Source organism: Arthrobacter celericrescens (assembly GCF_003614925.1).
Lineage (GTDB): Bacteria > Actinomycetota > Actinomycetes > Actinomycetales > Micrococcaceae > Arthrobacter > Arthrobacter celericrescens.
Map to the genome: position 1 here is coordinate 55,482 of NZ_QYLP01000011.1, position 42,411 is coordinate 97,892.

Sequence of the window (42,411 nt, forward strand, 5' to 3'; positions counted from 1 at the left end):
CGCCGTCGGGGAGCTTTCCAGCTCGCGGACCCGGCCGGCGTCGTCGTCCTCCGCGGCAGCACTGCCGAGGGACCCGGCGCCCGCCGGCGCGCGGCGGAGGCCGGTTGCCTTGACCACAAGCACCGCGATCAGCGTGGTGACCGGGATGGCGAGGACCAGGCCGATCGATCCGACCAGGGTCCGGACCACTTCCTCCGACAGTTCAGCGCTGGTGAGGGTGTCCAGCAGGGGCCGGTCGTAGAGCATCACGATGATCAGGATCGGCAGGGCGGCGCCGGCGTAGGCGAACGCGATCGTGTACACGGTGGAGGCGATGTGGTCGCGGCCGATCCGCATGGCCGAGCTGAAGAGCTTGCGGGCCGTGGTCTCGGGGGCCAGTTCGTAGAGTTCCCATACCGCCGAGGACTGCGTGATGGTGACGTCGTTGAGGACGCCGAGGCCGGAAATGATGAGGCCGCACAGGATGATGCCGGAGATCGAAATCCGGTCGGACGTGTTTATCAGGGTGGCGGCGTCGTGGTTGCCCACGCCTGCCAAGTTCGCCGCGCTGGTGGCCCAGGCCGCCAGCAGGGCCGTGATGCCAAGGCCGAAGATCGTGCCCAGGAGGGCAGTGGACGTGCGGGCCGAGAAACCGTGGGCGAAATACAGCACGCCGATCATGATGGCCGTGGAGCCCACCAACGCCACGAGCAGCGGCGGCTTGCCCTCCACCAGGCCGGGAAGCATGAAGCTGACCAGCACCACGTACGCGCCCACCAGGCCGAGCAGGGCCCGGAGACCCCGCCAGCGCGCGACGGCGATCACCACCACGGCATACAGAATGGCCAGCAGCGCGATCGGCAGGGACCGGACGAAGTCCACGAAGACGTAGGCGGGCGAGCCGGTCCCGGCTGCCTGCACCTTGGAGAGGTTCAGGTAGCGGATCTCGTCGCCTGCCTTGACGCCGTGGCTCTTGGCGACGTCGGGGTTGATGACCACCTTCACCGGGCTGCCGCCGGCGTCGGGCTGGGTCATGGCGAAGGTGCATTGCGAGCCGGCGTTGTTTTGGCCGGCCGGCGGGATGTCCGCGCCGGTGTTGGCCTGGCTGCAGCTTTCCTGGAGGACCGACTGGATCTTCCCGGTGTCGAAGGTGACCCCCGGCGCCGCCTGGTATGGGCTGGCCAAGGTGAGCCCTTCCTTGCTGCCGGAAGGCCACAACAGCAGCATGGCCACCATGGTGAGCACGCCAAGGGGCACCAGGACCGCTGCGAGCAGCCAGTTGGCCCGCTTGCGTGCCGCTAGCGCCTGGGGCGCGGGATCGCCGTCGTGGTTGTGTCCGTGGGCGTGGCCCATTGCTTTCTTTCCCCATCCTTCAGCCCAACTAACTGGCAGTTGTGGTCGTTCTCAGCGTGCAAAACGACCACAACTGCGAGCTAGTTGGGTACTACCGAAACGTCAGTCGCTGACGACTTGGGTGTCCGCGCCCTCAACGTGTGCCTTGCCTTGCGCCAGCAGGGGATCCAGGACCTCGCGCAAGGCAACCATCGCGTCGTCCACTTCGAGCAGCACGGAGTGCTGGTACGCAATCAGGGCAAGCAGGTCCCCCACTGCCTGGGCGGAGTCGCCGGCGTCCAGCGCCGGTTCGTGGCCGAGGAAGACCTCCGAGGTGTCGTCGGCATTGCCCGTGGCGTAACTGACGGCGAAGGCCCGGATCCTGCCCTTGCGGGTGGCGGGCACCCCGGATCCGAAGGCGCTCGCCTTCGGCGCACGCAGCACCACGGCCCCGTGGGCGCCGCTCAGCTCGTCAAGGAACATGCGCTGCACCGTGGGAATCCCCAGCTCGCCCGGGTTGTCCCAGTGGTGCACGGCCGTGTAGTAGCGGCCGACGACGTCGCTCAGTTCCACCGAACCGGTGGCCAGGTCCTCGACCTGCTCGGAGGCGGCTTCTTCCGAGCCGTCCCCGAACACCGGCAGCTTCAGCGCCTCGGGATGGACCACCACCAGCTGCGAACGCTGGATCGGGGCGAGCCCTGCCCACTCTGCGAAGGCGGCACCGGACGTGCCGGGCTCCACCTTGCTTCGGAGTTTGGACACGCCCGACGGCGCCAGTTCGGCTTCGCGGCGCAGCATGGTCAGGAGCGTGGCACCGATGCCGTTACGGCGGTGGTCCTTGGCGACCTCGATGTAGGCCCACAGCCGCTCCGGGTGGAGCGAAGCTTCGTGGACGACGCCGGCCGCCACCGGGATGGCGACCCCGTCCACGACGTCTTCGGCCACGATGCACCGCCGCCAGGGGGTGTTGCTGGACGGTGCCAGCGCTGCACGGAACTGCTGGGCCGGGAGTGTTTCGGGCCCGCCCCAGATTTCCAGGAGCGCGAGGTCGTCGCCTTCGCGCCATTCCCTGTATTCGACCGCCATGGATCAGGCGCCGATCAGCCGTGCTGCCAGGTAGCCTTCCACCTTGTCCAGGGACACGCGTTCCTGGCTCATGGTGTCGCGTTCGCGGATGGTCACGGCCTGGTCCTCGAGGGTGTCGAAGTCCACGGTGATGCAGAACGGGGTGCCAATCTCGTCCTGGCGGCGGTAGCGGCGGCCGATGGCGCCGGCGTCGTCGAAGTCGATGTTCCAGTTCTTGCGCAGCTGGGTGCCGAGTTCCTTCGCCTTGGGCGAGAGATCCTCGTTGCGGCTCAGCGGCAGCACGGCGGCCTTGACCGGGGCCAGGCGCGGGTCAAGCTTCAGCACCGTGCGCACGTCCACGCCGCCCTTGGCGTTGGGGGCCTCGTCCTCGGTGTAGGCGTCGATCAGGAACGCCATGAAGGAGCGGGTGAGGCCGGCCGCGGGTTCGATCACGTATGGGGTATAGCGCTCGTTGGTGGCCTGGTTGAAGTAGCTCAGGTCCTGGCCCGAAGCCTTCGCGTGCGTGGAAAGATCGAAGTCGGTGCGGTTGGCGATGCCTTCGAGCTCGCCCCATTCGGAACCCTGGAAGCCGAAGCGGTATTCGATGTCCGTGGTGCCCTTGGAGTAGTGGCTGAGCTTGTCCTGCGGGTGTTCGAAGAAGCGCAGGTTCTCCTCGCGGATGCCCAGGCCCGTGTACCAGGCCATGCGCTCCTTCATCCAGTACTGGTGCCACTCCTCGTCCGTGCCGGGCTCGACGAAGAATTCCATTTCCATCTGCTCGAATTCGCGGGTGCGGAAGATGAAGTTGCCCGGGGTGATCTCGTTGCGGAAGGACTTGCCGATCTGGCCGATGCCGAACGGGGGCTTCTTCCGGGACGTGGTGAGCACGTTGCTGAAGTTCACGAAGATGCCCTGCGCGGTTTCCGGGCGCAGGTAGTGCAGGCCTTCTTCGCTGGCCACGGGGCCCAGGAAGGTCTTGAGCAGCCCGGAGAACTCCTGCGGTTCGGTCCACTGGCCGCGGGTGCCGCAGTTGGCGCAGACGATGTCAGCGAGGCCGTTTTCCGCGGGGCGGCCCTTCTTTTCCTCGTACTCTTCCTCGAGGTGGTCCGCGCGGTAGCGCTTGTGGCAGGAGAGGCATTCGACCAGCGGGTCGGAGAAGACCTCCACGTGGCCGGACGCTTCCCAGACCTGGCGGGGCAGGATCACGGAGGAGTCCAGGCCCACCACGTCTTCGCGGCCGCGGACAACGCTCTGCCACCACTGGCGCTTGATGTTTTCCTTCAGTTCGGCACCGAGGGGCCCGTAGTCCCAGGCAGAGCGGGAGCCGCCATAGATCTCACCGGCCTGGAACACGAACCCGCGCCGCTTGGAGAGGGAAATGACCTGGTCGAGGACGGATTTTGCTGCCATGGGTACTCCATTTTTCTACAGGGCCGCTGGGTGCGGTCCGCGCTGGTGCGCAGCAGTAGGGCTGCGCGAAGGAAAGCTGGGCAGGAATGCTGCCCGTCCTAGCCTACCGGCCCCGGCCCCCGTCCGGCTTCCACGGCCGGCTTCGCCGCCCGGCCGCCCCGTCCGGCCGCCAAGGCACCCCTGGGCCACGGCAGGGTGGCGAGGATGATCGCCCCGAGGGTCAGCAGGGTGCCCAGCACCGTGGGCAAGGCGACCACCGCGCCCGGGGCGGGCAGGACGACGTCGAGCGCCAGGGAGCCGAGCAGCTGCCCGGCGATCATCCCGAGTCCGGTCATCAGCACCCCGAGGCTGCGCACCAGCAGCGCCGCGAGGCCGATGAACACGCAGCCCATCGGCCCGCCGAGGTAGTACCACCATTCGCCTGGCAGCGCGTGGCCGGGACCGGCGACCGCCAGTTTGAGCAGCAACAGGACCCACAGCACCACGGCGCCGGCCGCGAAGTTCACGAAGGTGGCCGCCACGGGGCTGCCGTATTGCACGGTGGCGGTCCCGTTCATGGCCTGCTGGAAGCTCATGAGGAAGCCGGCCAGCACCGGAAGCAGCACCGGAAGCAGGAGCGCGGCGGGCTCGTTCGACGCGGAAAAGCGCGGCGACACGGCCCAGGCCACCGCTGCGACCGTGAGCAGGCTGCCCAGGATGCGCATGGCGGTGACGGACCGCTTGCCGCCCGGGGCGATTCCCATGCGGTCGACCAGCAGGCCGCTGACGGTCTGTCCGGTCACCACGGCCACCGTGAAGAGCGCCACGCCGAGCACGCCCACCGTGAAGACCTGCGCGATGACGAACAGCGCGCCGATGACGCCGGCCAAGGCATAGGGGCGGGGGAAGCGGCGCTCCCGCAGTGCCGGAATGACCTGCCGAAATGCGGTCCGGCCTTTCGGCAGGACAAGTCCGACGGCGGCAATGACGATGAGTCCCGTGGAGAAGCTCACGACGGCAGCCGCGATCCCGTCCTCAAGCCGTGCGCCCAGGGCACCGTTGATCCGGCCCTGCAGCGGGAGAAACACGCCCCCGGCGACGGCGAGGGACAGGCCGGCGACGGCGGCCAAGGGCGTGCTACGGGAAGATTGCGGCATTTTCACCAGCCTACGTCAGGCATCATTGCTGTATGAGCAACCCCGAAATCGACGAAGTACCCATCCGCGACGAGATGATCCGCCTCGGCCAGCTGCTGAAGCTCGCCAACCTCGTGGAGGACGGCGTGGAGGCCACCGAGCTCATCAAGAACGGCCTGGTGAAGGTCAACGGGGACATCGAGGAACGCCGCGGCCGCCAGCTGCACGCCGGTGACACCGTGACCGTGAACGGCCGGACGGTGCGGATCGCAGGCAACTCCTAGCTGAGCACCTTGTGGGTGAGGAATTCGCCCACGTGGCCGATCTCCTGCTGGTTGATGCCGTGCCACATGCCGGTGTACAGCACCTTGGTGAGGTCCACGTGCTTGCGCACCCAGCCCATGGTGAATTCGATCTTGTCCGGCGTGATCACCGGGTCCTGCTGGTCGCGGCCCCAGAACAGCGGAACCGTGCCGTCCAGTTCGGCGTCCCGGAAGGCGGCGTCAGCACCGGCGTCGACGGCGAACCCGGACAGCCCGACGACGGCGGCAAAGTCCGCGGGACGCTGGCGCAGCATCGAGGTAGCCATGGCCATTCCCATGGAGAAACCGAGCAGGGTCACCGAGGGGTGATCCTCCTTGACGGTGTCGAGCCAGCCCAGGGCATAGTCGGCGGCGAGCTTGACGGCGTCGAGCGAGTAATCGATGGAGGCCGTCAGCGGGAACCAGGTGAAACCCGGACCCGTCGGGATCGGGGCGCGCAGGGAGGCGACCACGAACCCCTCGGGCAGCATCCCCGCGAGGCTGAACAGGTCCGCCTCATTGGAACCGTAGCCGTGCAACAGCACCAGCAGCGGCTTGCCGGCCCGCTCCCCTTCCTCGTGGGACCACAGGACAACAGGGGCGGGGAAGGCAGCTGCTTGACTCATGGGTCTATTCTTACAGTTACCCACGAGTAACAAGTTACCGTCGCGTAGCTGCGCAACAAGAGGCAGGACAACAACGTGAACGCCACTGATCCCATGGCCCACCCCGCCGTGGACGAGCAGAACCACCCCTGGAGCCGTTATGTGGCCTTGGGCGACAGTTTCACCGAGGGCATCGGAGACCCAGAGCCCGGCAGCCCGGGCGGCCACCGCGGCTGGGCCGACAGGGTGGCCGAAGAATTGAGCCGCGGGCAAGGGGACTTCGCCTACGCGAACCTGGCGATCCGCGGCCGGCTGCTGCAGCAGATCCTCGACGAGCAGCTCGCGCCGTGCCTGGCCCTCAAGCCCGACCTCATTTCCATCAGCGCCGGCGGCAACGACCTCATACGGCCCGGCGGGGATCCGGACGCGCTCGCCGAGAAGCTGGACGGCGCCGTCGGGCGGTTGAGCGCGGACGGCGCCACGGTGGTGCTCTTCAACGGCCCGGACACCGGGTCCACGGTCCTCGGCCGGATCCGCGGCAAGGTGGCCATCTACAACGAGAACCTCCGCACCGTGGCCTCCCGCCACGACGCCGTGGTGGCCGACATGTGGTCCCTGCGCGAGCTGGCCGATCCGCGGATGTGGGACGACGACCGCCTGCACTTTTCGCCCCTGGGGCATCACACGATCGCCGCCATGGTGCTCGATGCGCTCAACGTGGCGCACCAGCTGGAGCCATACACCCCGAAGCCGCTGCCGCTGCGCAGCTGGCGGGAAGCCCGCACCGGGGACCTGGTGTGGGCCCGCGAGTACCTGGTGCCGTGGGTGATCCGGCGGATCCGCCACCAGTCCTCCGGCGACGGCATCTCCCCCAAGCGCCCGACGCCGGGCCCCGTCTTCGGCCCCGCCGGCGCCGTCCTGCCACAGAACTGACGGCCCTGTGGACACGGACGGCAACACTGACTGGCTTGTCGGCAGCAGGCTCCGACGCCAGCAACTGCGGCCGCCCGGCGCGGCCGGCATCGAGGAGGCCCTGAAGAACCTGCTCGCCGTCCAGTCCCAGGAGTTTGCCTATGCCCGCTGGTCCCTCGCCCAGCGCTGCGCGACCGGAGCAGCCGACGACGACGGCGGGCTCGCTGCCCGGGTGGAAGACGCCGTCGCGGACGGCACAGTCCTCCGGACCCACGTGCTGCGGCCCACCTGGCATTTCGTGCACCGGGACGACCTGGACTGGCTCATGGAGCTGTCCGCTCCCCGCCTGCACCAGGGGAACAAGGGCATGTACCGGCAGACCGGCGTGGACGCGAAGGCCGCGGCCCGCAGCGCCGACATCCTGGCCGCCGCGGTTGCCGGCGGCGCCCACAAGACCCGCGAGGACCTGGCCACGGTGCTCGGGAACGCGGGCTTCCCGTCCAAGGGCCTGGGCTTCATCTACCTGCTGATGCATGCGGAAATCAACCGGGTCCTCGTCAGCGGAGCACCGGTGCGCTCCGCCGGCGGAGCCTTGAAGCAGACGTACGCCGCCTTTCCTGAACGGGCACGGCAGGATGTGTCCGCGGGGCACGGCGCCACCGGGGCGGCGCGGCGGGAGGCGTCCCTGGGGCAGCTCGCCCTGCGGTACTTCCGGAGCCGCGGGCCGGCGACGGTCAAGGATTGCGCCGCCTGGTCCGGCCTGACGATGGGCGACGTACGGGAGGGCCTGCGGCTGGCCGCTGACATCTCGCCCGGCTCCCTTGCCTCGTTCAGCCGGGACGGGATGGAGTTCCACCTCGCCGCCGAGGAGCTCGACGCCGTGGCCTCCGCCGCGTCCGGCGCCAGGTCCGGCGCCGGCGCTGCTGGTTCCCGCGGGGTGGCGCCGACGATCGACCTGATCCAGTGCTACGACGAATACGTGATGGGCTACTCGCAGACCCGGAACCACCTTGGCGGAACGGCTCCCTACTTCGCGGCGGCGGGAGCGCCCATGCATGTGGTCCTGCTGGACGGACGGCTGGCGGGGTGGTGGCGGCACGACTTTTCCGGCGGCGAATGCCTGCTCGATGCCAGGATGGACCACCCGCTGGATGCGGCCGGGCAATCCGCGCTCGAGGCCGAGGCCGCGCGGTACGGAGCCTTCCTGGAGATGCCCGCGCGGCTCGTCTGACGGGCCCGGCCCGCAGGAAAGTCCCGGGGCTAAGATTGGGGTGGAATGAGGTGCCCCCATGAACAATCTGTTCTTTTGGATTATCGTCTGCTCGTGGCTGATCCCGGTCGGGATCCGCATGTACAAGCGCTCCCAGCAGCGGCGGATCCGTAACAGCGGCTACCCGGACGGGCGTTTCCAGCAGGGCGGTTACCCGGGCAAACTCCCCGACTACATCTCGGGCCAATACCCGCCGCCGGGCCATTACCCGCCGTCGCGGGTTCCGCCGTCGAACCCGTACCCGCAGCCGTACCAAACACCGCAGCAGCACCGGTCACCCGCCGGACCGCCGCCCGTCCCCAGCCCCGCGCCGTCGGAGCCGCAAGGCTACCGGGCCCGCAAACTGGCGGAGCTGGACCGGAAGTTCAGCGACGGCAAGATCGCCATGGAGGAGTACATGAAACTCCGCCAGGAGATCATGAACGGCTGACGTGGGAGCACACTACGGGTTCCGGGCCGAGCTCTGGCTTATCCCGGAGCAGGCCGGCTGGCATTTCCTCACGCTCCCGCCGGAGCTCGCCGCGGACATCCGGGACGAGGCGGCACCGTTCCGCCGCGGCTTCGGCTCCATCAAGGTGACGGCGACCGTCGCCGGGAAGAGCTGGAGCACGTCCATCTTCCCGGACAGCAAGAGCGGCTCCTACCTCCTGCCCGTCAAGCAATCCGTGCGGGCGGCCGCGGGAATCGAGGCCGGGGACAGTGTGGACGTGGAACTGGACATCGCGGAGCCGGGATAGGACCCAGCGCTGACCATGGGCACCCGGGGCTACGCGAAGAAGGCCGCGCCCAGCTGCGGGCCGAGCTGGCCGATCTCGGTGAGGAAGCCGTCGTGGCCGATCGGGGCTTCGATGGTGTGGACTTCCACCCCGCCGGGCAAGGCGTCGGCGAGTTCGCGTGACTGTTCCGGGAAGTAGAGGCGGTCCGAGTTCACGGCAGCGACGAAGAAGTTCGCCTCCGCGAGGGAGAGGGCTTCCTTGAGGGTGCCGCGGCCGCGCGACACATCGTGGCTCATCAGGGCCTCGGTGAGGGCGACATAACTGTTGGCGTCGAAGCGTCGCACCAGCTTGTGGCCCTGGTGGTCGAGGTAGCTTTCCACCTGGTAGCGGCCGCGCTCCCCCAGCGCCGGGGCCTGCAGGGGCGATTCGTCGTCCTGGGCGTTCCGGCCGAAACGGAAGTCCAGCTCCGCGGCCGAGCGGTAGGTGATGTGCGCGATCCGGCGGGCGAGGGCCAGGCCCGCCTCGGGAGCAGCGCCGTCGTAGTAGTCGCCGCCGTTGAACGCCGGATCCTGGCGGATCGCGAGCGTCTGGGCCTGGGCGAAGGCGATCTGTTCGGCGGTGCTGTACGCGCCCACTGCGATGACTGCACAGTTCTTCACGCGGGCGGGGTAGCTGACCGCCCATTCGAGGGCGCGCGCGCCGCCCATGGAACCGCCGATCACCGCGTGCCAGCGGTCAATCCCGAGGGCGTCGGCGAGCCGGGCCTCCGCTGTGGTGGAGTCCCGCAGGGTCACCAACGGGAAGCGGGAGCCCCAGGGCTTGCCGTCCGGCGCGTTCGACGACGGCCCGGTGCTGCCGTAGCATCCGCCGACAATGTTGACGGAAACCACGAACCAGCGGTCCGTGTCGATGGTGGCGCCGGGGCCCACGAGCTGTTCCCACCAGCCCTCTTCGTCGCTTCCGCCACGGGCCACGTGGGTGCTTCCGGTGAGGGCGTGCTCGATGAGGACGGCGTTGGAGGCGTCGGCGTTAAGGGTGCCCCAGCTTTCGTAGGCAAGGAGCACATCCGGCAGGAAACCCCCTGCCTCGAGGTCCAGCGCGCCAATGGAAGCGTACTTGAGCGCGCCGTCTTCGGTGCGGCCGTTTTCGTCGTGCTTGCTGGTGACCGACGGTGCGGCAATCGTCATGGAGAACCCCTGAGCCTCGTGCTTGCCTGCCGGCAACTGTCCGGCAGGCCAGGTCTTCACCCGGGGCACCCCGCCACGGAAGGAGGGTTGCCGGCCAGCAAACCGGGGTTTAGCGCTGGCACTCGTGACCTTTGGCTTCGAGTGTAGGAAGAACCGCTCCGCCAACGCGAACAATGTGACAGCTTTGTGACGGTCCGGACCCGCCATGGCGCGGGCCCGGACGCGTCGGTCGCGGTGGTTCAGTCCTCCTTGGCGGCCCGGAAGCCGGCTTCCAGGTCGGCCAGGATGTCGTCGATGTGCTCGATGCCCACGGCAAGGCGCACCAGCCCGGGAGTCACTCCGGCCACGGCCTGCCGCTCCACGGTCAGCTGGCTGTGGGTCGTGGAGGCCGGGTGGATCACCAGGGAGCGGACATCGCCGATGTTGGCCACGTGCGAGTGCAGCTCCAGGGCGTCCACGAAGCGCTTGCCGGCCTCGAGGCCGCCCTTGATGGTGAAAGCCACCACCGCACCCGTCCCCTTTGGCCCGTACTTGCGGCCGCGTTCGAACCAGGGGCTGGACGGCAGGCCGGCATAGGCGACGGATTCGACGTCGTCCCGTCCTTCCAGCCACTGCGCCACTTTGATGGCGTTCGCCACGTGGCGTTCGACCCGGAGGCTGAGGGTTTCCAGGCCCTGGGCGATGAGGAAGGCGTTGAACGGGGAGACCGCCGAACCGAGGTCGCGCAGCAGCTGGACCCGTGCCTTGAGGATGTAGGACAGGTTGGCGCCCAGGGCACCGTCCTTGCCGAGGTCCCGCGCGTAGACCAGGCCGTTGTAGCTGGGGTCCGGGGTGTTGAAATTCGGGAAACGCTCCGGGTCCTGGCTGAAGTCGAAGGTGCCGGAATCCACGATCACGCCGGCGATCGCAGCGCCGTGGCCGCCGAGGTATTTGGTGGCGGAATGCACCACGATGTCGGCGCCCCATTCGATGGGCCGGATCAGGTACGGGGTGGACAGGGTGTTGTCAACAATCAGCGGGACGCCGGCCTCGTGGGCGACGCCGGCGACCCCCTCAATGTCGAGCACGTCCTGGCGGGGGTTGGACACCACTTCGGCGAAGAAGAGCTTGGTGTTGTCCCGGGCCGCGTCGCGCCACTGGCCCAGGTTGTCCGGATCCTCGACGAACGTCACGGAGATGCCGAACTTCTTCAGCGTGTGGGCCAGCAGGTTGTACGTTCCGCCGTACAGGCTGGGGCTGGCCACAATGTGGTCCCCGGCCTCGGCCACGTTGAGGATGGCGAAGGTTTCGGCGGCCTGCCCGGAGCTGAGCAGGAGCGCCCCGAGTCCGCCTTCGAGGCTGGCGATCCGCTGTTCGACCGCGTCCTGCGTGGGGTTTCCGATCCGCGTGTAGATCGGCGCCAGCTCCGCCAGGGCGAAGCGGTTTGCCGCACTCTCGGCACTCGGGAACACGAAGGACGTGGTCTGGTAGATCGGCAGGGCGCGGGCACCCGCGGCGGCGTCCGGCTCCTGGCCGGCATGGATCTGTCGTGTTTCGAATGACCAACCGTGCGACATTGCGGCTCCTTCTGATGCGTGTACTGGTCCGGCCGGCCAAGGCGGCGGTTCCCCCTCCAGCGTGCCGTGCGGCCAGTCTAGGAAGGCCCTCCGGCCTCGCTGAAGCATTGTGAAGAAGACAGACTTTTTCGGGCCCAAGGAGTCCTCCCGTGACCCTCCGGGACACGATTCAAGGACGTCCTACGTTACTTAGGCTTGACTAAGCTGAGAGGTCCATCACAAAGTGCCAAGATGAGTGTCATGCGCATGGATCACGTCTCTTACGCTTGTGAACAGGATGGCCTGATGGCCACCACAGAGCGGATTTCCGCAGCTTTGGGAGTGGATGCGGTCCGCGGCGGAGTGCACCCGCGCTTCGGTACGCGGAACATGATCATTCCGCTCGCAGACCACAAATACCTGGAAGTTGTGGAGGTCCTGGACCACCCCGCGTCGGACAAGGCGCCGTTCGGACAGGCTGTCCGGGCACGCTCCGCCACCGGCGGTGGATGGATGGGATGGTGCGTCGCCGTCGACGACCTGTCCCCCTTCGAAGAACGACTGGGCCGCTCCGCGGTTCCCGGCAACCGCAAGTTCCCTGACGGCCGGGAACTTGTCTGGCAGCAGATCGGCATCCTCGGCCTGATTGCGGATCCGCAGGTCCCGTACCTGCTCCGCTGGGAAGGCGATCCCTCCCTGCACCCATCCCTCGTCTACGCGAGCGACGTCAAGATGTCCAGCCTCACCATCGCCGGGTCGGCTGCCCGCGTGACGGAGTGGCTGGGCGAACCCGTGGAAAAGCCGCTCGAGGACGTCGCTGTCCAGTGGGTCGCTCCGCACGGTGTCCCGGGCATCATGTCCGTCACCTTTGAAACAGCCAACGGGGCCGTCACCATCTGACCCCTTCCGGGGTGCCGCCGCCCGGCGGCGCCCCGGCCCAAAGCTTCGGCCGCCATCGGCAGGTGCCAATGACGTCACCCAGCGACGGCGGCCGAACCCCTTTAAGCGGTGCCGGCGCGAAGCCGGATTGTGGCTCGGCCTGTGGTGGCCGAGTGTTCCGCCGAATTCGCGGGAGAGCTGCGGAGTCGCTGGAACGTTCCGGCGACTCCGCAGCTCTCCGGCGATCCGGGACAACTCCGGTCCGCTCAGCCCAGCCCGACCGCCTTGCCGAAGAGGCTGAAGCCGACGAAGGCCACGATGTCCAGCAGGGCGTGGGCCACCACCAGCGGCATCACCCGCCTGGTGCGGCTGTAGAGCCAGGCGAAAACCAGGCCCATCACGGCGTTCCCGATGAACGGGCCGAAGCCCTGGTAGAGGTGGTAGCTGCCGCGCAGCAGGGCGCTCAGGCCGATGGCCAGCGGCATGCTCCAGCCGAATTTGCCGAAGCGGTCCAGCAGGTAGCCCACCACGATCACTTCCTCGACGATCGCGTGCCGCACCGCCGAGAGGATCAGCACCGGCACCGTCCACCAGTAGGCGTCGAGCGCGCTGGGGATGATCGCCGTCGTGATCCCCATGGCACGGCCCGCGGCGTAAAGCCCCAACGAGGGGATTCCGATGAGGGCCGCCAGGCCCACGCCCTGGAGCAGGTCCCGGCCCGGCCGCGACAGCGTGAAGCCAAGGCGCTGGAAGCCGGACTCGTGCTCGGACGCCCCACGATGCAGCGAGAGGAAATAGAACACCAGCACCACCGGCACCAGTGCGAAGACGATGTCCAGCAGCTGGTAGGTGAGGTCGAAGTATTCGCGGCTGTTCCGGGAGGCGTTCAGGGTGGAGGTTCCCTGAGCCAGCGGGGCCCGGCTCATCTTGTCCAGCAGCTGCACCACCGAGTACACCGCGGACTGGCCCAGGGACAGTCCCAGGACGATGAGGACTTCGGCGCGCAGGCGGCGCCTGGAGGCAACGAGCATGGTCCTATCTTGCCTTCATTTCCCTGGGTGTTTGCCTATGCTTGGTGGGATGAGCGCGCCAGCACGTATCTTCATGGTCCGGCACGGCCAGTCGGCTGCCAATGTGGACACCTCGATCTACAACCGCGTGCCGGACTACCGGATTCCGTTGACCGAACTCGGGCTGGAGCAGGCCCGGCGCACCGGGGAGGCACTGCGCCGGAAGCTCGACGGCGAGCAGCTGTGCGTGTACGTCTCGCCCTACCTGCGGGCGTACCAGACCCTCGAGGCCCTGCAGCTGGACGGTCTGACCGAGCGGGTGATCGAGGAGCCGCGGCTACGCGAGCAGGACTGGGCCAACTTCCAGATCGCCGGCGAAATCGAGGACCAGAAGGAACTGCGGAACCTGTACGGTCACTTCTTCTACCGGTTCCGGGAAGGCGAGTCCGGCTCCGATGTGTACGACCGCGTCTCATCCTTCATGGAAACCCTGTACCGGCACTGGGAGAAGCCGGACTACGCACCGAACACCCTGCTGGTGACGCACGGGCTGACCATGCGCTTATTCTGCATGCGCTGGTTCCACTGGTCCGTTGAATACTTCGAGTCGCTCAACAACCCGGGCAACGCAGAACTGCGGACCCTGGTCAGGAACGACGCCGGCAAGTACGACCTGGACACCCCGTTCAGCCAGTGGGTGGAACGGCGGGTGGACGAAACCGTGCTGGACGCCCCGCCGGTGGTTTTCTAGCGGCGGTCCGATTCAGCGCGGGTCCGCCTCAGTCCAGTTCGGCGACCGTCACTTCGGTTCCCGCCGCTTCGAAGGCGGCCTTGTCCGCGGCCTTGATGCCGCTGTCCGTGATGAGCCGCTTGAACTCGTAGCCGGCCATGGTGGCGAAGGACCGCTTGCCGATCTTGCTGGAGTCCGCCAGGACGTACGACGCGGTGGCGCGCCGCGCCATGGCGGAGTTCACCATGGCTTCGCCTTCGTCGGTGATGGTCGGCCCGATCTTCGGATCCACGCCGTTGACGCCGATGAAGGCGATGTCCAGGGCGACCTTCTGCATGATCACGTCCGTGTAGGGCCCCACCAGCTCGTAGGAGCGGGGGTTCAGGATGCCGCCGGTGACCATGATCTTGATGTTGGGGCGCACCGCGAGCTGGGCGGCGATGTTGATGGCGTTGGTGACGACCGTCAGCATCGGCCGGTTGGAGGGCGCGTTCAGGTCCTCGCGGGTAGAGAGCACCTGTGCCAGGGCCGTGCTGGTGGTGCCGCCGCTCAGGCCGACGACGGCGCCCGGTGCGATCAGTTCCGAAGCGGCCAGGGCGATCCGCTGCTTGGCCTCGGCATGGTCGTCGCGGTTGTACCGGCCGGGCAGGTCGTACGCCACGGCGCCCTTGGTGGCGCCGCCTCGCGTGCGGCTGAGCAGCCGCTGCTTGGCCAGGCTGTCCAGGTCGCGCCGGGCGGTGGCCGGGGAAACCCCCAGGCGGGTCACGATGTCCTCGACTTCGACATGCCCTGACTCGGCGAGGAGATCAAGGATGGCTGTCAGCCGATCTGTACGGGTCATCACGAACCTTCCGGAGGCGGTTTCTAGTTCACTTTCGCGAACAACGTCAGCAAGCGGGCGGTTTCCACCACCAGGGCGTCACGGCCCGCCGCGATGTACTTGCGGGAATCCACCACCGTGGGATTGGCGTCCAGGTACTCCCGGACAGCGCGCGTGAAGAACCCGTTCAGGTGGGTGGATACGTTGATCTTAGTCATACCGGCCCGGATCGCCGCCACTAGTGTCTCGTCTGCTACGCCGGAAGAACCGTGCAGCACGAGTGGCAGCTGGACCGCGTCCTTGAGCCGGGTGATCAGTTCCAGGTCCAGCTGGGCATTGCGCTCGGTCATGGCATGCGAGGAGCCGACGGCGACCGCCAGCGCATCGACGCCGGTGGCCGCCACGAAGTCGCGGGCTTCGCCGGGATCCGTCCGCACGCCCGGTGCGTGCGCCCCGTCCTTGCCGCCCACTTTGCCCAGTTCGGCCTCGACATGGACGCCGCGCTCATGGGCGTAGGCGGCCACCCGGCGCGTTGCTTCGACGTTGTCCGCGTAGGGAAGGTGCGCGCCGTCGTACATCACCGAGCCGAAGCCCAGGTCCACGGCCTGCAGGGCGAGCTCCTCGGATTCGGCGTGGTCCAGGTGCAGGGCCACCGGAACCGAGGCATCGCGGGCAATGGCCAGGGCGCCGCGGGCGAGCGGCTCCAGGCCGCCGTGGAACCTGGCGCAGTTCTCTGAAATCTGCAGGATCAGCGGCACGCCGGCCGCTTCCGCGCCGGCCACGAGGCCCTCGGCGGTTTCGAGGTGGATGATGTTGAACGCGCCCTGGCCGATGCCGGCCGCGGCGGCCGCGTCCATCAATTCCCGGGTGTTGACCAGGCTCACCGATTGTCCTCCCAGCTGATGATGAGTTGTTCTTCGAGTTCCGTGTAGCGGGGCGAGATTTCCCCGGCGGCCGGCATCAGGACGGCGGCGGCGGACCACGCGGTGGCGCGGCGGAGGATCTCCCTTGTGTCGGTGATCCCGGCGGCCAAGGCCGTGGCGGCCGCGGCGACGGCGGCGTCCCCCGCGCCGGTCGGGTTGCCGCTGAGGGCTTCGGGCAGCCTCGCCCGCCAGTACCCGTCCGGGGTGGCGTGGCTGAAGGCGAGCATGCCGTCGGCTCCCGCGCTGACGAGCACGGTTTTCGCGCCGAGGCCGATCAGCTTCCAGGCAGCTGCCTCCAGGTCCCGGTCCCCCGTGGCTTCTTCGAGTTCGTGGTGGTTGGGTTTGAGCAGGTCGGCCCCGGCTTCGGCTGCGGCGAGGATCCCGGAACCGGAGGTGTCCACGATCGCCGGGATCCCGGCGTCGTGCGCCAAACGCACTAAAGCCGGATAGAAGTCAGCAGGGGCGCCCGGCGGCAGGCTGCCGGACGCGGCCAGGACGCCCGGGGCGTCCTCTCCCTGTGCCGAAAGGGCGTCGACGACGGCGGCGGCCAGCGCCTGCCATTCGCCGGCCAGGAGGGGGCTGCCTTCCTCGTTGAAGATGGACGTCTCCCCGCCCACCGTGTCGACCAGGGCGATGCTGCGGCGGGTCGGGCCGACGACGGGAACCAGGGCGTGGGGAACACCGCTGGCGTCCAGTTCGGCGGCGAACTCGGCACCGGAACTGCCGCCGCACGGGGCGAGGGCGAGCACCGGATGGCCCAGCTGGTGCGCCACCCTGGCCACATTCAGTCCCTTGCCGCCGGCGCGGCTGAGCGGCGCCGGCACCCGGTGGCTGGCGCCGGGGTGGATGCCCGCCACGCGGTAGCTCATATCCACGGCCGGGTTCGGGGTGACGGTGACGATGCGCTTCATGCGGCACCGTCCGTACCGGCGGGAGTCCCGGCGTCGGGGGTTTCCGCAAGCAGGGCCCGCGCGTTCAACGCCGCGCCCAGCAGTCCGGCATCCTGGCCGAGCTGGGCCCGCAGGATCACGGGTCGGCGGTGGAAGTCGAGCATGCTGTCCACCCGTTTGCGCAGCGGTTCGAGCAGTTCCTCGCCGGCCTCGGCCAGGCCGCCGCCGATCACGACGGCCTCGGTGCCGATGATGCTGACGCACTGGCAGATGCTGAAGGCGAGCGCGTCCACGGCGTCGGCCCAGATCCGGGCGGCCAGTTCCTCGCCGGTGCGGGCGCGTTCCAGGACGTCGCGGGCGCCGGCAACCGGGGTCCCGGAGTGGGCGGTGTACCGTTTGGCCACGGCCCCGGCGGAGCCAACAGCTTCCAGGATGGTGGTGCCGTTGCCGTCGGGATCGGGGACCTGGGCGTGGCCGAGTTCGCCGGCGAAGCCGCCGGCGCTGACGGCCTTGCCGCCGGAGAAGACAGCGGCGGCGATTCCGGTGCCCACCACCATCACCACGACGTCGTCGAACTCGCGCGAGCCGCCGTAGTGGTGTTCCACCGCGGCGGCCGAGCGGACATCGTGGTCGAAGGCCACCGGCACGCCCAGCCGTCGTTCGGCCTCGGCAGTGAAGGGGTAGTTCCGCCAGCCGAGGTTGGCCGAGTAGAGGCCCACCCCGGATTCCGGGTCCACGATTCCGGGCACGATCACCCCGGCGGCGCGGACCGGGTGTGCGGGGAATTCGGCTTCGAGCTCGCGAGCCAGTTCGGCCACCCGGTCCAGGATGGCGTCGGCGGGCCGGTGGGGATCCCGCGGCGTGCTGACCCGGCGCAGGCCCAGGACGTTTCCCTGGGCGTCGACGAGACCCACCTTCATGTCCGTGCCGCCGACGTCGAAGGCAAGTACCGCCGCTCCAGCTGCTCCGAGAACCATCGCGGCGTCCTAGGCGGTGGTGTCGAGGATGACCGAGCGGGTGAGGTTGCGCGGCAGGTCCGGATTCAGCCCGCGGGCGCGGGCGCGTTCCAGGGTGACGCGGTGGACCCGGGCAAGTTCGGCGAGGGGGTGCTTTCCGGTGTTGATGTACAGGGCGCCGGTGGCTTCCATGTTGGCGTCCAGTCCTTCGGGCTGTTCACCGAAGAGCCACGTGACGCGTCCCGGTGCGGCGATGGAGATGGGCCCGTGCCGGTATTCCATGGCCGGGTAGGACTCGGTCCAGCCCTGTACGGCTTCGCGCATCTTCAGGCCGGCTTCGTGGGCCAGGCCGATGGTCCAGCCGGTGCCGAGGAAGGTGAACTGCTCGGCGTCCACGAGTTCCCGGGATACGGGCTCGGTGACCGCCGGGCGGGCCTGCTCGACGGCGTCGCCGAGGTCGATGCCCAGGCTGCTGAGCAGGTAGACCAGGGCGGTGGTGGCGAAGCGGGTCTGGACGACGGACTTTTCGTCCGCGTACGGCAGCCCGACGACGGCGTCCGCCAGCGTCGCCACGGGCGAGTCCACGTCGCCGATCAGCGCAATGGTGCGGACCTTGCCGCGCAACGCCTCCAGCAGCTCAATCACCTCGGTGGTGGTGCCGGAGCGGGTGATGGCAATGACGGCGTCGTACTGGCGGCCGGCGCTGTTGTGGTTCAGGAAGGCTCCGGACGCGGCGAACGCGTCGGTGACGCCCTTGCCGGCGGCCTCACGCGCGGCGGCGTAGCTCTGCGCCATGAACCAGGAGGTTCCGCAGCCGACGACGGCGACCCGCTCGCCATCCGCGGGCAGGACCTGTTCCGCCTTGGCCTGGGCGATGGCCTGGAGCCAGACATCCGGCTGCGAAACCAGCTCTTCTTCCATGTAGGCACCAAGGGCAGCGTTGCTCATCGGACGCACCGTTCCTGTCTGCGCTTCACGACGCGCATTTGACGTTTTTTGATCTATTAAAACACTAATCGATCAACTTCAATCGCACAAGGAGGGCGCGTGAGGTGCGGCACCTGGGCGCCGCCACTCGGTGTCAAAACGGTTTTCGCGTCGCCCAAGCTACTTCTCGCCCTAAGAGGAGACTTTTTGCTCAGCTCTCGTCATCTGGAGTTCACGCGGTGAGGAGTTCAAGAGCGAGGTCCGGCCAGCAGGGCCGTCAAACACTACTCATGTACCGGAGGGACGATCGTTGCGCCGGTCACGTACTCCATGGCCCGCACGAATTCCGGCCGTGCGGCACGTTCGTAGGCTTCTTCCTCGGTCAGTTCGGCGACGCGGCACTGGATCCACCAGAGATTTCCGAAGGGATCACGGACCCGGCCAACCCGGTCTCCCCAGAACAGCTCCGTCATGTTGGTCACCGCAGTAGCACCGGCGGCGAGGGCCGCAGCGAAGGTCGCATCGCCGTCGTCGACGTAGAGCCGCAGGAAAGCAGGGGTTTCGGGCCAATCCGGACGCGAGTCGAACGCCAGGACATTGGAATCGCCGATTCGCGCTTCCGCGTGGCCGATCGACCCGTCGTCCATCGGAACCCGGAAAGCCTCGTGCGCGCCGAAGGCCGCCGTCATGAAATCCAGCAAGCCAGCGGTGTCCCGCGTAATGATCCAAGGTTCCACCGAACGGTAGCCCTCAGGGACCGCCCTGACACCGTTCGCCCGCGGCTTGGCAGCCATGTTAAGAACCAGTTCGGGCACAGGCACGCTACCGGATGCACGCCCTGTCATGTGGCTGTTGAGGGAATCAATGGCGTACTCCATGCCGGCCAGATAACCGGGCTGGGCCCATCGGCTGGCGGCTTCCTCCTCGCTCACATCCTCCATGTGGGACATGACCCACCAGAGGTTGCCCAGGGGATCCTGGACGCGGCACCCGCGATCGCCCCAGGCGCTGTTGTCCATCTCCGACACCACAACGGCACCCGCGGCGACGGACGCGGCAAGGGCGGCATCGGCGTCGTCGACGTACACGCGGAGGAAGGCGGGCGTCGCGGGCCAATCGGGACGGGAGTCGAAAGCCAGGACCACCGAGTCGCCGATTCTGGCTTCGGCGTGGCCGATGGTGCCGTCTTCCCCAACGAGGCGGTCAATCTCCCGTGCGCCGAACGCCTGGGTGATGAATGCCAGCAAGGCCCCCGTGTCCCGCGAAATAATCCACGGGCTGACGCTGGAGTAACCCTCGGGAACAGTCTTGATCGTGGGGTCTGCCGCCGTCATGTCCTCTTCCTCTGCTTGCCTTGTTCTGATGTGCCAAGGCTACGAGCAGCACAGGCCATTTCCTACCAGCGATGGCGGGCAATCCACGCATGAACGGCCGGCTATTGCCGCTTTTTTCCTAGCTTCCGGCTTGTTCGAGGGCCTGCCCGATGAGCCGCGTTCCTTCCCGGAAGGCGCCGGGGTTCGGCCCCGCGTAGTTGAGCCGGATGAACGGGCCGGCGGGCTCCGCCGGGAACCATTCATTGCCCGGGGCGATCAGGACCCCGGCGGCCTCGCAGGAGCGGGCGAGCTGGTCCACGTCGGTCCCGTCCGGAAGCCGGACCCACAGGTTCAGCCCGCCCTTCGGCAGCAGTCCGAGGTGGGCCTGCGGGACGTGCTCGCGCAAGCTGGTGGCGAGCAGGTCGCGGCGGGCCTGGAGCTGGTGGCGGAGTCCGCGCAGGTGGGTCTGCCAGCCGGGCTGCGTCACGACGTCGAGCGCTGCCGCCTGCAGCAGCCCGCTCACGTACATCGATTCGGCGCCCTGGGCGGCCAGGATCCGCTCGCGCGCCGGTCCGCGGGCGACGACGGCCCCCACCCTGATCGCCGGGGACACGCTTTTCGTCAACGAGCGGAGGTAGACGACGTGGCCGGAATCGTCCCGGGAGGCGAGCGGCTCGGGGTCGGAGGTGATGCCGAAGTCGTGGGCCCAGTCGTCCTCGACCAGGAAGGCACCATTCCGCCGCACCACCTCCAGCACCTCCTCCGCACGCCGCGCGGACCATTGCGCCCCGCTCGGGTTGGCGTAGTTCGGCTGCGCATAGAACACCCGCGCCCCGCTCTCCCGGAAGGCACGCTGCAGTTCCTCGGGGTCAGGCCCCTCGGGACTGCTCGGCACCGGAACCACGCGGACGCCCGCCTGTGCCGCTGCAAGGATGGCCCCCCAGTACGACGGCGACTCCATCAGCAGCGGCTGCCCGCCGGACACCAGGGCCCGGAAAACGGAGCTGAGGCCGCTCTGGGTCCCCGGCAGCACAATCACGTCCGAGGGTGTGGGCGGATTGATGCCAAGGGGTGTTGACGAGCGCAGCTCCTGCGCGAACCACGACTGCAGCTCCGGCAGCCCGGCCGCCGGCGGGCGGAACAGGGCGGCGTCGCCCCTGGACGCCCTGGTGAGTGCGGCACGGACCAGCCGCTCCGGCAAAAGCTCCCTGTCCGGGTATCCCGAATGGAACGCGATCACGTCGTTGGGTGCGCTGCGCATGGCCGCCGACAGCGGCCGAAGGTGGGCCGGCGGCGTACCAAGGGCCGCCGTCTGCCAGCCGTAGTCCGCGGGCCGTGCCGTCCGGACAGCCCGCACAAAGGTGCCCACTCCGGGCCGGCTTTCGATCAGGCCCTGCGTGGCCAGGGTCCGCAGCACCTTCTGCACCGTCACCGGACTGGCCTGGTACTCGGCCACCAAGGACCTGGTGGACGGCAGCCGGGATCCCGGAGGCACCGCGGAGATCCATTCCCGGAGGCGTGCGGCGATCCGCGAACTGCTATCGTTGTTCATGAGAGACAATAGTAGCGCTACTATAATTTCCACCCAAGCGGTATCCATCCAGGACAGCCCGGAGCAACCCAAGGAACGCCGCCCGGCGTCGGGGCTGTGGTGGGGGCTGCTCGGAGTGGCGGCCTTCTCCTTCACCGTTCCCTTCACGAAGGTGGCCGTCGGAGGGCTGCCGCCGCTGTTCATCGCCTCCGGCCGGGCGGTCGTGGCAGCGCTCCTCGCGGCCTTCGCCCTGGCACTCACCCGGCAACGGCTCCCCCGCGGCGCGCAATGGGCGCGCCTGGCAGTGGTGGCGGGCGGCGTCGTCGTCGGCTTTCCGTTCCTCACGAGCTTCGCGCTGACTACCGCACCGGCGGGCCACAGCGCGGTGGTGATCGCGCTGCTTCCCGCCGCCACGGCCATGACGGCGGTGCTTCGCGGCAGGGAACGTCCGCCGCGGTCCTTCTGGATCGCGAGCGGTGCGGGCGCCGCGGCGGCGATCGGCTTCACGTCCCTGCAGTCGGGCGGCTTCACCGCCCTGCACTGGACGGACCTGCTGCTTTTCGGCGCTGTGGCAACGTGCGCGGTCGGCTATGCGGAAGGCGGCCTGCTGGCCCGCGAACTCGGTGCCTGGCAGACCATCTCCTGGGCCCTTGTGCTGGTGTCGCCCTTGATGGCGGTGCTGGCAATCCTCCCTGCCACCCAGCAAGGACTGTCCGCCACGCCCGCGCAGTGGGCCGCCTTTGCATACCTCGGCGTCGTCAGCATGTTCCTGGGCTTCTTCGCCTGGTACCGCGGCCTGGCCGTCGGGCCCATGGCACGGGTCAGCCAGGTCCAGCTGGTCCAGCCGGTCATGACCATCGGCTGGGCAAGCCTCCTGCTGGGCGAGCGGCTGGACTGGACCACGGTTGCCGGTGGCCTGGCAGTGGTCCTGTGTGCCGGCGCCGCGGTCCGAGCGCGGTCCAGCCGCTCTTAGGACCAACGCGGGGTCACTTACGGCCCGTCCGAGCGATCGGAATGGGCCGTAAGTGACCCCGCGTTGCGGAAAAACTCAAACTGCGCGCACGCCGGCACGCCAAACGGCGTGCGTCATCGGGATGCCGGGCCGGTAGGCCAGATGGGTGGCGGACGGCGCCTTCAGCATGTGCAGGTCCGCGCGGTGCCCGACGGCGATCGAGCCCACCGCGCGTTCGCCGTCGGCGTCCTTGCCGGATTCGCGGCCCAGGGCCAGGGCGCCGCCGTAGGTGGCGGCCCGGACGGCTTCGTGGACGCTCAGGCGCATCTGCAGCACCGCCGTGGTAACGCAGAAAGCCATGGAGCTGGTGTAGGAAGTGCCCGGGTTGCAGTTGGCGGCGAGCGCGATCTGGACGCCGGCGTCGATCAGTTCGCGGCCCGGGGCGAGCGGCTGGCGGGTGGAGAGGTCGCAGGCGGGCAGGCAGGTGGCCACGGTGCCGCGGATGCCGGTGCCGCTGGCGGCGTCCCAGCCGGACCAGGTGCCGGCGAGCGCCTGGATGTCCGCCTCGGAGAGGTAGTTCACGTGGTCCACGCTGGCTGCGCCGAATTCCACGGCGAGCTGCACGCCCGGGCCTTCGCCGAGCTGGTTGCCGTGGACGCGCAAGCCGAGCCCGGCGTTGCGGGCGGCGGTGAGGACGCGGCGGGACTGGTCTTCGGTGAAGGCGCCGCGTTCGCAGAAGACGTCGGCCCAGCGCACGTGCGGGAGCACGGCGTCGAGCATGGGACCGCAGACCAGGTCCGTGTATTCCTCGGGGTCGATCCCTGCCGGGACCAGGTGGGCGCCGAGGTAGGTGACTTCGTCCACGGTCGCGGCGGCGATCCGGGCGCTGCGGGCCTCGTTCTCCACGTCCAGGCCGTAGCCGGTCTTGCTCTCGAGGTAGGTGGTGCCCTGCGAGACGGCCTCGGCCACGCGCTCGGCGGTGAGCCGGGTCAGTTCCTCTTCACCGGCAGCGCGGGTGGCGCCCATGGTGACGGCGATGCCGCCGGCACTATAGCTCTCCCCCGCCATGCGGGCTTCGAACTCGGCGGTGCGGTCGCCGGCGAAGACCAGGTGCGAGTGCGAGTCCACCCAGCCAGGCAGCACGGCGCGGCCTTCGGCGTCGACGGCGGCGTCAGCGGCGGGTGCCTGCGACGCCGGGCCGATCCAGGAAATCCGTTCGCCCTCGATCACGACGGCGGCATCCCGCAGGACGCGGTGCTCGCCGTCCTGGGTCATCAGTTCGCCGATGTTATGGATCAGTGTGCTTGCGTGCCCGCTCGTGAACCCCGTAGTCATGGATCAATTGTTCATCGGCGGACGGACCAGCGGGTGGCCGCCAGCTGCGCCGGTGTCCGGGATACCGGACTGCTGCCGGAGGTGTCGAGGATCGCTGCGGCCGCGAGCTCGGCGATGGCCGAGGAGGTCTGGAAGCCGTAGCCGCCCTGCCCGGCGAGCCAGAAGAAGCCGGGCGCCTCGGCGTCGAAGCCCACCACCGGGACGCCGTCGGCAGCTTCGGTGCGCAGCCCGGTCCAGGCACGGTCCACCGCGCGGATGCCCAGGGTGGTCAGCGAGTTCAGCCGTTCCACAAGCGCTTCGATGTCCCCCGGCCGAGGCTTGGCGTCCTCCGGCCCGCTGGGTACGGTCTCCGCGGGCGAGATGAGTACCTGCCCGCCTTCGGCGCGGAAATACCAGCGGTGCGCGGCCTCGGCCACCATCGGGGTTCCTGGCGCCAGCGGGCGCTCGACGTCGACGACGGCCGCGGTGCGCCGGTACGGCTGCAGCCCGAGCTTCTCCACCCCGCTGAGGACCGCGAGTTCGTCCGCCCAGGCACCTGCCGCGTTGACCACGACGGCGGCCCCGAGTCCCTCGGTCCCGGCGCCGAGCTGCCAGGCCGAGCCGATCCGCTGGGCCGAGTGCACGCGGGCCCCGGTGATGATGTCCGCGCCCGCCGCTTCCGCGCGGCGGCGGTGGTCCTCCAGCAGCACCGGGGCGTTGCAGGCGAAGGAGCCGGTGTCCAGGCCGGCGTGGGTGAAGCTTTCCGGCCGGAGCGCCGGGCAAAGTTCCAGGGCCTCGGCGTGCGTGATCGGGCGCATGTGGCCGCTGGCTTCGGCCGTGAGGTCCGCTTCGTCCCCCACCATCATGAACGCCCGCGGCGTCAGCACCGGGACGTCCAGTCCGGCGTCGCGCCCTGCGATCAGTTCCAGAGTGCGGACGGTGAGTTCCTGAACGACGGCGGGTCCGTAGCTGGGGATCAGCTGCCGCGCCGAGCGGGAAGAGGTGTGGTACGCAAGGGTCTGCTCCGCTTCCACAAGCGCTACGGAGCAATTCCCTGCCAGGGCGGAGGCAAGCGAGAGCCCGGCGATGCCGCCGCCGACAATCACCACGTCGTAATTCGAGGCCATCAGACCATCCTGCCAGTGCCGGGAAGTCCGCGCGACAACTCCGCGCGGCAAAGGTCCGCTACTCGCCCCTGGCCGGTTTGGTGCCGCTGTAGGGCGTCCACCAGGTCAGCGGCGGCGTGACGGTGAAGCGGCGGCCGGACACCGAATCCGCCGGAATCCTCACGAAGTGGTCCTTCTGCCCGGCCTCCCAAGGAAAGAGGGGAATCGAGAACGAGCTCACGACGTCGTCGATGTTCTTCAGCGGGACCGCTTTGCCGCGGAGCACCACACTCCAGGCGACGCCGGTGTCGGGGTCGACGCCGTCCGCCTCCATCGCGACGGGATAGTCGCCGAGGGCGGCCTGGAGCTTTGTTCCGGCGCCGGTCCTGAAGACGACGCTGCCGTGGTCAACGGCGTAGTTGACCGGGAAGATGTCCGGTCGGTCGCCAAGCCAGACGGCCAGGCGCCCCACCGACACGATCCGGAGGAGTTCCCAGCATGCCTGCGGGTCCAAGACTTCTGTGGCTGCATCATTGCCCATGCTGCGATCCTAGGCCCGGGCGGGGATTCCCGACAGGGCTATTTGGGGCTCCTTCACGGCGTCCAGCCGCACGGGACCGGCACGGCAACGGCAGGCGCTCAGCGCAGGTACGCCAGCTCCTTGAAGTGCTCGGTGTAGCCGTCCAGCAGGGCGTGCGCCACCCGTACCGAATCGACCAGCGGGTGCATGGCCAGGGCGCGGTAGGCGGCATTCCGTGATCCGCCCAGGGCCGCCTCGATGGTGGCCCGCTCCACGGCCTTGACGGTGGTGACGAGCCCCGCGGCGTAGCCCGGAAGCGGATCCGCGGGCAGCAGCCGGACACCGTCCGGGCCTACGACACAGGGGGCCTCGATGACGGCGTCGTGGTCCATCCCGGGCAGGGTTCCGGCGTTGGGCATGTTGAGGATGAGGCGGGTTTCGTCGGTGTCGGCCGGGCCGCCGCCGGCTGCGCCTGCCAGGGCCTTCATGATCGCCAGGGCCACGCCCTCATAGCCGCCGCCCTGCAGGTCCGCGGCATCGCGCTCGAAGGTCCCGGCGGCGTCGCGGTTGTCGGCCATGTATGTCTGTTCGCGGTCCAGCCTGCACTGTTCCCAGAGCTGGAGGGCGGAGCCCCCGGCTTGTTCTCCGGCGCCGGTCGCGTAGAAGGCGGCCTGCTGCCGGGCCAGGTAGCTGCCGCGGGTGGCGGCGGCCTCCTGTTCGGCCAGCAGGTTTTCCCGGCGGAAGTAGTAGTAGTGCAGGTATTCGTTGGGCACCGCGCCGAGCGCCTGGAGCCAGGGGCCGCCGAACAGCCGGCCCTCCTCGAAGGACTCGACGGCGTCCGCGTCCGCGAGCAACTCCGGGAGTACGTCCGCACCGTCCACCGTCAGCCCGCGCAGCCAGCCCAGGTGGTTCAGGCCGATGTAGTCGATCCCGACGCCGGCCCCGTACACGTCCAGCCCAGGAAACCCCGCCGCCCACAGCGCGCGCCGTGCCAGGCCCGCCGGGGAATCACAGATGCCCACCACCCGCCCGCCCAGCAGGGAGTTCAAGACCTCGGTGATGACGCCGGCCGGATTGGTGAAGTTGATGAACCAGGCCTGCGGGGCGTGCTTCCGGACGGCCTGCGCGATGTCCACCACCACCGGGATGGTCCGCAGGGCGTAGGAGATCCCGCCGGCGCCCACGGTTTCCTGCCCGATGACCCCGTGCTCGAGGGCGATCCGCTCGTCGGCGGCGCGGCCGGCCATGCCGCCCACCCGGATCGCGGAGAAGATGAAGTCCGTGCCGGGCAGGGCCTCGGCAAGCTCGGTGAACAGGCGCACCCGGGGTGCGTCGGGCACGCCTGCCGCCTGCTCTTCCAGGACCCTGGCCACCACGGCCAGCCGGCCGGCGTCGTGGTCAAACAACCTCAGCTCGGTGACACGGCCGGGCCGCCGGTCCCTCAGCAGTGCTGAATGGACCAGCGGCACCCGGAAACCTCCGCCACCGAGCAGGGTGAGGATCATGGCACTCAGGCCCCCGCGGTTTCACCTGCGGTGGCGGCGTCCCGGCTGTTGACCGCGTCGCGGCTGTTGACGAAAGCCTGCACGCAAGCTTCGACGTCGGCCGGGCTGTGGGCCGCGGACAGCTGCACGCGGATGCGTGCGGCGCCCTTCGGCACCACCGGGTAGCTGAAGGCCGTGACGAACACGCCGTGTTCGAGCATCTCGGCGGCCACCTTCGCGGCGGCCACGGCGTCACCGAACATGACCGGGACGATCGCGTGTTCGCCGTCGAGCAGTTCGAAGCCTTCCTCGGCCATCCGGCGTCGGAACAGTGCCGCGTTGTCGAAGAGCCGCGTGCGCAGCTCGCCGGAGCCCTGGACCAGCTCGAGGGCCTTGAGCGTGGCGGCGACGATGGCCGGGGCCAGGGAGTTGGAGAACAGGTAGGGGCGGGCCTTCTGGCGCAGCATGGCGATGACCTCCGAGCGGCCGGAGACGTAGCCGCCCGAGGCGCCGCCGAGGGCCTTGCCGAAGGTGCCGGTGTAGATGTCCACGCGGTGGCTGACGCCGGCGTGTTCCGGGGTGCCGGCACCAGTGGCGCCCATGAAGCCGACGGCGTGCGAGTCGTCCACCATCACCAGGGCATCGTGCTTCTCGGCGAGGTCGCAGATTGCCGCCAGCGGTGCCAGATAGCCGTCCATGGAGAAGACGCCGTCCGTGACGATGATCTTGCGGCGGGAACCTTCGGCCTCCGCCAGCTTGGCTTCGAGGTCGGCCATGTCCTGGTTGGCGTAGCGGAAGCGCTTGGCCTTGCTCAGGCGGATGCCGTCGATGATCGAGGCGTGGTTCAGCGAGTCCGAGATGATGGCGTCCTCGGGGCCGAAGAGGGATTCGAACACGCCGCCGTTGGCGTCGAAGCAGCTGGAGAACAGGATGGTGTCCTCGGTGCCGAGGAATTCGGACACCTTCTTCTCCAGCTGCAGGTGCAGGTCCTGGGTGCCGCAGATGAAACGCACCGAGGCCATGCCGAAGCCCCGTTCGTCCATGGCGGACTTGGCCGCGGCGATGATCTCCGGGTGGTCGGCCAGGCCCAGGTAGTTGTTGGCGCAGAAGTTCAGCACCTGCCGGGACGGCTCGCCCAGCGGGCCGGCGGCGATGTGGCTGGCCTGCGGGGAATCGATGTGGCGTTCGCTCTTGAAGAGCCCGGCCGCGCGGATCTCGTCCAGTTCGCCCTGCAGCTGGTCCTTGATCGAGGTGTACAAATTGGTCTCCTTAGAGTCCTGTGGGGTTCGGTTCAGGTGCGGTACGGCCGGTTACAGTTCGGTCCAGTCGAGGACAACCTTGCCGCCGGTGCCGGCGCGGGCGATCTCGAAGCCCTTTTCCCAGTCGGCGGCGGACAGCGTGTCCGTGACGACGGCGGAGATGTTGCGGTGCAGCTCGGGGTTGGAGGAAAGCATGGCGCTCATGGCATACCAGGTCTCGAACATTTCGCGGCCGTAGATGCCCTTGAGCGTGAGCATGTGGGTGACCACCTTGCCCCAGTCGATGTCGATCGACTGGCTGGGCAGGCCGAGCATGGCGATGCGTCCGCCGTGGTTCATGTTGTCGATCATCTCAGGCAAGGCCGTGGGATGTCCCGACATTTCCAGGCCGATATCGAAGCCTTCGCGCATGCCCAGTTCCTTCTGGGCCTCGCTGATGCGCATCTTGGAGACGTCGACGGCGAGGTCCACGCCCATGCTGCGGGCCAGGGCCAGCCGGGATTCTGAGACGTCGGTGATGGCGATCTTGCGGGCACCGGCGTGGCGGGCGACGGCGATCGCCATCAGGCCGATGGGGCCGGCGCCGGTGATGAGCACGTCCTCACCCACCAGCGGGAAGCTCAGGGCGGTGTGGACGGCGTTGCCGAAGGGGTCGAAAATGGCGCCGAGTTCCGGAGTGACCGAGGGGTCCTGGTGCACCCAGACGTTGGTCTCCGGGATTACGACGTACTCGGCGAAGGCGCCGTCGCGCTGCACGCCCACGGACACGGTGTGGATGCACATCTGGCGGCGGCCGGCGCGGCAGTTGCGGCAGATGCCGCACACCACGTGGCCTTCGCCGGACACCCTGTCGCCGACCTTGACGTCCCGGACGTCCTCGCCGACGGCCACCACTTCGCCGTAGAACTCGTGGCCCGCGATGAGCGGGGTTTCGATGATGCTTTGCGCCCACGCGTCCCAGGACTGGATGTGCAGGTCGGTGCCGCAGATGCCGGTGGTCATCACGCGGATCTTGACGTCGCCGGGGCCGGCCTCGGGTTCGGGCCGGTCGACGAGTTCGAAGCCGGCGTGCGGGCCGGACTTGTAGAGAGCCTTCATGGCTCCCATTACATGCCCTCAAACGGCTTAGAACAAGCTCAAGTATCTCACTCAACAGTTTAGCCAGAGCTACACCGTCCGTAATTGCGGACGCCACGCTTCCGGAAAAGCTTGAAACTACTTTGGTATACCAAATATGGTGTTGGGTACACCGGTGTCGTCTGTTGTCCCAAGGATGGCGCCTTCCCCCAAGGAGTAACCATGTGCCTTCATGACCACAGCAATGCGGCCGTCCCGTCCGCCGTTCCCTCGCGCCGCGGAGTCCTCGCCAGCGCCGCGGCCCTGGCCGGCATTTCCGTGGCAGGCGTCGCCGCCCAGCTCGGCTCGGCTCCGGCAGCGCAGGCCGCCGAGCGTCCGGCCGGCCCCGATTACCACGGCCGTCCCGTGACGCCAGGCGCCGTCATCATCGAGGGCGGCACCATCGTGGACCCGCTCACCGGCGATGCGATCGAAGACGGTGTGCTGGTGCTCGACGGCGGCAAGGTCGCCGCCGTCGGAAGCCGCGACGCCACCCGCAAGGCCGTCGCCGACGTCGCCGGCCGCGCGACCATCCTGAACGCCGCCGGCCGCTGGGTGACGCCGGGCCTCGTGGACGTCCACGTGCACGCCAACGCCCTGGCCGACACGCGGATCCTGCTGCAGGGCGGCGTGACCAGCATGCGCAGCGGCTCCAGCAGCTTCTACCAGGACGTCGCCCTCGCGGCGCTGCCCGGATGGGCTCCCGGCGCGTCCCCGCGCGTCCGCCCAGCCGGTCTCTTCATTTCGCCCGAGCAGGGCGACTCGATCCTGGCTGACCCGGACCTCGCTCCCCTGGCGGCGCTCAAGAACGGCATCACCGACCCGCAGGACCTGGCCTACCTGACCAGGGTCAACCTCGCCCGCGGAGCCGAAGTCATCAAGACCCGCGCCAACCCGCGTGCCGGGCTCCCGGAACAGGATCCGCGCGAACTGGTCTACGGCGTCGAGCAGCTTTCCGCGGTGGTCAAGGCCGCCCGCGGCGCCGGCGTCCTGTGCCACGCATACAGCGCCGAAGGCATTGACGGTGCCGTCCGTGCCGGCGTCCGCAGCATCGAGCACGGCGTGTTCCTTTCGGAGCAGACCATCGCCGAGATGGTCCGCCGCGGCACCTGTTTCACGCCCACCATGGACGCGATCTCCAGCATGGCCCGCTCATCCAACCCGATCCTCGCCGCCCGCGGCCAGGAGTACACGCCCATCCACAAGGCGGCCGTTCTCGCAGCCCACGAGGCCGGCGTGACGATCGTTGCCGGCACCGACTCCTTCGGCACCGACGTCACTCCCCTGGGCGTCGAGGTCCGCCTCCTGAACGAGGCGGGGCTCTCCCCGCTGGAGGCGATGCGTTCGGCGACGACGCACGCGGCCCGCCTGCTGGGCTGGGAAGGCCGGGCAGGCCGTCTGGTGACCGGCGGCTTCGCGGACGCCGTCGTGGTGGACGCCGACCCGTTGAGCGACGGAACCGCGCTGGAGAAGGTGCGTGCCGTCGTCGCGCAGGGCGTCGTGGTGCGCAACGAGCTCTAGCGCGAACGTACACTTGCGGCCCCGGAAACGCTGATTTCGGGGCCGCAGCTGTACGTTCGCGCACGTGGTGATTCAGTGCCTGCTTCATCGAGTTGGCGCACACTTTAGGATTGACTTATGGATGTCCGCCAGCTTCAGGTCTTGCGTGAACTCGGTGAACTCGGCAGCGTGAAGGCCGTGGCCGAGGCCATGATGGTCACGCCCTCCGCCGTCTCCCAGCAGCTCACCCTCCTCCAGCGCAGCGCCGGGGTCCCGCTCACCCGCAAGGAGGGCCGGAACCTGGTGCTCACCGATGCCGGCCAGGTCCTCGCCGACGCGGGCGGCGCCGTCATCCGTGCCATGGCCGACGCACACGCGGCGATCGGCGGCTACCACGACGACCCCGCGGGCACCGTGTCCGTCAGTGCCTTCCACAGCGCCGGGCAGGCGATTTTCGGGCGCCTGGCCGGCCGGCTCGCCGCCACGGAAACGGACGACGGCGGCACCGACCCAAGCGGTCCTGGCACCAGCGGCGTCCCGCGCCTGCGCCTGGCCGACGAGGACGTCCCGCAGCAGGGATTCCCGGCCCTGACGGCACGCTACGACATCGTGCTGGCGCACCGGATGGCGCACAGCGAGGACTGGCCCACGGACCGGATCCTGGTTCTGCCGCTCGCGGAGGAACCTTTCGACGTGGCCCTTCCCGCCGGGCACCCGCTGGCGGCCAAGGCGTCCCTGACGCCGTCCGACGTCGCCGGCGAAAGCTGGGTTTCCAGCCGCCCCGGCTACTCCCCCGCGGATGTGCTGGCCGCAGTCGCCGCGGTGGCGAGCCGGGCACCGCACATCGCACACCGCGTGAACGACTACGCCACGGTGGCTGCCGTGGTGGCCGGCAGCGGCGTGCTGGGCTTGCTGCCCCGGCACACCGCCGCCGCCGCGGCCCTCTCGCAGGGCGTGGTCCTCAGGCCGCTCGAGGGGATCGCCACCCGGCGCCGCATCGACATGCTGATCCGGCCCGAGAACGCCCGGCGCCAGGCCGTCCAGCGGGTTGCTCAGCTGCTGCGGGAGGTTGTGGACGAACTGGTATCCGCCCCCGGATAAGCGCAGCTCAACTGCTGGGCACGGATGCCGGCTGGCCGCTTTCGAAGTACGCCACCAGCCCGGCCGGGAGCGCCGGCACTTCCCGGGCACCGCCGTCGGACCGCAACGACTCGGCGGCCAGCACGCCGGCGGCCACCGCCTGCCGGGCGGCGACGGGCGAGGTCTGCGTCGGACCGCCGTCGGACGCGAAGCGCAGGAACTCGGCGATCAGGCGCGGGTCCGCCCCGCCATGCCCGCCTTCGCCGTCCTGGATGGTGAAGGTTTCGTCCGGCTCCGCATATCCCGGGGTGCGCTTGGTCCAGAGGCCGATCCGCTCCCCCGGCCCGTCGCCGAAGTTCTCGATCCGGCCCTTGGTGCCGATCACCGTGTAGTTGCGCCAGTAGTCCGGAGTGAAGTGGCACTGCTGGTAGGAGGCCAGCACGTCATTGTCCAGCACCATGTTCATCATGGAGATGTCCTCGACGTCGATCCGCTCGGCCAGCCCATGCTGCTCGGTGGGCGGCCAGTTCTCCAGCGAGAACCACTCGCCCATGCGCTTGGTGCTGTTGTCGCTGCGGTCCGTCACCTTGCCGTACACCGCGAGCTCGCCGACGGCGGACACGCGCCTGGCGTAGCCGCCGGCCAGCCAGTGGATGACGTCGATGTCGTGCGCGCCTTTCTGGAGCAGCAGCGAGGTGACGTTCTTCCGTTCGGAGTGCCAGTCCTTGAAGTAGTAGTCCCCGCCGTGGCCCACGAAGTGCCGGCACCACACCGCCTTGACCTCGCCGATCCGGCCCTGTTCGATCAGCTCGCGCATCTGGACCACCACGGGCATGTGGCGCATGTTGTGGCCCACGTAGAGGCGGGTGCCGCTTTCGTAGGCGGCCTGCAGGATCGAGTCGGCGGCCTCGATGGTGATGTCCAGCGGCTTTTCGCAGAAGGTGGGAATGCCCGCCTTGAGCGTGCGGACGGCGACGGCGGCGTGCTGGTTGTCCGGGGTCAGCACCAGGACCGCGTCGATACCGCTGTCGATCAGTTCCTGAAGCTCACCGGTCACCCTTGCGGTAGGGATGCGCGCCGCGGCATCGGCCCGGCCGCGTTCACTGGTGTCGCAGACGATGGTCACCTCCGATCCCTGCCCCGGCTTGTGCGCGTGGCGCCACAGCCCTGCGCGCAGGCCGAAGCCCACCACGCCGATCTTCAAGTCTTCGCTTCCCATGTGTTTTCGTGCTTCTTTCTGTTCTCAGTAAAGTCTGTTGGCCGCACTGCGGTGCGGGGCCGATTCCCTGACGAAGAGCTGCCAGGGGAAGTCCAGTACTTCCGGGACTTGTGTGCCGCCGTCGACGGCCCGCTTCAGCAGGAGCCGGGCCACCCGCTCGAAGAAGTCCACCGGACCCACGGTGCTCAGGGAGGGCGACATCCGCTCGCCTTCGATGGCGTTGCCGACGCCGATGATGTCCACGTCGCGGCCGACGGTCAGCCCGAGTCGTTGCGCGGCGTTGATGGCGCTGACGGCGGCGTAATCCGTGGTGGCATACAAGGCGGAGGGCCGGTCGTCGCGGCCGAGCAGGCGCATGGTGGCCGCGTAGGCTCCCGCGGTGGTGCCGTCGAAGGCGCCCACGTAGTCCTCGTTGAGGCCGATCCCCGCCGCGGCGAGCGCGGAGGTGTACGCCTCATAGCGTTGCCCGGCAGGGGGCCGCCCCTCGCGGGACGGCACCAGGCAGCCCACCTTGCGGTGGCCCGCCAGCAGGTGCTCCACCGCGAGGGTGCAGCCGGGGCCGGCGACGGAGCGAATGACGTCGAACCCGGCGGCCTCGAGCTGCTCGTCGAACACCACCAGGGTGGTGCCGCGGGCGGCAAGCCCTTCCAGGGGTTTTTGCTGCTCCGGGGTGACGGCGTCAACGAACACGGCATCGGCGTCGTGGCTTTGGAGCACCTTGACCCAGTCCGCGTCGCCGAGGATCAGCGGCGTGATCCCCAGCGGCGCGGCCGCCTTCTGCACGGCCTCGATCACGGACAGGGACCAGGGGTCCGACAGCATGGTCAGGGACAGGATCACGGTGTTGGTCCGCCCGGTCCGGATGGCCCGCGCTGCCTGGTTGGGCCGGTAGCCCAGCCGCTCGGCCGCGGCGCGCACCCGCTCCACGGTGATGTCCGAGACGCCGGGCCCGCCTTCGCCGCGCCGGCCGGACATCACATAGGACACCGTCGCCGTCGAAACGCCTGCTTCGGCCGCGACCATGCGGATGGTCGGGCGGATTCCGCTGCCTGCTGTCCTGCCCATGTGCTCCCCCTTCTGCTGTGTTAGAGCCCCAGTTTGCCGTGTCGTGGCCGGCTAGGCGCGGAAGACCGGGACGTCGGACGGCAGTGCCGCCTGGTACTCGTCGCGGATCTTGTCGCCGCCTCCGGACTTCCAGCGCTTGACGGCGGCGTCCAGTTCGGACATCTTGGCCCGGCCGGTGATGATGTCCACCACCTTGTCCCGCAGCTGCTTGGTGATCTTGGCGCCCACCTTGGAGTTGGTGTCCGAGTAGGTGCCGTTGGTGGGATTGCGCCAGGCGAGTTCGAGGAGCTTCTTCTGCTGCTCGTTGACGTACCTGGTGTCGTCGTCGAAGCCGGGGTTGAAGACCACGTTTTCCGGGCTGGACATGATGTTCAGCGCGGAAACCAGGCCCGGCAGGTTGCTGGTGCCGGATTCGGTGAGCTGCGGGTTGCCCTGCCCGTCAAGGGAGTAGTCCTTGCCGGCCTCGCCGAAGTTCTTTTGCATGTACTCCACGGTGCCGAACGGTGCCGAGAGGTAGTTGATGAGGGCCAGCAGTTCGCGGATTTTGCCCTCGTCCGCCTTCTTGAACGGGGTGAAGCCGACCGTGCCGTAGCCCATGTCGTAGGTGGGCCTGACCTTGCCGTCCGCGCTGAACGGAATGAGGAGGTCGAACGCCTGGTCCTTGTTGAAGCCGCGGTAGGCCTTGATATCGTGCGGACCCACCAGCACCTGCCCGGCTACGCTGCCGTTGGCCACGCGGCTGCGGATGTCCGGGACGTTCGTGTCCGGGTAGAAGACCCCGGCCGCGAACAGCTTGGCCGTGAACTCGACGCCGGCCGCGTACTCCGGGGTTTCGAACAGGTGGGTCAGGGAGCGGTCCTTGTTGACGGCCCAGGAGTTGGGCGCGCCGAACCACTCGGTGACCATATGCAGCACGTTCACATAGGCCGGTTCCAGGGCGTACTTGCGCTCCGCGGGCCGGGTCAGCTCCTTGGCCTTGTCCAGGAACTCGTCCGCCGAGGAGGCGTTCAGGCCGCCCACCTTCTCCCAGACGTCGCGGCGGCCGGACATGACCTGTCCGAACGGCGTGCTCGGGATGGGGGCGCCCCAGATCTTGCCGTTGACGACGGCGGTCTTCCAGGAGTCCGGCTTCAGTGCGGCCAGGTTGGGGTACTCGAGGACGGCGTCACCGGAGAGGTACTTGGTGAGGTCCTGGAACTTCGCCTCCAGCATGGGGCCGACGTTGGGGATGCCCTGGTTCGGCGGGACCCACATCATGTCCGGCAGGTCGTCGCTGGCCAGGACCGTGGCGAACTTGGCCGGGTAGCCGTCGCCGATGTCCTCGGCGATCTGCAGTTCCAGTTCGCCGCCGAGCTTGGCGTTGAGCCGCTGCCAGAAGGGGTTGTCCTTCATGCCAGGGCTCATGGTTTCGAAGGTTTCGGTCAGGCCAGTTACCTTGCCCTTGAGCGGGGCCTCCTTCACCGAGGTGACGCCTTCGGGCAGCTTGAAGAACGCTGCCTGCAGGCCCTTGGAGTTGCCCGGGAGGTCGGCGGTGACCCCGGTGAACTCCTTGTAGGTGGGGAGCTTGACCCCGGCGGACGCGGCAGCTCCGCCGTTTCCGCCGGCGGTACCGCCGCCACCGCAGGCGGCAAGGCCCGCCGTCGTGACCGCCAGGCCGGCCAGGCCGAGGAAGCCCCGGCGGCTGAAGCCCGTGTTAAGGGTTGGTGCACTCATGTGTTCATGCCTTTCAACTGGGTATGGACAGCTCGGAAAAACTCAGCCCTTCACCGCGCCCGTGAGGACGCCCTTGGTGAAGTGCTTCTGGAGGAACGGGTAAACCATCAGGATCGGGACCAGGGCCACCACCACCACGGCCATCTGTATGGACTGGCTGGGCGGCACCGAGGAGATGCCCAGGCCGTCGGCGGCGCCGGAGCCCTGGACCACGAAGTTGCGCAGCAGCAGCTGGATGGGCCACTTGCTGTGGTCGTTGATGTAGAGGAGGGCGTTGAAGAAGGAGTTCCAGAAGCCCACCGCGTAGAACAGCCCGACGACGGCGATCACGGCCTTGGACAGCGGCATCACGATCCGCCACAGGATGGTCCAGTCGCTGGCGCCGTCGATGCGGGCGCTCTCGATGAGTTCCTGCGGGATGTTCATGAAGAAGGAGCGCATCACTACGAAGTTGAAGGCCCCGAAGATGCCGGGCAGGATCAGCGACCACAGGCTGTCCAGCAGGCCGAGCTGCTTGATCATCAGGAAGGACGGGATCAGGCCCGGGGCGAACAGCAGGGTGAAGAGCACCGCAAGGACCACCGGGCGGCCGAACAGCACAGGCCGGCTGGTGGCATAGGCCATGGTGATCGTGACGAACAGGGCGAGGACGGTGCCGACGATCGTCACCACGGCGCTGACGCCCAGCGAGTTGAGGACCATGGGCCCGTTGAAGATGGTCTCGTACGCCTCGAGGGTGGGCCGCTCGGGCCAGAGCACGAAGCCGCCGGCCTTGGCGAGCTGTTCCTTGTCCGCCAGCGAAGTGGACACCACCAGCAGGATCGGCACGATGATCGAGGCGCTGAAGAACACCAGGACCAGGGTCTTGATGGTCTGGTAGAGGGGCGAGGGCCGCTCCTTCCAGACCGGGCGCTTGGGGTTGTAGTTCAGTTCCTTCGGCTTGCGGCCGAGGCGGATTCTTCCCGCGGATTGTGTGATGGCCATGTACTCAACCGACTTTCTTCGCGAAAATGCCGTCCTCGCCGAAGCGGTGGGCAAGTTTGTTGGCGGCGTAGATCAGCAGGGCACTGACCACGCCCTTGGCCAGGCCGGCGGCCGCGCCGGAGCTCCAGCCACCTCCGACGACGCCGGTGTAGTAGGTGAAGGTGTCCAGGACCTCGGCGGCACCCGCGCCGATGGCGTCTCTCTGCAGGATGAACTGCTCGAAACCGACAGAGAGGATGTCGCCGATCCGCAGGATCAGCAGCAGCACGATCACCGAGCGGAGTCCGGGGAGGGTGATGTGCCACATGCGGCGCCAGCGTCCGGCGCCGTCGGCCGCTGCCGCCTCGTACAGGGACGCGTCGATGCTGGCCAGCGCCGCGAGGAAGATGATCATCGCCCAGCCGGCGTCCTTCCAGATCATCTGGGCCACCACCAGCACGGGGAAGGTGTCCGGGTTGGTCATGAACGGAATCGGGTCCAGGCCGAACTGCCGCAGGGAGTTGTTGATGAATCCGGCACCGCCGAGCATCTGCTGGAACAGCGCGATCACCAGCACCCAGGACAGGAAATGCGGCAGGTAGGCGATGCTCTGGAAGACCCGGCGCACGCGGGTGCTGACCAGCGAATCCACGATCAGGGCCAGGACCAGCGGCACCGGGAACAGGAAGACCAGTTGCCAGGCGGCCAGGTAGAGGGTGTTCCAGAACGCCCGCAGGAAGTCCGGGTTGTCGAACAGGTCCACGAAGTTCTGCCAGCCGACCCACAGGCTGTCCCCGATGCCCAGGTACGGCTGGTAGTCCTGGAACGCGATGACGTTGCCGAGGATCGGGATGTAGAAGAACAGCAGCAGGAAGGCGATGCCGGGCACCATCATCAGCAGCATCTGTTTGTCCCGGCGCAGCCTGGAACCAAAGCTTTGCCTTTGCTGGGCCCGCGGATTGCTGCGCTTCGCCTGGCGGGGCTTTCCCTTCCCGCGTTTTCCCTTCCCGCGGCCCGGGACGCGCCCTTCGGCATGTGCCGGGACGCGGTCAGCATCCGGCAGGGCCGGAACTGCTTCCGTCGTCGAGTTCATGCGTTCTCCTCTTGCTCATGCCGCAATGCAGTCTGGCTGGGGTCGGGTGGGCGGCACGGCAGCACCTGATTCCCGCTGTGATCCAGGCCACGCTCGTTAACCGTTTAACAAACCATAAGTGACGCCGGATACATTTGCAAGAACATGATTGAAACTGCGCAGAAAAATCGTATTTCAGCCAAGCGGGGGTGGCGGGCGCGGAGAACCCCAGCCCCCTGATTGAGTGCCGTGTTGAGACGCCTGCCGGCTAGGCCTTGTTGCCGGGGTGGTGCCGCCCGTGGTCACCGGGCGCTGTGTTGTTGGGCATGGCCTTGTCGACCCCTGCGGGCCAGGTCCCGGCGATGATGTGGGAGGCCGTGACCGTTGTGCCGCTCTTCGTTCCCGAAACCCGGACGGTGTCGCCTGCCTTCAAGTCGGACGCCTTGATGGCTTCAAGCGGGAATTTCCGGCCTTGCGTGGCCGATTCAGGGCCGGGGATCCTGACGATGGAAGTCGAGGACGCGATTGCGTAGCTTTGCGTGAACCCGTCATCGCTCTTGACGGTGACGTTCGAATCGCCGGCGGACTGCACCGTGCCGGTCTGGGTCACGATTGTCGTGTAGGTGCCGTCGTTGTTCTTCACCGTGAACTCGCCGTGGATTCCCATGCCCGCGAAGCCGTGGGCCAATCCAGGGAAGTGCCGGCCGTGGCCGTGGGATGGGGTGCCTGGCGGCGTTGGGCCGGGCGAGGGGGTGGCCGAAGATGTCGGCGCCGGCGTGGGCGAGGCCGTGCCTGCTGCCACAGCGCCCAGGTAGGAGGGGATGATCTGGCTGGCGGCCCAGACCGTGGCCGCACCGCCGCCGCTCAGGACGACGGCAATACCGCCCGCGATAAGGGCCTTGCGAACGCCCGGAGTCATGGTGGACATGGCCTGATCCTTCCTCCGCTCCTCCCCGGTCCGGCAGGGGCGGGTAGCAAAGAACTGATGACTCCATGATGCGCCCGGAAGCTGTGTGCGTGCTGTGGATCCAGACGCAAACTGGGTCGCAGTTGTGGACGTTTTGACGGCTCAAAACGACGTTAACTGCGACCCAGTTGGGAAAAGGCGCGGCCTTAGCCCTCGACGCCGAGCTTCTCCAGGATCAGCTCGCGCACGCGACCGGCGTCGGCCTGGCCGCGGGTGGCCTTCATGACGCCGCCGACGATCGCGCCGATGGCCTGGACCTTGCCGCCGCGGATCTTCTCCGCGACGTCGGGCTGGGCGGCCAGGGCGGCGTCGATCGCTTCCAGCAGCGGGCCGTCGTCGGACACGACGGCGAGGCCGCGCTTCTCGACGATTTCCGCCGGGGTGCCTTCGCCGGCGAGGACGCCGTCGAGGACCTGGGAGGCCATCTTGTTGTTGATCTTGCCTTCTTCGACCAGGCCGTTGAGCTCAACGATGGTCTGCGGGCTCACGCCGAGGTCTGCGGGGTCGACATCGGCGGTCTTGGCCCGGCCCACGATCTCGCCCATCCACCACTTGCGGGCGGCGGAGGCGCTGGCACCGGCGGCGACGGTCTCCTCGATGGAGTCCATGACGCCGGCGTTCACCACGTCGCGGAACTCCAGGTCCGAGTAGCCCCAGTCGGCCTGCAGCCGCTTGCGGCGGGCGGCCGGCGGCTCGGGCAGGGTGGCGCGCAGTTCCTCCACCCACTCACGCGAGGCGACGACGGGAACCAGGTCCGGCTCCGGGAAGTAGCGGTAGTCGTCGGCGTCAGACTTGGCCCGGCCCGACGTCGTCGTGCGCGTGTCCTCGTGCCAGTGGCGGGTCTCCTGGATCACCGGCTGGCCGGAGTCGAGGACGGCGGCGTGGCGCTGGATCTCGAATCGGACGGCGTGCTCGACGGCCCGCAGCGAGTTCACGTTCTTCGTCTCGGAGCGGATGCCGAAGCGTTCCTGGCCGTGCGGGCGCAGGGAGACGTTGGCGTCGCAGCGGACGTTGCCGCGTTCCATGCGCGCGTCGGACACGCCGAGGTTCTTGACGATCTCGCGGACCGCGGCCACGTAGGCCTTGGCGAGCTCCGGCGCACGGCTGCCCGCGCCCTCGATCGGCTTGGTGACGATTTCCACCAGCGGCACGCCGGCGCGGTTGTAGTCCACCAGCGAGTAGTCGGCGCCCTGGATGCGGCCCGCGGCGCCACCCATGTGGGTGAGCTTGCCGGCGTCCTCTTCCATGTGCGCTCGCTCGATCTCGACGCGGAACACGGTGCCGTCCTCGAGTTCGATGTCCAGGTAGCCGTCGTACGCGATGGGCTCGTCGTACTGGGAGGTCTGGAAGTTCTTCGGGGTGTCCGGGTAGAAGTAGTTCTTCCGGGCGAAGCGGCAGGATTCGGCGATCTTGCAGTTGAGCGCGAGGCCGATCTTGATGGAGGACTCGACGGCGGCCTTGTTCACCACAGGCAGGACGCCCGGCAGGCCGAGGTCCACTTCGTTGACATTGGTGTTCGGGTCGTCACCGAAGACGTTCGGCGCGGAGGAGAACATCTTCGTCTTGGTGTTCAGTTCCACGTGGACTTCGAAGCCAAGGACGGGATCGTACTTCTCCATGGCTTCTTCGAAGCTGAGGATCGTGTCGGCAGACATTAGTTGGAACCTCCCACAGTGTTTGCGGCGTCGAGCGCGGGTGCCTGCAGTTCAGGGGCACGGTCAAGCAGCGGGCCGCCCCACTTCTCTTCGAGCAACGATTCGAGGACGGCACCCACGCGGTAGAGGCGGGCGTCCTCGCGGGCCGGGGCGAGCAGCTGGATGCCCACGGGCAGACCGTCTTCGTCGGCGAGGCCGCCGGGCAGGGACAGGCCGGGGACGCCGGCCATGTTCGCCGGGATGGTGGCGACGTCGTTGAGGTACATGGCCAGCGGGTCGTTGAGCTTCTCCCCCAGCTTGAACGCCGTGGTGGGCGCCGTCGGGGAGATCAACACGTCGGCCTGGGCGAACGCGGCGTCGAAGTCGCGCTGGATCAGGGTGCGCACCTTCTGGGCCGAGCCGTAGTAGGCGTCGTAGTAGCCGGCACTCAGGGCGTAGGTGCCCAAGATGACGCGGCGCTTGACCTCGTCGCCGAAACCGGCGGCGCGGGTGGCACCCATGACGCGCTCAATGGTCATGGGGCCCTCCTTCGGCAGCACACGCAGGCCGAAGCGGACGCCGTCGAACTTAGCCAGGTTGCTGGACACCTCGGACGGCATGATCAGGTAATAGGCACCCAGCGCGTACTTGAAGTTGGGGCAGGAGACCTCGACGATTTCCGCGCCGGCGGCCTTGAGCAGCTCAAGGGACTCGTTGAAGCGGTTCTCGACGCCGGCCTGGTAGCCCTCGCCGTGCAGTTCCTTGATGATGCCGATCTTCATGCCCTCGACGTTGCCGGTGCGGGCGGCTGCAACGAGGTTGTCGAAGGAGTCGGTGAGGGAGGTGGAGTCCTGCGGGTCGTGGCCGCCGATGACTTCCTGCAGCAGCGCCGAGTCCAGCACGGTCCGGGAGACCGGGCCGATCTGGTCCAGGGAGGAGGCCATGGCGATGGCGCCGTAGCGGGACACCGCACCGTAAGTGGGCTTCACGCCGACCGTGCCGGTGACGGCGCCGGGCTGGCGGATCGAGCCGCCGGTGTCGGTGCCGAGCGCCAGCGGCGCCTCGAAGGCGGCGACGGCGGCAGCGGAGCCACCGCCGGACCCGCCCGGAATGCGCTCCAGGTCCCAGGGGTTGCGGGTGGGGCCGTACGCCGAGTGCTCCGTGGAGGAGCCCATGGCGAATTCGTCCAGGTTGGTCTTGCCCAGGATCGGCATCTTCGCGGCGCGCAGCTTCTTGATGACGGTGGCGTCGTACGGGCTGTGCCAGCCCTCGAGGATCTTCGAGCCGGCCGTGGTGGGCTGGCCGATGGTGACGATCAGGTCCTTGACGGCGATCGGGACACCGGCGAGTTCGTGCAGTTCGTCGGCTGCAGCCCCGCCGGCGGCGCGGATCGCGTCCACCTCGGCGGCGACGGCAAGCGCCTCCTCGGCATTGACGTGCAGGAAGGCGTTGACCTGGCCGTCGACGGCGGCAATGCGGTCCAGGTAGGCCTGCGTCACCTCGACGGAGGTGACTTCGCCGGCGGCGAGCTTCGCGGCGAGGGCAGCGGCGGAGAGGCGGATGAGTTCGTTGCTGTCAGTCATCGTCTTAGTCCTCGTCCAGGATGGCCGGGACCTTGAAGCGGTCCTCTGCGGCGTCCGGCGCACCGGACAGCGCCTGCTCGGCGGTGAAAGTGTGGCCCACGACGTCTTCGCGGAAGACGTTGCTCAGCGGGATCGGGTGGGACGTGGCCGGGACATCCTCCCCGGCGGCTTCGCTGACGGACTTCACCGAGTCCACGATGACGGCGAGTTCGCCCGCCATCCGGTCCAGCTCTTCGGCACTCATTTCAATGTGAGCGAGCCGCGCAAGATGCGCCACATCGTCACGGTTGATCGCAGCCATGGATCTCCCCTGCAAGTTCAAATGGTTTTCCGGACCAGTCTACTTTGGTTGGGCTGGCCGCTGTGTCGCCTAGGGCGTGTCTCCTAAAGCTGTTAGCCAGATGCTGATGGCCCGGAGGACGGCGCCGCCTCTGTAAGTGAGCGCGAGCTTGTCGTA

The 42,411-nt window shown here is 68.4% G+C and carries 40 protein-coding genes and 1 riboswitch (1 of these 41 cut by a window edge); of the genes, 10 read left to right on the plus strand and 30 right to left on the minus strand.

Translation table 11 applies throughout. The features are described from left to right. The 4 genes from D3654_RS01150 to D3654_RS01165 all read right to left on the minus strand — a co-directional run. Positions 1–1,332, minus strand: partial view of a YibE/F family protein gene (locus D3654_RS01150; RefSeq protein ID WP_120519700.1) — the 5' portion only. 135 nt of this gene lie to the left of the window's left edge; the window shows 1,332 of its 1,467 coding nt (coding positions 1–1,332); it begins with the start codon at positions 1,330–1,332; the stop codon falls past the left edge of the window. 102 nt (positions 1,333–1,434) lie between these two features. After that, positions 1,435–2,397 carry a GNAT family N-acetyltransferase gene (locus D3654_RS01155; protein WP_120519701.1) on the minus strand — a complete coding sequence of 321 codons (963 nt, stop codon included), beginning with the start codon at positions 2,395–2,397 and terminating at the stop codon, positions 1,435–1,437. A gap of 3 nt (positions 2,398–2,400) precedes the next feature. After that, positions 2,401–3,786, minus strand: a complete 1,386-nt coding sequence (locus tag D3654_RS01160; protein WP_120519702.1) for a glycine--tRNA ligase — start codon at positions 3,784–3,786, stop codon at positions 2,401–2,403. Between the two features lie 98 nt (positions 3,787–3,884). Continuing rightward, positions 3,885–4,922: a DMT family transporter gene (locus D3654_RS01165; protein ID WP_120519703.1), complete on the minus strand. Its 1,038-nt coding sequence runs from the start codon at positions 4,920–4,922 to the stop codon at positions 3,885–3,887. 32 nt (positions 4,923–4,954) lie between these two features. Here D3654_RS01165 and D3654_RS01170 point away from each other — a divergent pair, with 32 nt between their 5' ends. Beyond that, positions 4,955–5,185: an RNA-binding S4 domain-containing protein gene (locus D3654_RS01170; RefSeq protein WP_120519704.1), complete on the plus strand. Its 231-nt coding sequence runs from the start codon at positions 4,955–4,957 to the stop codon at positions 5,183–5,185. Here D3654_RS01170 and D3654_RS01175 read toward each other — a convergent pair. Next, the gene (locus D3654_RS01175) at positions 5,182–5,829 is read right to left on the minus strand and encodes an alpha/beta hydrolase (protein WP_120519705.1); all 648 of its coding nucleotides are present in this window, start codon (positions 5,827–5,829) and stop codon (positions 5,182–5,184) included. The genes D3654_RS01170 and D3654_RS01175 overlap by 4 nt on opposite strands. A 93-nt stretch (positions 5,830–5,922) precedes the next feature. Between D3654_RS01175 and D3654_RS01180 the strand changes: the two genes are divergently transcribed. Genes D3654_RS01180 through D3654_RS01195 form a run of 4 tightly spaced genes read left to right on the plus strand, consistent with a single transcriptional unit; the run spans position 5,923 to position 8,727 of the window. After that, positions 5,923–6,741: an SGNH/GDSL hydrolase family protein gene (locus tag D3654_RS01180; RefSeq protein WP_120519740.1), complete on the plus strand. Its 819-nt coding sequence runs from the start codon at positions 5,923–5,925 to the stop codon at positions 6,739–6,741. Between the two features lie 7 nt (positions 6,742–6,748). Next, on the plus strand, positions 6,749–7,951 hold the full coding sequence (locus D3654_RS01185) for a winged helix DNA-binding domain-containing protein (RefSeq protein ID WP_245413024.1): 1,203 nt from the start codon (positions 6,749–6,751) through the stop codon (positions 7,949–7,951). 58 nt (positions 7,952–8,009) lie between these two features. Further along, the gene (locus D3654_RS01190) at positions 8,010–8,420 is read left to right on the plus strand and encodes a hypothetical protein (RefSeq protein ID WP_120519706.1); all 411 of its coding nucleotides are present in this window, start codon (positions 8,010–8,012) and stop codon (positions 8,418–8,420) included. Position 8,421: 1 nt separating this feature from the next. Beyond that, entirely contained in the window at positions 8,422–8,727 is a 306-nt protein-coding gene (locus tag D3654_RS01195) for a DUF1905 domain-containing protein (protein ID WP_120519707.1), read from the plus strand. Between the two features lie 29 nt (positions 8,728–8,756). Here the strand turns inward: D3654_RS01195 and metX are convergent, their stop codons facing one another. Further along, positions 8,757–9,893: a homoserine O-acetyltransferase MetX gene (gene metX / locus D3654_RS01200; RefSeq protein ID WP_120519708.1), complete on the minus strand. Its 1,137-nt coding sequence runs from the start codon at positions 9,891–9,893 to the stop codon at positions 8,757–8,759. A 13-nt stretch (positions 9,894–9,906) separates the two neighbouring features. Further along, positions 9,907–10,023: riboswitch (SAM riboswitch) on the minus strand. A gap of 109 nt (positions 10,024–10,132) precedes the next feature. Further along, the gene (locus D3654_RS01205) at positions 10,133–11,449 is read right to left on the minus strand and encodes a bifunctional o-acetylhomoserine/o-acetylserine sulfhydrylase (RefSeq protein WP_120519709.1); all 1,317 of its coding nucleotides are present in this window, start codon (positions 11,447–11,449) and stop codon (positions 10,133–10,135) included. 240 nt (positions 11,450–11,689) lie between these two features. Here D3654_RS01205 and D3654_RS01210 point away from each other — a divergent pair, with 240 nt between their 5' ends. After that, positions 11,690–12,328: a VOC family protein gene (locus D3654_RS01210; protein ID WP_074589062.1), complete on the plus strand. Its 639-nt coding sequence runs from the start codon at positions 11,690–11,692 to the stop codon at positions 12,326–12,328. 245 nt (positions 12,329–12,573) lie between these two features. Here the strand turns inward: D3654_RS01210 and D3654_RS01215 are convergent, their stop codons facing one another. Next, the gene (locus tag D3654_RS01215) at positions 12,574–13,338 is read right to left on the minus strand and encodes a CPBP family intramembrane glutamic endopeptidase (protein WP_120519710.1); all 765 of its coding nucleotides are present in this window, start codon (positions 13,336–13,338) and stop codon (positions 12,574–12,576) included. A gap of 49 nt (positions 13,339–13,387) precedes the next feature. Between D3654_RS01215 and D3654_RS01220 the strand changes: the two genes are divergently transcribed. Then, positions 13,388–14,068 carry a histidine phosphatase family protein gene (locus tag D3654_RS01220; RefSeq protein ID WP_205571697.1) on the plus strand — a complete coding sequence of 227 codons (681 nt, stop codon included), beginning with the start codon at positions 13,388–13,390 and terminating at the stop codon, positions 14,066–14,068. Positions 14,069–14,096: 28 nt separating this feature from the next. On the opposite strand, the gene D3654_RS01225 is transcribed toward D3654_RS01220, so the two are convergent. The 7 genes from D3654_RS01225 to D3654_RS01255 form a co-directional block, all read right to left on the minus strand. Further along, the gene (locus D3654_RS01225) at positions 14,097–14,888 is read right to left on the minus strand and encodes a DeoR/GlpR family DNA-binding transcription regulator (protein ID WP_120519712.1); all 792 of its coding nucleotides are present in this window, start codon (positions 14,886–14,888) and stop codon (positions 14,097–14,099) included. Between the two features lie 23 nt (positions 14,889–14,911). Next, on the minus strand, positions 14,912–15,751 hold the full coding sequence (locus D3654_RS01230) for a class II fructose-bisphosphate aldolase (RefSeq protein ID WP_205571698.1): 840 nt from the start codon (positions 15,749–15,751) through the stop codon (positions 14,912–14,914). Next, positions 15,748–16,701 (minus strand): 1-phosphofructokinase family hexose kinase, encoded by a 954-nt coding sequence (locus D3654_RS01235; protein WP_120519713.1) that lies wholly within the window; start codon positions 16,699–16,701, stop codon positions 15,748–15,750. The genes D3654_RS01230 and D3654_RS01235 overlap by 4 nt, the downstream gene beginning before the upstream one ends. Beyond that, positions 16,698–17,657, minus strand: coding sequence for an ROK family protein (locus tag D3654_RS01240; protein ID WP_120519714.1), 960 nt, complete (start codon positions 17,655–17,657; stop codon positions 16,698–16,700). The genes D3654_RS01235 and D3654_RS01240 overlap by 4 nt, the downstream gene beginning before the upstream one ends. 9 nt (positions 17,658–17,666) lie before the next feature. After that, the gene (locus tag D3654_RS01245) at positions 17,667–18,584 is read right to left on the minus strand and encodes an SIS domain-containing protein (RefSeq protein WP_120519715.1); all 918 of its coding nucleotides are present in this window, start codon (positions 18,582–18,584) and stop codon (positions 17,667–17,669) included. A gap of 263 nt (positions 18,585–18,847) precedes the next feature. Next, the gene (locus D3654_RS01250) at positions 18,848–19,897 is read right to left on the minus strand and encodes a VOC family protein (RefSeq protein ID WP_120519716.1); all 1,050 of its coding nucleotides are present in this window, start codon (positions 19,895–19,897) and stop codon (positions 18,848–18,850) included. A gap of 118 nt (positions 19,898–20,015) precedes the next feature. Next, a complete protein-coding gene (locus D3654_RS01255; RefSeq protein WP_120519717.1) occupies positions 20,016–21,428 on the minus strand; it encodes an aminotransferase-like domain-containing protein in 1,413 nt (470 codons plus the stop codon). Here D3654_RS01255 and D3654_RS01260 point away from each other — a divergent pair. After that, positions 21,427–22,380, plus strand: coding sequence for a DMT family transporter (locus tag D3654_RS01260; RefSeq protein ID WP_120519718.1), 954 nt, complete (start codon positions 21,427–21,429; stop codon positions 22,378–22,380). The genes D3654_RS01255 and D3654_RS01260 overlap by 2 nt on opposite strands. 75 nt (positions 22,381–22,455) lie before the next feature. On the opposite strand, the gene hutI is transcribed toward D3654_RS01260, so the two are convergent. The 6 genes from hutI to tdh all read right to left on the minus strand — a co-directional run bounded on the left by hutI (position 22,456) and on the right by tdh (position 29,140). Further along, positions 22,456–23,694: an imidazolonepropionase gene (hutI, locus tag D3654_RS01265; RefSeq protein ID WP_120519719.1), complete on the minus strand. Its 1,239-nt coding sequence runs from the start codon at positions 23,692–23,694 to the stop codon at positions 22,456–22,458. A gap of 11 nt (positions 23,695–23,705) precedes the next feature. Beyond that, the gene (locus D3654_RS01270; RefSeq protein ID WP_120519720.1) at positions 23,706–24,800 is read right to left on the minus strand and encodes an NAD(P)/FAD-dependent oxidoreductase; all 1,095 of its coding nucleotides are present in this window, start codon (positions 24,798–24,800) and stop codon (positions 23,706–23,708) included. Between the two features lie 58 nt (positions 24,801–24,858). Continuing rightward, a complete protein-coding gene (locus tag D3654_RS01275) occupies positions 24,859–25,320 on the minus strand; it encodes a pyridoxamine 5'-phosphate oxidase family protein (RefSeq protein WP_120519721.1) in 462 nt (153 codons plus the stop codon). Between the two features lie 98 nt (positions 25,321–25,418). Further along, positions 25,419–26,804, minus strand: coding sequence for a 6-phospho-beta-glucosidase (locus tag D3654_RS01280; protein WP_120519722.1), 1,386 nt, complete (start codon positions 26,802–26,804; stop codon positions 25,419–25,421). 5 nt (positions 26,805–26,809) lie between these two features. Beyond that, positions 26,810–28,042 carry a glycine C-acetyltransferase gene (locus D3654_RS01285; RefSeq protein ID WP_120519723.1) on the minus strand — a complete coding sequence of 411 codons (1,233 nt, stop codon included), beginning with the start codon at positions 28,040–28,042 and terminating at the stop codon, positions 26,810–26,812. 51 nt (positions 28,043–28,093) lie between these two features. Further along, positions 28,094–29,140 (minus strand): L-threonine 3-dehydrogenase, encoded by a 1,047-nt coding sequence (gene tdh / locus D3654_RS01290; RefSeq protein WP_120519743.1) that lies wholly within the window; start codon positions 29,138–29,140, stop codon positions 28,094–28,096. Positions 29,141–29,341: 201 nt separating this feature from the next. On the opposite strand from tdh, the gene D3654_RS01295 reads away from it, so the two are divergent. Both D3654_RS01295 and D3654_RS01300 read left to right on the plus strand, forming a co-directional pair. Continuing rightward, positions 29,342–30,679 (plus strand): amidohydrolase family protein, encoded by a 1,338-nt coding sequence (locus D3654_RS01295; RefSeq protein ID WP_120519724.1) that lies wholly within the window; start codon positions 29,342–29,344, stop codon positions 30,677–30,679. Between the two features lie 117 nt (positions 30,680–30,796). After that, positions 30,797–31,759, plus strand: coding sequence for a LysR family transcriptional regulator (locus D3654_RS01300; RefSeq protein WP_120519725.1), 963 nt, complete (start codon positions 30,797–30,799; stop codon positions 31,757–31,759). Between the two features lie 7 nt (positions 31,760–31,766). Here D3654_RS01300 and D3654_RS01305 read toward each other — a convergent pair whose 3' ends face one another. From D3654_RS01305 to gatC, 9 genes are all read right to left on the minus strand, one after another. Beyond that, positions 31,767–32,957 carry a Gfo/Idh/MocA family protein gene (locus D3654_RS01305; protein WP_120519726.1) on the minus strand — a complete coding sequence of 397 codons (1,191 nt, stop codon included), beginning with the start codon at positions 32,955–32,957 and terminating at the stop codon, positions 31,767–31,769. Between the two features lie 24 nt (positions 32,958–32,981). Then, the gene (locus D3654_RS01310) at positions 32,982–34,022 is read right to left on the minus strand and encodes a LacI family DNA-binding transcriptional regulator (RefSeq protein ID WP_120519727.1); all 1,041 of its coding nucleotides are present in this window, start codon (positions 34,020–34,022) and stop codon (positions 32,982–32,984) included. A 51-nt stretch (positions 34,023–34,073) separates the two neighbouring features. Further along, positions 34,074–35,735 carry a type 2 periplasmic-binding domain-containing protein gene (locus tag D3654_RS01315; RefSeq protein ID WP_120519728.1) on the minus strand — a complete coding sequence of 554 codons (1,662 nt, stop codon included), beginning with the start codon at positions 35,733–35,735 and terminating at the stop codon, positions 34,074–34,076. 42 nt (positions 35,736–35,777) lie between these two features. Continuing rightward, on the minus strand, positions 35,778–36,719 hold the full coding sequence (locus D3654_RS01320; RefSeq protein WP_120519729.1) for a carbohydrate ABC transporter permease: 942 nt from the start codon (positions 36,717–36,719) through the stop codon (positions 35,778–35,780). A gap of 4 nt (positions 36,720–36,723) precedes the next feature. Continuing rightward, a complete protein-coding gene (locus D3654_RS01325) occupies positions 36,724–37,791 on the minus strand; it encodes an ABC transporter permease (protein ID WP_120519730.1) in 1,068 nt (355 codons plus the stop codon). Positions 37,792–38,038: 247 nt separating this feature from the next. Beyond that, the gene (locus D3654_RS01330; protein ID WP_205571699.1) at positions 38,039–38,698 is read right to left on the minus strand and encodes a hypothetical protein; all 660 of its coding nucleotides are present in this window, start codon (positions 38,696–38,698) and stop codon (positions 38,039–38,041) included. 185 nt (positions 38,699–38,883) lie between these two features. Continuing rightward, positions 38,884–40,392, minus strand: a complete 1,509-nt coding sequence (gatB, locus tag D3654_RS01335; RefSeq protein ID WP_120519731.1) for an Asp-tRNA(Asn)/Glu-tRNA(Gln) amidotransferase subunit GatB — start codon at positions 40,390–40,392, stop codon at positions 38,884–38,886. Then, a complete protein-coding gene (gene gatA, locus D3654_RS01340) occupies positions 40,392–41,954 on the minus strand; it encodes an Asp-tRNA(Asn)/Glu-tRNA(Gln) amidotransferase subunit GatA (protein WP_120519732.1) in 1,563 nt (520 codons plus the stop codon). The genes gatB and gatA overlap by 1 nt, the downstream gene beginning before the upstream one ends. A 4-nt stretch (positions 41,955–41,958) precedes the next feature. Continuing rightward, the gene (gatC, locus tag D3654_RS01345) at positions 41,959–42,255 is read right to left on the minus strand and encodes an Asp-tRNA(Asn)/Glu-tRNA(Gln) amidotransferase subunit GatC (protein WP_115787834.1); all 297 of its coding nucleotides are present in this window, start codon (positions 42,253–42,255) and stop codon (positions 41,959–41,961) included. Between the last annotated feature and the right edge of the window lie 156 nt (positions 42,256–42,411).

What these genes read in the sequence shown, in the direction of transcription:
- D3654_RS01155 (WP_120519701.1), bottom strand. Translation starts at nt 2,397, where the DNA reads ATGGCGGTCGAATACAGGGAATGGCGCGAAGGCGACGACCTCGCGCTC.
- D3654_RS01160 (WP_120519702.1), bottom strand. Translation starts at nt 3,786, where the DNA reads ATGGCAGCAAAATCCGTCCTCGACCAGGTCATTTCCCTCTCCAAGCGG.
- D3654_RS01165 (WP_120519703.1), bottom strand. Translation starts at nt 4,922, where the DNA reads ATGCCGCAATCTTCCCGTAGCACGCCCTTGGCCGCCGTCGCCGGCCTG.
- D3654_RS01170 (WP_120519704.1), top strand. Translation starts at nt 4,955, where the DNA reads ATGAGCAACCCCGAAATCGACGAAGTACCCATCCGCGACGAGATGATC.
- D3654_RS01175 (WP_120519705.1), bottom strand. Translation starts at nt 5,829, where the DNA reads ATGAGTCAAGCAGCTGCCTTCCCCGCCCCTGTTGTCCTGTGGTCCCAC.
- D3654_RS01180 (WP_120519740.1), top strand. Translation starts at nt 5,923, where the DNA reads ATGGCCCACCCCGCCGTGGACGAGCAGAACCACCCCTGGAGCCGTTAT.
- D3654_RS01190 (WP_120519706.1), top strand. Translation starts at nt 8,010, where the DNA reads ATGAACAATCTGTTCTTTTGGATTATCGTCTGCTCGTGGCTGATCCCG.
- metX (WP_120519708.1), bottom strand. Translation starts at nt 9,893, where the DNA reads ATGACGATTGCCGCACCGTCGGTCACCAGCAAGCACGACGAAAACGGC.
- D3654_RS01205 (WP_120519709.1), bottom strand. Translation starts at nt 11,449, where the DNA reads ATGTCGCACGGTTGGTCATTCGAAACACGACAGATCCATGCCGGCCAG.
- D3654_RS01210 (WP_074589062.1), top strand. Translation starts at nt 11,690, where the DNA reads ATGCGCATGGATCACGTCTCTTACGCTTGTGAACAGGATGGCCTGATG.
- D3654_RS01215 (WP_120519710.1), bottom strand. Translation starts at nt 13,338, where the DNA reads ATGCTCGTTGCCTCCAGGCGCCGCCTGCGCGCCGAAGTCCTCATCGTC.
- D3654_RS01220 (WP_205571697.1), top strand. Translation starts at nt 13,388, where the DNA reads ATGAGCGCGCCAGCACGTATCTTCATGGTCCGGCACGGCCAGTCGGCT.
- D3654_RS01225 (WP_120519712.1), bottom strand. Translation starts at nt 14,888, where the DNA reads ATGACCCGTACAGATCGGCTGACAGCCATCCTTGATCTCCTCGCCGAG.
- D3654_RS01235 (WP_120519713.1), bottom strand. Translation starts at nt 16,701, where the DNA reads ATGAAGCGCATCGTCACCGTCACCCCGAACCCGGCCGTGGATATGAGC.
- D3654_RS01240 (WP_120519714.1), bottom strand. Translation starts at nt 17,657, where the DNA reads ATGGTTCTCGGAGCAGCTGGAGCGGCGGTACTTGCCTTCGACGTCGGC.
- D3654_RS01245 (WP_120519715.1), bottom strand. Translation starts at nt 18,584, where the DNA reads ATGAGCAACGCTGCCCTTGGTGCCTACATGGAAGAAGAGCTGGTTTCG.
- D3654_RS01250 (WP_120519716.1), bottom strand. Translation starts at nt 19,897, where the DNA reads ATGACGGCGGCAGACCCCACGATCAAGACTGTTCCCGAGGGTTACTCC.
- D3654_RS01260 (WP_120519718.1), top strand. Translation starts at nt 21,427, where the DNA reads ATGAGAGACAATAGTAGCGCTACTATAATTTCCACCCAAGCGGTATCC.
- D3654_RS01255 (WP_120519717.1), bottom strand. Translation starts at nt 21,428, where the DNA reads ATGAACAACGATAGCAGTTCGCGGATCGCCGCACGCCTCCGGGAATGG.
- hutI (WP_120519719.1), bottom strand. Translation starts at nt 23,694, where the DNA reads ATGACTACGGGGTTCACGAGCGGGCACGCAAGCACACTGATCCATAAC.
- D3654_RS01270 (WP_120519720.1), bottom strand. Translation starts at nt 24,800, where the DNA reads ATGGCCTCGAATTACGACGTGGTGATTGTCGGCGGCGGCATCGCCGGG.
- D3654_RS01275 (WP_120519721.1), bottom strand. Translation starts at nt 25,320, where the DNA reads ATGGGCAATGATGCAGCCACAGAAGTCTTGGACCCGCAGGCATGCTGG.
- D3654_RS01280 (WP_120519722.1), bottom strand. Translation starts at nt 26,804, where the DNA reads ATGATCCTCACCCTGCTCGGTGGCGGAGGTTTCCGGGTGCCGCTGGTC.
- tdh (WP_120519743.1), bottom strand. Translation starts at nt 29,140, where the DNA reads ATGAAGGCTCTCTACAAGTCCGGCCCGCACGCCGGCTTCGAACTCGTC.
- D3654_RS01295 (WP_120519724.1), top strand. Translation starts at nt 29,342, where the DNA reads ATGTGCCTTCATGACCACAGCAATGCGGCCGTCCCGTCCGCCGTTCCC.
- D3654_RS01300 (WP_120519725.1), top strand. Translation starts at nt 30,797, where the DNA reads ATGGATGTCCGCCAGCTTCAGGTCTTGCGTGAACTCGGTGAACTCGGC.
- D3654_RS01305 (WP_120519726.1), bottom strand. Translation starts at nt 32,957, where the DNA reads ATGGGAAGCGAAGACTTGAAGATCGGCGTGGTGGGCTTCGGCCTGCGC.
- D3654_RS01310 (WP_120519727.1), bottom strand. Translation starts at nt 34,022, where the DNA reads ATGGGCAGGACAGCAGGCAGCGGAATCCGCCCGACCATCCGCATGGTC.
- D3654_RS01315 (WP_120519728.1), bottom strand. Translation starts at nt 35,735, where the DNA reads ATGAGTGCACCAACCCTTAACACGGGCTTCAGCCGCCGGGGCTTCCTC.
- D3654_RS01320 (WP_120519729.1), bottom strand. Translation starts at nt 36,719, where the DNA reads ATGGCCATCACACAATCCGCGGGAAGAATCCGCCTCGGCCGCAAGCCG.
- D3654_RS01325 (WP_120519730.1), bottom strand. Translation starts at nt 37,791, where the DNA reads ATGAACTCGACGACGGAAGCAGTTCCGGCCCTGCCGGATGCTGACCGC.
- D3654_RS01330 (WP_205571699.1), bottom strand. Translation starts at nt 38,698, where the DNA reads ATGTCCACCATGACTCCGGGCGTTCGCAAGGCCCTTATCGCGGGCGGT.
- gatB (WP_120519731.1), bottom strand. Translation starts at nt 40,392, where the DNA reads ATGTCTGCCGACACGATCCTCAGCTTCGAAGAAGCCATGGAGAAGTAC.
- gatA (WP_120519732.1), bottom strand. Translation starts at nt 41,954, where the DNA reads ATGACTGACAGCAACGAACTCATCCGCCTCTCCGCCGCTGCCCTCGCC.
- gatC (WP_115787834.1), bottom strand. Translation starts at nt 42,255, where the DNA reads ATGGCTGCGATCAACCGTGACGATGTGGCGCATCTTGCGCGGCTCGCT.